The sequence below is a fragment of the Thermus antranikianii DSM 12462 genome, assembly GCF_000423905.1.
Lineage (GTDB): Bacteria > Deinococcota > Deinococci > Deinococcales > Thermaceae > Thermus > Thermus antranikianii.
The window spans coordinates 1-54,855 of the sequence record NZ_AUIW01000012.1 but is presented as its reverse complement, the minus strand read 5'-3'; the positions used below and the strand labels follow the sequence as shown (position 1 = coordinate 54,855).

The window sequence follows — 54,855 nt, the reverse complement described above, 5'->3', positions numbered from 1 at the left end:
GCCAAGGCTTCCTGGAAGGCAGCCATGCCCTCGGCGTAGCGGCCCAGGCGGAGCAGGATCTGCCCCTGCAGAAGGGGGGTGCCATAGGCCTTGTGGCCGCCTTCCTCCTCCAAGGCCAAAGCCCTCTGCACCTCCTCCAGGGCCCGGTTGGGGTTATCCAGAAGGAGATGGGCCCGGGCCAAGAGGTAGTGGCGGGTAGCGGCATCCTCCACGGGTTCCTCTCCCACGGCTCCCAAGGCCTCCTCGAGGGCCAAAAGGGCTCTTTCCCCCTCCCCCACCTCCAGCCACATGGCGGCGGCATCCAAGAGGAGCCAGTAGCGCTCCAGCCCCAAGGCCAGCTCCGCCCCTCTCTCGTAGGCCAAAGCGGCCTCCCGGTAGCGGCCGAGCCTTTCCAAGGCCCTTCCCTTAAGCCCCTCCGCCCGCCAGGCCAAAAAGGCGGGAAGCCCCTCCTTAAGTGTCCTCAGAACCTCCTCAAACCGGCCCAGGTAGAAAAGGGCCTGGGCCTGATGGTAGCGGGCCCGGGGGTCCTCCGTGGGAAGGAACAGGGCCAGCACCTCCCTTTCCCCCCGGCCCTCGAGGGCCAAAAGCTCCCCCAGCAGGGCCCGGTACAGGGGGTCGTACTCCAACCCCCCAAGCTCATAGGCCTCTTCCAAAGCCCGGTGGGCCTTCTCCAGCCCCTCCTCCCCGTAGAGGCTGTGCACCTCCGCCAGGAGCAAAAGGGCCTCCCGAGCCTCCCCCCTGGAGCCGAACAAGGCCTTCCGGGTCAGGCGCTCAATGGCGGTATCATAATCCCCTTGGTGCAGGGCCTCGAGGACCCCCCTCATCGCGGCTAGAGGATACCACACCCCTCAGTCCTCTCACCGCAAAGGCGCTACCATAGGACCAGGGAGGTAGACCTTGCCGCAGCGGATCAACCCCTTCACCCTAGTCTTTTTGCTCCTTCTAGGCTATCTGGCCTATACCGCCTTCATAGGCCCTCCGGCCCCCACCCTTCCCTACACGGAGTTCCGCACCCTGGTGCGCCAGGGCAAAGTGGCGGAGGTGGCCCTGGAGGAAACCCGCATCCTGGGCACCTTGAAGGAACCCGAGCGCTTCCCCACCCCCCAGGGAGGAAGCCAGGTGGCCAGGCGCTTCGCCGTGCCCTTGCCCCCGGCCCAGGTGGCCGACCCCGAGCTTCTCCGCTTCCTGGAGGAAAACGGGGTGAGGATCGTCACCAAACCTCCCTCCCTGTGGCCCCAGTTCCTCCTCTACCTGGGACCCACCCTCCTCCTCATCGTCTTCTTCTGGTTCTTCTTCATGCGGGCCCAGGGCGGGGCCGGGCAGGTGATGCAGTTCGGGCAGAGCCGGGCCAAGCTTTACGGGAAGGAAAAGCAGGTCAACACCACCTTCAAGGACGTGGCCGGCCACGAGGAAGCCAAGCGGGAACTCATGGAGGTGGTGGACTTCCTCAAGAACCCCAAGAAGTACCTGGAGCTGGGCGCGGAAATCCCCAAAGGAGTTCTCCTGGTGGGCCCTCCCGGAACCGGCAAGACCCTTCTGGCCCGGGCGGTGGCGGGAGAAGCGGGCGTACCCTTCTTCTCCGTCTCCGCCAGCGAATTCATGGAGATGTTCGTGGGCGTGGGGGCAAGCCGGGTACGAAGCCTCTTTGAAGACGCCCGAAGGAACGCTCCCAGCATCATCTTCATCGACGAGCTAGACTCCATCGGCCGGAAACGGGGGGCAGGCATCGGGGGCGGCCATGACGAGCGGGAGCAGACCCTGAACCAGATCCTTTCCGAGATGGACGGCTTCGAAAAGGACACCTCGGTGATCGTCCTGGCCGCCACCAACCGCCCGGACATCCTAGACCCCGCCCTGCTACGCCCCGGGCGCTTTGACCGCCAGGTGGTGGTGGGCCTTCCCACCCTGGAGGAGCGCCGGGATATCCTCTTGGTGCACATGCGGGGTAAACCCATCGCCGAGGAGGTGGACGCCCTGGAGTTGGCCCACCTCACCCCGGGCTTTTCCGGGGCCGACCTCAAGAACTTGGTGAACGAGGCAGCTCTACTGGCGGCCCGGGAGGGAGCCAAGAAAATCCGCAAGGAGCACTTCCTGAAGGCCCTGGACAAGATCGTCCTGGGCCTCGAGCGGCCTGCCCTTAAGCTTTCCGAGGAAGAGAAGAGGGCCGTGGCCTACCATGAGGCCGGGCATGCGGTGGTGGGCGAGGTTCTGCCCCACGCCGACAAAACCGAGAAGGTTTCCATCGTCCCCAGGGGCATGGCCTTGGGTGCCCGCTGGAGCAAACCCGAGGAAAGGGTTTTGGTTTCCAAGGACCACCTCATGGACGAGCTCGCCGTCCTCATGGCGGGCCGGGTGGCGGAGGAGCTCTTCACCGGCACCGTGACCACCGGGGCCCAGGACGACTTCAAACGGGCCACCCAGATCGCCAAACGCATGGTTCTGGACTGGGGTATGGGGGAACACTTCAAGAACATCGCCTGGGGTTCGGACTCCGGCCCCATCTTCCTGGGTGAGGAGATCGCCAAGAAGAAGGACCACTCCGAGGAAACCGCCCGCCTCATCGACCAGGACATCCGCAAGATCCTGGACGAAGCCTACGCCAAGGCCCGCCAGGTCCTCATGGAGCACGCCCCCGCCATGCACAAGATCGCCGAGGAACTCCTTAGGGAGGAAACCATCCCCGGGGAGCGGGTGCGGGCCATCCTTAAGGAAACCCAGGCGGTGCAAAGGGCCTCGGAGGAAAGCGCCTAGCAAAGGGCGGGAAGAGCCTTTTCGGCCTCCGAGAGGAGGGCCTGCTTTGTGGGATCATCCCAGCCCAGGAGGGGGGCCATGAGGTCCCCCACCCGGGGCAGGGCCTCCTCCGCCCGCTTCCGGTCCAGAAGGGCCAGGCCCAGCCTGCGGGCCAGCACGTCCAGGGGCTTTTGGGCAAGCTCCTCCCTCACCGCCCACACCACCTCCCCCTCCAGGTAGGGAAGCCCGGGGAGAAGGGGCCTATCCCCCAAGGCCGCCACCTCAGGGGCCAGGGTGCCGTAGTGGGCGTAGAGGTGTTCGGCCACCCCCTCCGGCAGGGGCAGGGGAGGCCTGGGCCCCGCCCCCAGGAGGGGGGTACGGTGGCTTGGGGAAGGAGGGAGGGAAAGGGAGAGGTCCCGGGCCAGGCGCTCCAGGAGGTCCAGGGCCATGAGGCGGAAGGTGGTCCACTTGCCCCCGGTGAGGGTGTAGAGGCCCTGTTCCTCCACGATGAGGTGGTCCCGCACCAAAAGCCGGGTCTCCCCCTTCCCCACCAGGGGCCTGAGGCCCGCCCAGGCGGCCAGGACCCTATCCGAGAGGTCTCCCAGGTAGGGCCGGATCTCCTCCAGGAGGTAGGCCACCTCCTCCTCCCGGGGCAGGGGGCAGGCGGTGGCCTCGGCGGGGAGGTCGGTGGTGCCCAGAAGGGCCCGACCTTGCCAGGGCAGGAGGAAGAGGACCCGGCCGTCCCGGGTCCTGGGCAGGAGGAGGCCCACCCGCAGGGGGTAGTCCAGGACCAGGTGGGTCCCGCTGGAGGGGGTGAGGAGGGGGGGAAGATGGGGATCCAAAAGGTGGCGCACCCGGTCCGCCTGGGGGCCGGCGGCGTTCACCACCGCCCGGGCCTGGACCTCCACCTCCCGGCCCCTCAGGCGGTCCCGGACCACCGCCCCCCTTACCCTTCCTCCCTTCAGGAGGAAGCCCGTGGCCTCGGCGTGGTTCAGGGCCACCGCCCCCCGCGCGAGAGCGGAGAGGATGAGGGCCAGGTTCAGGCGGTAGTCGGCGAACTGCCCGTCCTGGTAGAGGATGCCCCCCAGGGTGGGGGGAAGGCCGGGGAAGAGGGCCTGCACCTCCCTGGGAGGAGCGTAGCGGCTTGGGGCCAGCCGCCTCCTTCCCGCCAACAGGTCGTAGAGCTTGAGGCCGAACCCGTAGTAGGGGATCTCCAGGGGGCGGAAGAGGGGGGTGAGGAGGGTTAAGGGCCTGGCCAGGTGGGGGGCGAGCTCCATCACCACCCTCCTCTCCCGGAGGGCGTCCCGCACCAGGCGAAGCTGCCTGGGGTCCCGGTGCCGCACCGCCAGCTCCAGGTAGCGCACCCCCCCGTGGAGGAGCTTGGTGGAGCGGCTGCTGGTCCCCGCCCCGAAGTCCCCCGCCTCCACCAAGGCCGCCCTCAGGCCCCTTAGGGTGGCCTCCCACAACACCCCCGCCCCCGTGGCCCCACCCCCCAGGATCAGGAGGTCCAGGGGCTCCTTAAGGCGTTCCCAAAGCTCCTCCCGGCTTGGGGTCATCCCTCCTCCCTCGCCCAGCCCAAAGCCCGCTCCACCGCCCGCCGCCAGCCCTGATAAAGGGCCTCCCGCCGGGAGGGGGATAGGCGGGGGAGAAAGCGGGCCTCCAGGGTCCAGGCTTCCCGCACCGCCTCCAGCCCCAGGACCCCCGCCCCCACCCCGGCCATCCAGGCCGCCCCTAGGGCGGTGGTCTCCGTGACCCTGGGCCTGAGGACCGGCACCCCCAGGAGGTCCGCCTGGATCTCCAGAAAAAGGGCGTTCTGGGCCATGCCCCCATCCACCCGGAGCTCCTTCAGGGAAAGCCCCGCCTCCCCCTCCATGGCCCGCACCACGTCCAGCACCTGGAAGGCCACCCCCTCCAGGGCCGCCCGGGCCAGGTGGGCCCTGCTGGTCCCCCGGGTGAGGCCAGGGCCACCACCTCCCTGGCCTCCACCCCGGCCTGGCGCAAGGCCTCCTGGGCCACCCCAAGCTGGCTTTCCCAGATCTCCAGGGGATCGTGCTCCACCCAGCCCGGCCTCGGGTAGAGCTGGCGGAACTCCCTCTGGGCCATGGCCACGGGCCTGCCCTCCAGGCTGAAGAGGATGGCCCGGCTGCTGGTGGTGCCCTGGTCCAGGGCCAAAAGGTACTTCTATAGAGCCTCCCGCAACCTCCTAGCGGAATCCTCGGGCAGGGCGTCCACCACGAAGGTGCCCGCCCCAAGCTCCGTGCCCGCCAGGAACTTGAGCTTGTCCTTGGCCCTTTTGGGGGGGTAGAACTCCACATGGAAATGAAAGGTGCGTTCCTCCCCCAAGGGGGCGGCGTGGAAAACCATCACGTAGGGGAAGGGCTCCCCGAAAAGGGCGTCGTAGCGGGCCACCACCCGGCCCAAAAGCCGGGCGAAGGCGGCCATCTCTCCCTCGGAAAAGGTCCAAAGCCCAGGGTGACGCTCCAGAGGGGCCACCCAGACCTCAAAGGGGTAGCGGGCGAAGGGGGGCACGAAGGCCAAAAACCCCTCCTCCTGGTCCACCCGGTAGGGCTCCAGGTGGGGAAAAAGCTCCAAGAGCACGGGCCTTTCCCTAAAGGCCTGGCTTTCCCGCTCCAGGATGGGGGGCACAAAGGGGTAGGCGTAGATCTGCCCGTGGGGATGGTGGAGGGTCACCCCCACCGCCTCCCCCCGGTTCTCGAAGGGCATGACGAACCGGATCCCCTCGAGGGCATACAAGGCCCGGTACCGGTCCCGCCAAACCCAGGCCAGGAGGAGCCTTTCCTCCTCCGTGAGGGTAGCCAGGCTTCCCACGTGGGCCTGGGTGTACACCACCACCTCGCATCGGCCCAAAGCCCTCTCCGCGGGAACGGGAAGCCCTTCCGGGGGAGGGGTGGGCCTTGGCACCAGGGAGGGGAACCGGTTTTCAAAGACCGCCACTCGAAAACGGTCAAAGGGAATCTCCGTGGGAAAGCCCCCCTCCTGGCTTGGGCAAAGGGGGCAGTGCTCCTTGGGAGGCAAGAAGGTGCGCTCCTGGCGGTGGGCGGCGTAGACCACCCACTCCCCCCGCAAGGGGTGGTAGCGGAGGTGAGGGCTTGGGGAGATGGACCCCGCCCCCTCCGGTACGGAGGGCTCCTCGGCCACGGGCAAGACCTCCACCTCGAGGGGATGAAGCCCGTAAAGGATCAGCTCCCGCCCGTCCTTCTTGCGATGCACGTGCTTATAAAAGAAAGGCATAGTCCAAAACCTCCTCTCCCACCCGGAAACGGTAGGGGCCAAGGGGCTTTACCTCCTTATCCCGGCTCAGGAAGGCCCAAAGCCTTTCCCTTTCCTCCGGGGAAAGCCAGGAGGGCGGGTCGGAGGTGGCCTTGAAGCCCGTGATCTCCCCCATGGCCTCCTGCAGGTACATCTCCTCAGGGGATAGCAGCGAGAAACGGCTCCGGAAGAAGGCCACATCCGGGTCCACCTGGACGTTTTCCCGCAGCCAAAGCCGGTGCAGGGTGGTGCGGAGGGCGTTCCTTAGCCCCGGGCCCGTGGGGTCCTGTAGCCAGAAGGAGCGGTCCTCGTTGTCCCAGTAGGGGGCCACGTCCGGACCCACCCTGAGGCCATCGGCAAGCCCCAAGGAGGCCAGGATGGGAGCGCCGCAGAAGAGAAGGTAGGCCTCCCCTGCCTCCTCGCGGATCCGCTCCATGGCCTTACGGTACCGCACCTCCCCCTCGGCCCCGGGTAACGCAGCAGCGTAGAGGAAATCCAGCTTCAGGTAGTCGTACCCCCAGGCCCGCACCTTGCGCACCAAGCCCGCCACATGGTCCAAAACCTCCTCGTTGCCCGAATCCAGGGCGTATAGGATCTTCCCCCAGTTGAAGCCCGCGGGGATGGGCCTTCCCTCCCCGTCCCGCAGGATCCACTCGGGGTGGGCCCGCACTAGGGGGCTATCCGGCGTCACCAAAAAGGGAGCTAGCCATAACCCCGCCCTGAAGCCCTTTTCCCAGATCCTCTCCGCCAAAAAGGCCATCCCCCGGGGGAAGCGCTCGTTGGGTTCCCAGTCCCCAAGGGCCCGCTGCCAGCCGTCGTCGATCTGGAAGACCTCAAAGGGAAGCCCGGCCACTTCCTCCAGCACCTCGAGGAGTAAGGCCTCATGGATCCGGTTGTAGAAGCTATACCAGGAGCACCACAGCCTGGGAGGCCCTTTAGAAAGCCGCCTGGGAAGGAGCCTGCCATAGGCGGCGAACACCTCCATTCGCTCCCTGTAGCCCAGAAACCACTCCCCCTCCCCCTCGGCGTAGCGGCCCAGGAGGAGGTCCTCTCGCCCCAAGACCCGCGCCCCCACGCCCAGGGCACCCAGGAGAAGCACCTTCCCATCTGGCCCCTCGAGGGCCCCTAGGCCGCTTCCCCACCACTCAGAAGCCTCGAGGAGGAAGGGATCGTCCGCCTGGGGCCTGCGGGCCTCGGGGAAAAGGGGCTTCGGGGGAAAGTTTAGGTCCACCCAGGTGGTGAGGCTCCAGCTCTGCCAGCCGTGGCGGAAGAAGCGCTTCGAGGCGAAGGGAGCAAAGATCCGCACCTCCCGGCCCCTCAGGAGGTAACCCCCGGGAACAGGCCCCAAGGCCTCCGCCAGGACCGGCACCTTGAGGCGGCTTTCCCGAAGAGGATCCGAGAACTCCAGCCGCATGCCCCATCCTCCCTAGGAGCTTCCTGCCCCCGGCATTCTACCCTTGGTTTCCGTAAGGAAAGTAGACCCCTTCCCGCCTCCTTCCCGTCTCCTCGGCGTCCCGGTCGATCACCTCGGCCAGAAGGACATCCCCCAGGACCAGCACCCCACCAAACCCCACCCCAATGAGGAGGCTCACGGGCAGGGCTCAGAAAAGGGTACAAGGTCAGGAGGGAAAAGGCCCCCAGGGCCAAGAGGGCAATGGCCAGGAGCCAAAACCCCTGCCAGCCGGCCCCAGAGGAACTCGAGGAGTTGGACCCCCTACTCCAGGGCCAGCTCCACCAGACGCCTTAACAGCTCGGGGTAAGGTAGACCCCCGGCGGCAAAAAGCCTGGGGTACATGCTGGTGGGGGTGAAGCCGGGAATGGTGTTGACCTCGTTGAGGTAGATCTCCCCCCCCGCAAGGAAGAAGTCCACCCTGGCCATGCCGCGGATGCCCAAAAGCCTGTAGGCTTTCAAGGCCAGCTCCTGCACGGTCTCCTGGGTACCGGGGTCCAGGGGTGCAGGGATCAAAAGCTCCGCCCGGCCCGGGGTGTACTTGGTCTCGTAGTCGTAGAAGGCCGCCTGGTAGCGCACCTCTCCCACGGGGCTGGCCTCGCCAAAGATATTCCCCAGAATACCCACCTCCAGCTCCCGCACCCCCGAAAGCGCCTGCTCCACCACCGCCTTCTGGTCGTGGCGGAAGGCCTCGGCCAAGGCCTCTTCCAGCTCGGCGTAATGCTCCACCCGGCGGATGCCGATGCTGGAACCCGTGTTGGCGGGCTTCACAAAGAAGGGGGGGTCAAAGGGGATAAAGGGGCGCTCCCCCTGATAAAGGGCTACCCAGGGGACCACGGGAATCCCCGCCTGGGCCAGAACCCTTTTGCTTAAGTCCTTATCCATGCAAAGGGCGCTGGCCGCCACCCCCGCCCCCACGTAGGGCTTACCCAGAATTTCCAAGAACCCTTGGATGGTCCCATCCTCTCCCCACCTTCCATGAAGCAGGGGGAAGACCACGTCATACCGGCTCCAATCCAAAGGGGGTGGAAAAGCGTGCCGGCCGATAGGGGCCACCTTGGCCCCAAGGGCAGCAAATGCCTCCTCCCCAAGGAGCCACCCACCGTCCTTGGCGATCACGGCGAGCTCGGTGGGGAAAGGCATGTGCTCCAAAACCCCCTGGGCGGAAAGCAGGGAAACCTCGTGCTCGGGGCTTCTTCCCCCGGCGATGAGGAGGACCTTAGGCGCGGCCATGCCTAAAGCTTAGCCCTTTTCCCCCAAGCCCTGGGAAAGATCCAGGCCGTTAAAACGGCCCGCGCAGGGAAGAAGCCCCTCCTTCACCCAGCAGAGCACGGCTTCCTTGGCCGCCTCGAGGACCCGCTCCACCACCGGCCACTCCTCGGGAAGGAAGGGGGAAAGGACATACGCTGCCCCAAGCTCCCGGGAAGGGGGCTTGCCAATCCCTAAGCGCAGGCGGTGGAAGGCCTCGGTCCCCAGGGCCTGGGCGATGGAGGCCACCCCGCGGTTTCCCGCGGGGCTACCCCCTGCCTTGAAGCGCAAGCGGCCCAGGGGTAGGTCCATCTCGTCGTGGACCACCAGAAGGCGCTCCGGGGGAATCTTGTAAAAGCGCATCAGGGGAGCCACCACCTGGCCGCTCAGGTTGTAGTAGGTGAGGGGCTTGAGGAAAAACCCCTTTTCCCCCTCTACCTCCACCTCGGCCAGGAGGGCCTCCCCCCTTTCCCGAAACTCCAGGCCCAACCGGTCCAGGACCATGAAGCCCAGGTTGTGGCGGGTCCTGGCGTACCGCTCCCCCGGGTTTCCCTGGCCCACCACCAGGAACATTCCTGCCCTCCGCAAAAAGGGGGCGAAAACGCCCCCCTTCCCTCCGCCAGCGGCCAATCCCCTTTCCAGGGGCCCCGCCCGTCAAGTACAGGGCGGTACTACTCCTCCTCTTCCTTCTTGCCCTTCTTGATCACCTCGGGCTCAGCAGGAGCCTCGGGGGCCTCCACCGCAAGCTTCTCCACATCCTCCGGAGGCACCACCGCAGCGATGGTTTCCTCCGGGGAAATGGCCAGCTTAACCCCCTCCGGAAGCTTGAGGTCAGCGGCATGGAGGCTATCCCCGATGCCCAGGCCCGAGACATCCACCTCGATGAACTCGGGAATATTCCTTGGGGAAACCCGCACCAGGATGTCCCGGTGCACCTCCTGCAGGACACCTCCTTCCCGCACCCCTTGGGGCGTACCCACAAAGCGCAAGGGAATGTACATCTCCACGGGCTCGTCGGAGAGGACGTAGAAATCCACATGCTCGGGACGGCGCCGGCGCTTGTCCAGGTTCACCTGGCGCACCAGGGTGGGCAGTTCCTGACCGTCGGGGAGCTCCAGAACGATCACGTGGTGGATGGAAGCCTGACGGAAGACCTTGTCAAACTCCCCGAGATCCACGTAGATCTTACGGTTCAAGTACTTATTGTAGATGACACCGGGGAGCTTCCCCGCCCGGCGCAAAGCGGCGGGCTTCTCCCCTTCCCGGTACTGGGCCTTCAAACGGTATTCCATGTCTCCTCCTCAACCTCCCAAAAGGCAAAGGCCCCCTAGGGGCACACTATGGGAAAGCTTATCACACCCCCAGGCCCTCCTGCCACCTCAGATCAACGCGCTCACCGACTGGTTGGTGTGCACGTGCCGGATGGCCTGGGCCAGAAGCTCAGCGGTGGAAAGCACCGTGTACCCCCCATCCCTCAAGGGGATGGTATCGGTGAAGATCACCTCACGGATGGCGGGATGGGAAAGGTTTTCCCGAGCCTCCCCTACCAGGACCGGATGAGTGGCCATGACCACCATTTCCGGCAAAGCCCCAGCCAGCAGGAGGGCCTCCACCCCTCGCCTTATGGTTCCCCCCGTGGAAACGATGTCATCGATGATCAAGGGTCTCTTCCCCGCCACCTCCCCGATCACGTAGGTGACGGAGGTGTCCTTGGGGCCATGGCGGCGCTTGGCCAGCATGGCCAGGGGCAGGCCCAGCCTTTCGGAAAGCCGCCTGGCCTCCTCTGCCCGGCCCGCATCCGGGGAAACCACCACGCCGTTCTCCGTATAGCCCTTCTCCTGGAGGTAGCGGGCAAAGAGGCGCACCGCCGAGAGGTGGTCCACGGGGATATCAAAAAACCCCTGGATCTGGGGAGCGTGGAGGTCGATGGCGATCACCCGGTGCACCCCCACGGTTTCCAGGAGATTGGCCACCAGCTTGGCGCTCACGGGCTCGCGGCCCTGGGTCTGCTTATCCTGACGGGCATAGCCGAAGTAGGGGATGACGGCGTTGATGCGGCCCGCAGAGCTCCGGCGAGCAGCATCCGCCAGAAGGAGGAGCTCCATCAGGTGATCGTTCACCGGGGGACTGGTGGGCTGGATGAGGTACACATCGTCCCCGCGCACGCTTTCCAAAAGGCGCACCCTCACCTCCCCGTCGGGGAAGCGGTCCACCACCGCTTTTCCCAAGGGAACCCCTAGGGCTTCCGCCACCCGCCGGGCCAGATCGGGGTGGGCGTTCCCCGTGAAAAGCTTGATCTCCACCTTGCCCCTCCCTTTTCAGTATGCTAAAAGAGCCTGGGCCAGGTAGCCAAGCCGCCTCGAGGCCGCCTGCAAAAAGGCCTGGAAGTCCCTGGCCGCCTCCTCCCCCGCCCCATCGGTCACGGCACGGATCAAGGCCATGGGATGCCGGAAGCGCCAGGCCACCATGAGGGCCGCGGCCCCTTCCATCTCCACCGCCTGGGCCCCGTGGAGCCGGGCCAGCCTCCTTGCCTCCCCCCTATCCGCCAGAAACCGGTCCCCCGTGGCCACCACCCCCCGTCGGGCAGGGAAGCCCAGGGCAGAAGCCGCCACCTCAGCCCGGGCCAGAAGGCCAGGGTCTGAGGGGAAAAAGCGCACCCCAAAGGCCGTCTCTCCGGGCTCCCGACCAAAGGGGGTCAGGTCCACATCCCACTGCACCGCCTTCTCAGCCAAAAGGAGGTCTAGGGCGCGAAGGGAGGGGTCCAAGCCCCCCGCCACCCCTAGGAAAAAGCTTTCCCTGGGAGCGAAGCGGGTTAGGACATGGGCCACGGCCAAGGCCGCCGCCACCTTGCCCACCCCGGTTTCCGCCACCAGTACCCCGGGGGCCTGATGGAGGGGAAAGGGCGCCTCGAGGGCCTCCCTCGCGTCCAAGGCCTCCCTTAAGGCCTCCGCTTCCTCGGGCTCCGCCGCAAAGAAGGCGATCACCTTTCCTCCAGGGGAAGGGTGGCCTGAACCTTCAGTCCTTCCCTCAGCACCTTCTCCGCCCAGGCCTTGGCCCCTTGGAGGTCGTGGTCGCGGTAGTTGCCGCACTCCCTGAAGCTGGCCCCGGGAATGGGCCCCTCGTGCAGGAGAACATCCCTTAAGGCCCGTTCAAAGGCCACCAAAACCCTTTCCTCCTCCAAAGGGCCTTCCACCACCAGGTAAAACCCCGTGCGGCACCCCATGGGGGAAAGGTCTATGACCCCTTCCAGGTGGTCGCGGAGGTAGCCAGCCAAAAGGTGCTCGAGGGTGTGCAAGGCCCCCGTGGGCAGGGCTTCCCGGTTGGGCTGGGCCAGGCGCAGGTCGTACTTCTCCACCAGGCCACTCCCCACCGCCTTCCTCCCCGCCAGGCGGACATAAGGAGCCTTCACCTTCGTGTGGTCCAGGGCAAAGCTTTCCACCTCGGCCATGGCTTTATCCTACCCTGCTAGACTGGCTTCCATGGTCCTGGTCCTGGACTTCGGTTCCCAATACACCCGCCTCATTGCCAGAAGGCTCCGCGAGCTTAGGGTCTTTTCCCTGATCCTGCCGGGGCGGGCAAGCCTGGAGGAAATCCTTAAGCACAAGCCCCAAGCCCTAATCCTCTCCGGCGGACCCAACAGCGTCTTTGACCCCGATTCCCCCCGCCCCGACCCCCGGGTGCTCACCCTCGGCCTTCCCACCTTGGGCATCTGCTACGGGATGCAGCTTCTCGCCCAGGAGCTTGGGGGCAGGGTGGAGCGCATAGGGCGGGCAGAGTACGGCAAGGCCCTCCTCACCCGCTACCAGGGACCCCTCTTCAAAGGCTTGGAGGGCGAGGTCCAGGTCTGGATGAGCCACCAGGACGCGGTGACCGAGCTTCCCCCGGGGTGGCGGGTGGTGGCGGAAACCGAGGAAAACCCCGTGGCGGCCATGGAAGCCCCGGACGGAAAGACCTTCGCCGTCCAGTTCCACCCCGAGGTGGCCCATACCCCCAAGGGGATGCAGATTCTGGAAAACTTTCTGGAGATCGCCGGGGTAAAGCGGGACTGGACTCCGGAGCACGTGCTGGAAAGCCTGGTTAAGGAAGTGCGGGAAAGGGTGGGCGAGGACCGGGTGCTCCTGGCGGTTTCCGGCGGGGTGGACTCCAGCACCCTGGCCCTCCTCCTGGCCAAGGCCCGGGTGAACCACCTGGCGGTCTTCGTGGACCACGGCCTCCTGCGCCTGGGGGAACGGGAGGAGGTGGAAGGAGCCCTTAGGGCCCTTGGGGTAAACCTCCGGGTGGTGGACGCCAGGGAGCGCTTCCTTACGGCCCTCAAGGGGGTGGAAGACCCCGAGGAAAAGCGCCGGATTATCGGGCGGGAGTTCGTGGAGGTCTTCTCCCAGGTGGCCCGGGAAGCAGGCCCCTTCCGCTTCCTCGCCCAGGGGACCCTCTACCCCGACGTGATCGAGTCCGCCGGGGAGCCGGGAGCGGCCAAGATCAAAAGCCACCACAACGTGGGCGGTCTTCCTGAAGATTTGAAGTTCGAGCTCCTCGAGCCCTTCCGCCTCCTCTTCAAGGACGAGGTAAGGGAACTCGCCCTGCTTCTCGGCCTTCCCGACCCTATCCGCCTGCGCCACCCCTTCCCGGGGCCGGGCTTGGCGGTGCGCATCCTGGGGGAGGTCACGGAGGAAAAACTGGACATCCTCCGGCGGGCCGACGATATCTTCATAAGCCTTCTAAGGGAGTGGGGGCTGTATTCCCAGGTGGCCCAGGCCCTGGCCGTCCTCACCCCCGTGCGGAGCGTAGGGGTGGCGGGGGACGAGCGGAAGTACGGCTACGTTCTGGCCTTAAGGGCTGTGACCACCGAGGATTTCATGACCGCCGACTGGGCCAGGCTGCCCCTGGACTTCCTGGACGAGGCAGCCCGGCGCATCACCCGCAGGGTGCCGGAGATCGGCCGGGTGGTCTACGACCTCACCTCGAAGCCTCCTGCCACCATAGAATGGGAGTGAGGAGTATTCCCCTCACTCCCAGCCAAACAGCTGATGTTCAGTAAGCCTCTACGCGTATGTTGTCAACAATCCAGAACCAATCCCAGTACGCATCGTAGTAGTGGAAGCGAATAATGACGTTGGGCTTGCCCGCGGCAATGGAGCTGATGTCCACAGTACGGGTTTCAGGACCCACGTCCTCTCCCTGGAAGCGAGCCACGTTGATCCAAGTGTTACCGCCATCAACGCTCACATCTACGTCGCCAATTTCATCGGTGTAGTAGTAGAAGTAGTGATCAAAATGAAGTTTGACTGTAGAAAAGCTCGAAAGATTCAAAGCAGGAGTCCAAAGCTCCGTATCCACATCCACTTCACCCAGACAATCGGAGTCGATGATGGCAAAGGGTGCTTGGATGGGGTCCAGAGGACCATAATCTGTTTCTCTATCGCACTCATCGTTCGTGGACCAAGCACCGTTGCCGGTGTTATCTATGATCCTCCAATCAGGTGGTATTCCTTGAGAAAAATCGAATACCTGGTTGGGAAGCAAGGAACTGGCTACGGTTACTGGCAAGGCAACTTCCTTCCGTACAGAACCACTCTGTCCGACGACCTTAATGGTGTAGTTCCCACCTGCAGCAGAGCCTTTCTCCAACATCAAAGTAGCCGCCCCCACCCCCGTGACCACCTCCAGAGACTGGGGAGTCACAGCCCCGGGATTGAAGGAGGCATTCATGCCCTCCGGCACATCCTCCAAGCTAAGGGTCACTTGGCCGTTGAAGCCGTTCTTCGCCACCACTTGCACCAGGATCTCCTGCCTGGGGGCAGAAGGGGTGAGATCCACACTGGCCTTACTCAGAACGATGCGGAAGTCCGGATCCCCAAGCTGAGTACCCCCACCGCCTTGCTGGCAAGCCACCAGCAACCCCATGAGACCCGCCAGCAAGAACCCTATTGCCAGCAACTTCCTCATAGCAAACCTCCTTTCAAGCCCCAAGGGCAAAACCCCGAGGCTCGAATCCAGAGTGCCAACCACCCCCTTACAAATTCCTTAAACGCCCTGGCCCCCACGGAACTTCTGCCCACACCCCCTGCTAACCACCTGGATCTAGAGACCCATCCGGCGTAGACTGGAAGCGAAAGGAGGCCAAGATGCCTACCTTTATCGTTCTCAGCACCCTCACGGATGACGGCGCCGAGACCCTGGTGAAAAACCCCGAGCGCATCAAGGAAGTGAACCAGGAACTGGAGCGGGACTTCGGGGTCAAGGTGGTGGCCCAGTACGCGGTTTTGGGGCCTTATGACTTCGTGAACATCGTGGAGGCGGAGGATGCCCTGGCGGTGGCCCGGGCCATGCTCCACCTCTCGGCCAGGGGAAGCGTGAGGACCACCACCCTCGAGGCCATCCCCGTGGCCGACCTCATCGCCAGGCTCAAGTAGTGGAGGTTCTGGAAACCGCCGTCTACGCCGTGGATCTGGAGAAGGCCCGGGCCTTTTACGAGGGGGTCCTGGGCCTTCCTTGCTTCCAGTACCAGCCCCCGCGCCATGCCTTCTTCCGGGCAGGAAAGGGGGTCTTTTTGGTCTTCAACCCCCATCACACGGCAAAGGAGGAAAACCTTCCCCCCCACGGGGCCCAAGGAAGCGTTCACGTGGCCTTTAAGGTGGCTGAGGAGGAGCTTCCCTCTTGGGCCAAGAGGCTGGAGGAAGCGGGCTTTCCCGTCTGGTGGGCGGACTGGCCCAGGGGGAAAAGCCTCTACACCCGCGACCCCGCGGGAAACCTGGTGGAGCTGGCCCCCGCCGCCATCTGGGGCCTAGAATGAGGGCATGGCCACCCGGTACCGCTTCGGGGTAGAGGAGTTTGAGCGCCTCTTCCAGGGGGTGAAGCACCTCGAGCTCCTCGAGGGAGAGATCTACGAGATGAGCCCGATTGGTCCTAGGCACGTCTTTGCTGTAGCCCAGTTGGACAAGAGGCTCCAGGCTCTATTGGGAGAGGAGGCGGTCATCGCCGTGCAATCCCCCCTGCGCCTTTCCCCCGACTCCGAACCCGAACCCGACCTTCAGGTGCTGAAACCCCCCCTGGAACAGTACAGCGAGCGCCTCCCTGAGCCCCAGGACGTCCTCCTCCTCATAGAGGTGGCCGACACCAGCCTGGACCACGACCGCAGGAAGCTCGCCCTGTATGCCAAAGCTGGTATCCCTGAGGTCTGGATCGTGAACCTGGTGGAAAACCTCCTGGAGGTCTACCGCCATCCCCAAGAGGACCACTACCGCCTCAGGGAGATCCTCTTCCCCGGCGAGGCCAAGGCCCCCCTGGCCTTCCCCCATCGGCCCATCCCCTGGTCGTGAAACAGGTGGAGCTTTTCACCGATGGGGCCTGCCTGGGCAACCCCGGCCCTGGCGGGTGGGCGGCGCTTTTACGCTACGGTAGCCACGAACGAATGCTTTCCGGAGGTGAGCCCTGCACCACCAACAACCGCATGGAGCTCACCGCCCTGCTGCAAGGGCTTAGGGCGCTCAAGGAACCCTGTGAAGTACACCTCTTCTCCGACAGCCAGTACCTGGTGAAGGCCTTAAACGAGTGGCTCCCCGCCTGGGAAAAAAGGGGGATGCGCAGAGCGGACGGCAAGCCCATAGAAAACCGCGACCTCTGGGAAGCCCTTATGCCGGAACTCAAACGGCACCGGGTGGTGGCCCACTGGGTGCGTGGACATGGCGGCCACCCGGAGAACGAACGGGTGGACCGGGAGGCCAGGCGCCAGGCCCAGCGGCAAAAGGCCCTGTCCCAAACCCCTTGTCCCCCTGAGGGGGCTACGCTTTTTCCCCGATAAGCAGAAAAACGTTATACTAAGGCCATGCTAGGCCAGCCCACGAGCCGCCTCGAGAGCAAGCTCCGCCCGGAGGAGCGGGAAGGTCCTGTCTACAAGGCCAATAAGGACGCCTGGGTAGCCCTGGTGCGGGACTTCAGGGAAAGCCTGGAGAAGGTGCGCCAAGGGGGCGGGCCCAAGGCCGTGGAGCGGCAGCACAAAAAGGGACGCCTCACCGCCCGGGAGCGCATTGCGAGGCTTTTAGACCCGGGCACGGAGTTCTACGAGCTCATGGCCTTTGCCGGGTGGGGGATGTACGAGGAGTGGGGCGGGGCCCCGGCCGGAGGGGTCATCACCGGCCTCGGGCAGATCCAGGGCCAAACCTGGATGATCATCGCCAACGACGCCACGGTGAAGGCGGGGGCCTTCTTCCCCATCACCGCCAAGAAGGTGATCCGGGCCCAGACGATGGCGCTGGAAAACCGCATCCCCACCCTGTACCTGGTGGACTCCGCCGGGGTTTTCCTACCCTTACAGGACGAGGTCTTCCCAGACCAGGACGACTTTGGGCGTATCTTCTACCTCAACGCCCGCATGTCCGCCCTGGGCATCCCCCAGATCTCCGCCATCATGGGGAACTGCGTGGCCGGGGGAGCCTACCTCCCCGTCATGACCGACGTCCTCATCATGACCGAGGGAAGCGGCCTCTACCTGGCGGGCCCCGCCCTGGTGAAGGCGGCCATCGGCCAGGAGGTCAGCAGCGAGGAACTTGGCGGGGCCCGCATGCACTTTGAGGTCTCGGGGACCGTGGACTTCTACGAGCCGAACGACGAAGCCGCCCTAGAAAGGATCCGCCAGCTCATCGCCTTGTACCCGCCCTCCAGGCTCGCCCCCTGGGCAGAAGGGCGCAAGGAACCCAGGGAACCCCTTTACCCCGCCGAAGACCTCTACGGCCTCATCGCCCCCGACGGCAGCCGTCCCTACGACCTTCGGGAGGTGATCGCCCGGCTGGTGGATGGCTCGGAGTTTCTGGAGTACAAGGGGGGATACGGGGAGACTCTGGTCACGGGCTTTGCCCGCATCGGGGGCTTCCCCGTGGGCATCGTGGGGAACCAGCGCCTCATCCTGAAGAAGAAGGGACGGATCGAGGTGGGTGGGGTGATCTACGCGGAGGCGGCGGACAAGGCCGCCCGGTTCATCCTCGAGGTGAACCAGATGAACATCCCCCTCCTTTTCCTCCAGGACGTGACGGGCTTCATGGTGGGGAAGGAGTCGGAGCAGGCGGGGATCATCCGCCGGGGAGCCAAGCTGGTCAATGCCGTGAGCAACTCCGTGGTGCCCAAGATCACCCTGATCCTGGGAGGCTCCTTCGGAGCTGGAAACTACGCCCTGGCGGGCAAGGCCTACGCCCCCAGGTTCATCTTCGCCTGGCCCAGCGCCAAGTACGCGGTGATGGGAGGGGCCCAGGCGGCCAAGACCCTTTTGGAGCTGGAGGTGGAAAAGCTCAGACGGGAGGGGAAGGAACCCTCTGACGAGGAGCTAAAGGAGCTTTACGAGCGCATCAAGGGCCGCTACGAGGAAACCCTGGACCCCCGGTACGCCGCCGCCCGGCTTTGGGTGGATGGGATCCTCCTTCCACACGAGACCCGGAAGTGGCTCATCCGGGCCCTCGAGGCCTGCGCCTTAAACCCCGAGCGGGAGCCTTTCCGCACCGGGGTTTTCCAGGTGTAGACTTTTTACTATAACTGTGCTTAAAATGCAAATATGATGAAAGCTTGGCCATGGGATAAGGAAAGAACCAGAAATGGAGCAAGCTATTTGGGATACGAGGTGGAGGAAAGGGAGATCCCCTATGGAATCCAACTTGTGGTACATGACAAAGGCTCAGGCAAAGCTTGTAACGTTAACTTTTACAACTCGGGGAAGCGTCTTCCTCAGGGAGATCCTGCTTTATTAAAAAAACTTGAAGAGGAGCTCGTTAAATTAGATCAACAGGCAAAAATCACAATCGACCTTCTGCCATACGGCGTCACCATCTTGAACAGCGAACCAACCTCCGCTGACCTCATCGCCGCAATAAGGGAATGCTTCACACGGTTAGAGCGCCTTTCTAGAGAAAAATCCGGAGTAGATATAAAAGAAAAACCCGGGGCCCAAGTGCTTGAAACCGTCGCCCAAAAGGAGAATCTCTGTATTGAAAATGTTGCTCCAGAGGTAACCAAAGGTTTCCGCAACCATTTTGGTAAGCTCCTATCAACCTTTTATAGCTGCTTCAGAAATCCGATACAGCATGCACATACAGCTGAAATGGAAAGGTGGCTGACAAAAGAAGAACTTAAGCTGTTGCTGGCTGCGGTAGTTTTGCTCGAAGCGTTATTCAAAAAGTACGTCGTAGGTAGTGAGTGCAATGAATAGGCCTCGAAATATCCGGTGGGTTGAATGCCCCCGGGATGCCTGGCAGGGCTTCAGCCGCTTCATCCCCACCGAGGAGAAGGTGGCCTTCCTAAAGAAACTCCTGGAATCGGGGTTTCGCCATCTGGACCTCACCAGCTTCGTCTCCCCCAAGTGGGTGCCCCAGATGGCGGATGCCGAGGAGGTGCTGGCCAGCCTTCCCCCACCCCAGGGCCGCACCTATCTGGCCATCGTGGCCAACGAAAAGGGCCTGGAAAGGGCCCTTAAGGCCCCAAACCTCACGGCCATCGGCTACCCCTTCTCCCTCTCGGAAACCTTCCAGCGGAAGAACACCAATCGCACCCGGCAGGAATCCTGGCCCCTGGTAAAGGCCATGGTGGAGGCCACAAAAGGAAAGCTTGGCCTGGTGGTCTACCTTTCCATGGCCTTCGGCAACCCCTACGGGGATCCCTGGAGCGTGGAGGGGGTCCTGGAAGATATCGCGCGGCTACGGGAACTTGGGGTTGAGGAGATCGCCCTGGCGGACACCTACGGGGTGGCGGAGGCAAGCCGCATCCAGGAGGTGCTAGGGGAGGCCGTGGCCCGCTTTGGCCCCGAGGGCCTGGGCGCCCACCTGCACGCCCGCCCGGAAGGGGTCTTGGCCAAGGTGGAGGCGGTGCTGGCGGCCGGCATCCTCTGGTTGGAGGGCGCCTTGGCCGGGGTAGGGGGCTGCCCCTTCGCCGGGGATGAGCTGGTGGGAAACCTGCCCACGGAAAAGGTCCTCCCCTACCTGGAAGCCAAAGGCTTCCACATGGGAATAGACCTAAAAGCCCTCCCCGAGCTGGCAGGGGAAGCCGCCCGGCTTAAGCTTCTATACGGTTAGGCGGCCCTTTTCAGGTAGATGCCCGGGTCGGTGGGGTTGGCGATGGCGTTGATCCGCCTCACCAGTTCCTCGGGCGGTAGCTCCAAGAGGGCCGTCATCTCCGCCGGGGACACCACCGCCTCGTAGAACTTCCTGGCCCCAAGGTCCAGCAACAGGCTAACCAGCTCCGAAAGCGCCTCTTCCCCTCCCTGAAAGGCGGGGCCGAAGGCGTCAGGGGTGAGGAGGTCCTTCTTGCCCCCGTGGATGAGAAGGGCGTACCGGGCCTGGTGCCGGCGGTCCTGCCAGTCGGTGATGAAATAGACCTTGGCCTCAGGAAAGCGCACGCCCTTAAGGGCTTCCTTGAGGGCCTCGAGGGTAATCCTGGGAGAAGCGCGCAGGCCAACGCGTTCCATGGGAACAGCTTACAGCCATCTCCCGGGGACAGGAGTCCTCAGCCCAGGAGCTTGCGGGCGTAGATGATCTGCCCCGCATGGTGCTGGGCATGCTCCACCAGGTGGTGGAGGATATGGGCCCTGGGAGCCTTAAGACCCTGGGTGCCCACCGGAACCTCCTGGCCGAGCTCCTCCTCCCGTAGGCTCTGGAAGGCGGAAAGGAGCCTGGCCCAAGCCTCCCGGAAGCGGGCCTCCACCACCTCCTTGGCCTCGGGCTCCCCCTGGAGCTCCCATTCCCGCCCCTTCTTGGCCCAGTCGGGAAGCTCCTGGGGGAAGGCGTAGGAAAGAAGCCGCAAGGAGCTTCCGGTGATGTGGCGCACCAGGCCCCCGATGGGGTTCAGCCCCTCCTTGGGCCGCCACCAAAAACCCTCCTCCGAAAGGTCGAAGGCCCAACGGTCCAGGTGGAGCTCCACTTCCTTAAGGCCCTTGATCCAGGCGGAAACGGCCGGGGAAACCCCGGGTTCTAGGGCTTGCAGGAAAGGCGCAAGACTGGCCATAAGAAGAGCTTACACTAACCCCTGTGGAGGCTTTTGGTCTTCTCTTCCTTTCGGGCCTGGCCCTATTACTCGCCTACCGGTTGCGGCAAGCCTCTCCCCAGGCCCGTTGCCTCCGATGCCACCTGCCCAAGGCCCTGGCGGAGGAGGTGGCCCGGTACCGGCGTCACTGCCCCCAGGTGGCCGTGAGAGCCTGTCCCTTCGACCCCAGAAGGGGTGTCTACCGCCTGCGCCGATGAACCCGGTGGAAGCCCATTGGCTGGCCCTCGAGGCGGATTTGGCCGACTACCTGGCCAAGAAGGGGATTACCCCCTCCTGCCGCGCGGGATGCTTTGCCTGCTGCCATGGCCTGGTGACCCTTTCCCGCCTGGAAGGGGAAGCCCTTCTTCCCCACCTCAGCGAGGCCCAGCGCTCCAGGCTCCTTAAGGAAGGCCCCAGGCGGCTTGCCCTTCTCAGGGAAGGCAAGGACGACCCCCACTTCCCAAGCCAGTTCTTCCTAACCCGCACCCCCTGCCCTTTTCTGGAAGAGAGCCTCTGCGGTGTCTATCCCTGGCGTCCGCTTGCCTGCCGGGGGCTTCTCACCCAAGGCGACCCGAGGCTTTGCGAACCCGAGGCGGGCTTGCAAAAGGGCCATTTCCTTTCCGCTCCCTGGCGCATGGCCCGCCTGCGCATGGAGGCGGTTTGGGAGGAGGAAAAAAGGCGGTACGGCTTCCTGGTCCTGGGGGAGCTGGCCACCCTTTTGTACCTGCTTCTTTCCGGGTTTCCCGGGGAAAGGAAGGAGGCGGAAACCCTCCTGGAGGCGCTGGGGATCCTCGGGGGGCGGTGGGGGTTCCAGGTGGTATAAAAGCGGCCCTCAGGCCGCCTTTGGCGGAGGGGGCGGGATTCGAACCCGCGAGACCCCTTGCGGGGCCTACCGGTTTTCGAGACCGGCCCGTTCAACCGCTCCGGCACCCCTCCCTGAGCCGGGCAAAGAAACCCCTTAGGAGCTTAGCACACTCCCCTTCCAGGACGCCACCCCTGAGGCCTTCCCCCTGGCCGAACCGGGTCAAGGCCCCTTCCTTCAGGTTCTCCACCCCGTAGACCACCTCCACCCCCGCCTCCCGAAGGGCATGGTGGCACATGCGACACGGCTCCAGGGTCACGTAAAGCCTTCCTCCCCGGGCCCCCCGGCCCACTTCCCTAAGGAGGAGCATCTCCGCATGGGCCGTAGGATCCCGGGTAGCCTCCACCTGGTTGTGGGCCCTGTACACCCTTTCCCCCACCACCAAGACCGCCCCCACCGGCACCTCCCCCTCCTGGAAGGCCTGCCTGGCCTCCTCGAGGGCCAAGGCCATGTACCGCTCCTCCTCGGAGGGAGGATGAAAGCCCAGCACCTCCACCACCCGCTTACCTTCCGCCCTCACCGGCCAAAGGGGCTTGAGCTCCTTAGGTACCCCTTTCTCCGCCAAAAAGTCCACCAGGCGCTTTCTCCCGTAGGGCATGGCCAGGTAGTCCCCCGGCAAGGGGCGGCGGAACCCGGGAGGAAGGGGCAGCCGGGGCGCGGGGGGAAGGAGGAAAAGGGTACCTCCCTTACGCCTGGCCGTGTAACCGCCGGGCAGGATGGCCACCTTGCCCCCTAAAGCCTCCTCCAAAAGGGCGATAAGCCGGGCCTCAGGCCGGAGGTCCAAGGCCTCCAGCATCCAGCGCAAAGCCCTCCGCCTAAGGGCCCCGGGAGCCTCCAAAAGGGGTGCCGCCCGGTAGGCGGGCACGAAGAAGCGGGGATCGGATAGGAGGCGAGCCCTAGCCTCCCTCTCCAGGTGGGTCTCCTCCTCCATCCGCACCTGGGCAAAGCGGGAAAGCGCCTCCTTGGCCCTGGGAAACCGTTCTTCCAGAAGGGGAAGCACCTTAAGCCTCAGGTAGTTGCGATCCCGGGAAAGGTCCTGGTTGGAGGGATCCTCCCGCCACGCTTCCCCCAGGGCCTTTAGGTACGCCCTTAACTCCTCGCGGCGAAAGGCCAGAAGGGGGCGGACCACAAGCCCCTCCTTCTCCCGGATGCCCAGACCCCGGGCCGTGCCCTGGAGGAGTTTGAGGAGCACGGTTTCCGCCTGGTCGTCCAGGGTATGGGCGGTGAGGATGGCCTTGGCCTTCACCTCCCTGGCCACCCGGTGGAGGAAGGCGTAGCGGATCTCCCGGGCCACCGCCTCGAGGTTCTCCCCCCGTTCCCTAGCCACCCTGGCCACCTCCACCCGCTCGGCGTGGAAGGGATAGCCAAGCCTTTCCGCAAGGGCCTTCACAAAGAGGAGATCCTCTCCGCTTTCCAGGCGCAGGGCGTGGTCCAGATGGGCCACCACCGCCTCCCGCCCAGCCCGCTTCACTAGGTGGGCCAGGGCCACGGAATCCCCGCCTCCCGAAACCGCCAGCACCAAAGGGTCCCGGGGCGCAAGCCGGGCCAGGCGCTTCTGGAAAGCCTCCTCCAATTCCCGCGGGAAACCCTCAGGCAAGCCTGGCCACCTCCGCCTTCAAGGTGGGAAGGCAGCAACGCCCCCTGGGGTTGCGCTGGTCACAGGCACAGCGCCTGGCCCTGACCCCCTCCTCCACCTGGGCCACCGGATCCACCCCTTGCCCCAGGGCCTCCACCAATCCCTCCCGGGTCCAGTCGAAGCAGTAGCAGATGAGAGAGGCTCCCTTGTCGTAGATGGGGAAACGCACCTCCCCCAGGGTGTACACGCCTTCCTCCCCGTAGTAGACCACCGGGCAGGCGGGATCCTGGCAAAGGTAGTGGGGACTAGAGGGGTTAAGCCGCACCAGGGCCCTTCCCGTGAGGAAGTTCTTCACCGTCTTCAAGGGCACCTCGAGGCCCACCTTTCCATTCTGCGGGCAGAGCATACCTCCACTTTATCCCCGGTATCCTGAAACCATGAAGCTTCGCTTCCGCCAGGATGGGCCCTACGTGATGGACCTGCCCGAGGGAACCCCCTTCCGGCTCAACGGGGAGGAAAGGCGCCTGGAAAGGGCCAAGCTGGCCCTTTGCCGCTGCGGCCATTCCCGGAACAAGCCCTTCTGCGACGGTAGCCACAAGGAGGTGGGGTTCCAGGCAGAGAAGGGGGAACTGGAAATGGAAAAGCCGTAAACGTCCTCACCTTGGTCTACTGCGCCCGGCCTTCACCCCCCCAGGCGGTAGGTTCTGCCTTTCCCTTCCCCAAGCCTCCTCCTTGGCGAGGCCGGGGAGGAGGAGGCATGCGCAACCTGAACCCCTCCTCAAAGGGCACACCCACAGTCTCGCCACGAGCCTCCGCCACTACCCGACGGTAAACCGCCTCGTAGCGTTCAGCCATCACCGCGCTGGAGAAGTTCTCCTCCACGTGGCGCCGGCAGGCGGCGCGTTCCAGCTTCTCCACCTGCCTTACCGCCTGGACCATCTCCTCCACCGTACGTGAACGGCAGACGATCCCCGTAACCCCGTCCACCACCACCTCGTCTACGGAGCCCCCGGGGAAGGCTATCACCGGGGTACCGCAGGCCATGGCCTCGGCCATAACCAAGCCAAAGGGCTCCGGCCAGTCGATGGGAAAGAGGAGGGCCAAGGCCCCTCCCAGCAACTCCGCCTTCGCCTTTTCGTCCACCTCTCCTAGGTACTCCACACCCGGCGTGTCCAAAAGGGGTAGGAAATGGGTTTCCGCCCACGCGCGGTCCGCAGGGTCAATCTTTGCGGCAATTTTCAGGGGAAGGCCCACACGCCGGGCCACCTCGATGGCCTGGACCGGCCCCTTCTCCGGCGAAATACGCCCCAGGAAGACCAGGTAGGGCGGATCCTCAGGCTCCTGGCGGAAGGGGAAGTGCTCGAGGCGGATGCCGTTATAGACCGTGGCCTGCCAGCGAAGGGAAAGGTCCCTCACTGGAATGCGCTGGCTGTGGCTAATGCTGACCAAGGGCTGTTCCGGGAAGCGGGACAGGATCCGACGGGTCTCCGGTAGATCCAAACGACCGTGTAGGGTGGTCAGGGTAGGGGTTGGGCTGTGGCGGGCAAAGGGAAAGGCCAGGTAATCCACATGGGAATGGATGATGTCAAAACGATCCGCCTGAGCATAAACCTCTTCCAGCATGGCCATGTGGAGAGCCAAGCCATCCCTGGCTCCCGTAAGGCGCAATCCCCCCTCCGCCATGGGCACCAGGCGGGCACTGGTGCGGGAGTCCGCCGAAGCAAAGAGGGTAACCTCATGCCCGCGGCGCACCAGTTCCTCCACCAAGGCATGCACTACCCGCTCAGTTCCGCCATAGAACTTGGGTGGAACAGCCTCGTAAAGCGGCGCAATCTGAGCGATCCGCATGGCCTAACCCTCCTTTTGTCTGGTGAACACAGGAACCGGGCGGCTGCCCGAATCCGGCGTCAACCAGGACGGCATCGCCCCAACCTTCATTATAGTAAGGCCAACCCACAGGCCCTAGCCTCCCCCTTCCCCAGTTCTCCTTCGCCAGCGCTTAAGCACCTCTTGCCGGCTTGGCTTTTCCTCCCGCAAAGCCTGTTCTTGCGCCAGAGCCAACATAAGCTGGGGAAACCCCTCAAGAGCCTCCAAGGCCCCCTGGGTTGCTTCCTGATAGGCCTGAAAAAGGGCCTCCTCCAAAAAGTCCGCGGCAAGGTCCACCCAAGGCCCTGCCCCTTCCATCTCCTCCGCGGCCAAATAAAGGGCCCGCTCCAGGTCGTAGGCCAACCGGGCTAGGTCCCGAAGGGGAAGGCCCCTACCCTCCTTGCCCAAGGCCAGAAGGAAAACTTCCCCTTCCACCTCTACAAAGGCCCCCAGGCCACGGTTCAGGAGGGGTACCCCATCCCCTTCACCCTCCACCTCCTGCAAAGCTCGGTGCAGAAGGGCAAGCCGTACGCCCAGGAGCCGGACCAGGGCCTCCAGCTCCCTAAGGGCGTCCGCCATGAGGCCCAAGGCACCTTCCCCAACCGGGTGGTCCTGAAGCCGGGCCAAACCCTCCCGGGCTAGCCTTAAGGTGTAGGCAAAGGCTTCCTGGGGCTGCCCAGAAGGGAAGGTGCCAGTGAGGGCCAGGACTCGCCGTTCCCTGCCCCGTTCCCAGTAAAGCCCCCCTACGGGCCTCCGGACCCAGGGGAGGGAAAGATGGGGGAAAAGCCTCTCCGTACGGTCCAGCCCCCCGTCTTGGATCAAACCCACCTGGAGCCAAACCCCTTCCCCCGCCGCCAAGCCAGGACGGAGAAGCTCCAGGGCCTCAGGAACATGGCCCGGATGGCGGCCCCGGTAGTGGGCCTTGAGGCTCCGGCCCTCAAACCCCTGGGCAAGCCGCCTTAAGAGGAGGGCATAAAACCCCGGATCCTGGGAAAGCTCGAAGAGGTATCCCCCTCCTCCTCCCCGCACTCGGGCGAAGAGCCCCGGGCCTTCCCTGTCCTGGCGCAAGGCGATAGGCAAAAAGGCTTCAAGGGAACCCCCCTCCCCCTCAAGGCGCAGAAGGGTAAGGTACAGAGGAGGTTCCTTCTGGAGGCGAAGGGCGTCCTTGAGCCCCACCTGCTTGGGCCTCGAGGCCAACCAACTCCGCTCACTAAGCACCCTGCCCAAGGCACTTAGGAAGGAGGCCCGGGCCCTTTCGTCCACCAAGGTATCGATGAAGAGGCCCTCCACACCGCCAGAAAGGGGCACCGTGGGCAGGTCCTGGGGGATCCCCGCCATTTCCTCCTCGGGCGCTGCCCAATCGGGAAGGTACAGGCGCTCTATCTCCTGCTTGGGCCTTAGAGCGAAGAGCATAAACCCATGGGGACCCAAGGCCAGGCGGTAACGGCCCTCCACCGGGGGAAAGGGGTTTTGGGAGAAGAGTTCTACCGGAACCAGGCCCTCGTACTCCTCCAAGGGCAGGTCAAAGGCCTGGGAATACCGGGAGAGGTTGGCCACCACCAGGATCTTTTCCCCCTGGTACTCCCGTTCGTAGGCCAGAATGCGCCGGTTTTCCACGGGAAGCAGGCGCAAGCTTCCTCGACCCAAAACCCTGGCGTACCGGTTTCGGATGCCCAGGAAGCGACGCACAAAGTTCAAAAGGGAGTGGGGATTCTCCTGCTGGGCCTCCACGTTGACAAAGTGATAGCTGTAGGGCCCCTCGCTCACCGGGGGCAGGAAGAGGCGATGATAGGGAGCCCGGGAAAAGCCCGCATTCCGGTCCGCCGACCACTGCATGGGGGTCCGCACCCCATTGCGGTCGCCCAGAAAGGGGTTATCCCCCATGCCGATCTCGTCCCCGTAATAGAGGATGGGGCTTCCCTTCAGGGTAAAGAGAAGGGCGTGCAAAAGCTCAAAGCGTCGCCTATCCCCCCCCAACAGGGGCATGAGCCTACGGCGAATCCCCAGGTTGATCCGGTACCTGGGATCGGGAGCATAGACCTCCCAAAGGAACTCCCGCTCCTCCTCCGTGACCTTCTCCAGGGTCAGCTCGTCGTGGTTGCGCAGGAAAAGAGCCCACTGGGCGGACTCCGGTATGCCCTCCGTCTCCTGGAGCATGGCTTCAATGGGCCCCCGGTCCTCTCGGCGTAAGGCCAGAAAAAGGCGGGGCATCAGGGGAAAGTTGTAGGCCATGTGCACCCCATCCCCTTCTCCAAAGTAGGGCAGGGTTTCCTCGGGCCACATGTTGGCCTCGGCCAAAAGGACTTTGCCGGGGCCGTAGCGCTCCTCCAGGGCCTTGCGCAGGCGCTTTACCGCCTCGATGGTTTCGGGAAGGTTTTCGCAGTTGGTCCCTTCCCGCTCGTAGAGATAGGGAATGGCGTCCAAGCGGAAGCCATCCACCCCCATGTCGGCCCAGAAGAACATCACCTGATGCATGGCCTTCTCCACCTCGGGGTTATCCCAGTTGAGGTCGGGCTGGTGGTGGTAAAAGCGATGCCAGTAGTAGGCCCCGGCCACGGGGTCAAAGGTCCAGTTGCTGGGCTCAAAGTCCTGGAAGATGACCCTTACCCCCTTGTATCTCTCCGGGGTGTCGCTCCACACGTAAAAGTCCCGCATGGGGCTTCCTGGCTTCCTGGCCTCTTGGAACCAAGGGTGGTCGATGGAGGTGTGGTTGAGAACCAGCTCGATGATGACCCGCATCCCCCTTGCGTGGGCCTCGTCCAGAAAGCGCCGGAAGTCCTCGAGGCTTCCGTGGACGGGCAGGATCTGGTAATAGTCGGAGATGTCGTACCCGTCGTCCCGCAGGGGAGATTGGAAGAAGGGCATGAGCCAAAGGGTGTTAACCCCTAGGGCCTCAAGATAGGGCAGCTTCTGTCTTAAGCCCTCGAAGTCCCCGTAGCCGTCGTCGTTGGCATCAAAGAAGGAGCGCACGTGAAGCTGGTAAATGACCGCGTCCTTGTACCAGAGGGGATCCACGATCCCCAAGTATGCGCCGCTAGAGGTAAGACTTCAAGTAGGTCAAGACTGCCTCCACGTCCTCAAGCCGTCCTTCCGCCAGGGTAGGCCCTGGGCCCACCTTAAAGGTAAGCCCCTTCCCCTTAAGGACCTGGAAAGCGGTCTCGTCGGTGGCGTCATCCCCGATATAGATGGGGGTGTGGCCAGGGTACCTTGCCCAAAGGCGCAACGCCGCCTGCCCCTTGCTCGCGCCCTTTGGCTTCACCTCTAGGACCTTCTTACCGGGGAGGACCTCAAGGCCCAGGCCCCGCAAAAGATCCTCGTGGGCGGCAAGCCAAACCTCCAGGCAAGCGCGGGCCCTTTCCTCGTCCTCCGCCCCCCGGTAGTGGAAGGCCAAGGCAAACCCCTTATCCTCCACCCAAACCCCCGGGCAAGAGGGAAGCACCCGCCGCAAGGGGCCGAGGTCCACGGGGAAAAGGGGATGGCTTTCCCCGCCTATCTCGCCCTCCTCCAAGCCATGCCCCCCCACCACCCTTAGGCCCGGGAGGGGAAGGAGCCTAGCCAAATCTTCCACCCGCCTCCCCGTGATCACGTAAAGGGGATAGCGGACCATCAGGGCCCTCAGGACCTCGAGGGCTCCTGGGTGGGGAAAAGCCTCCTCGGGCCTTGGGGCAATGGGAGCCAGGGTGCCGTCGTAGTCCAGAAGGAAAAGGGGCTTCTCCACCCTCATCCCGCCTCCAAGGAGGAGAGGAAGCGATCCGCCCAGCTTTGGGCATCCAGGGCCTGGATCCTCGCCTTCAGGGCCAGAAGCCTTTCCACCCGCTCCCCATAGGGCATGCGCAAGGCCCTGTCCAGAGCCGCCGCCATACCGTCCAGGTCGTAGGGGTTGACCAAAAGGGCCTCCTTGAGGTGCTCCGCCGCCCCCGCCAGGTTGGAGAGCACCAAGACCCCTTCCGAAGAGGTGTAGGCGTACTCCAGGGCCACCAGGTTCATCCCATCCCGCAAGGGGGTGATGAGGGCCACATCGGCAGCCCGATAGAAGGCGGAAAGCTCCTCCTGGGTGTAGGTCTGATAGAAGTACCGGAGGGGCACCCAGTCCTCCCGCAAGAAACTCCCCAGGATCCGCCCCACCACCTCGTCCACCTGGCGCTTTAGCTCCCGGTAGGCAGCCACCTGGGTGCGGCTCGGGGTGGCGATCTGGAAAAAAGCCACCCGGCCCCGCCAATGAGGATAGGCCTGGAGGAAACGTTCGTAGGCGAGAAGCCTTTCCCGGATCCCCTTGGTGTAGTCCAGCCGGTCCACCCCCAGGATCAGACGGTCCACCCCGGCCAGGCGCCGCAGGCTCCTGGCGTGGGCCCCCACCTCCGGGCTTTGCGAAAGCTCGTGAAACCGATGGGTGTCTATGCCCAGGGGATGGGCCTCCACCCGCACGGTACGCTCTCCCACCCGCACCCTGTTCCCTTCCACGGGAAAGCCGTAATAGGCGGCAGTGCGCAGGAAGTTCTCCGCATACTCCCAGGTGTGGAAGCCCACCAGATCCGCCCCCAAGACCCCCGCCACCAGGGCCCGGCCCCAGGGAAGAATGCGGAAAACCCCGCTGGAGGGCCAAGGAATGTGGAAGAAAAAGCCTATAGGACCCTGGATCCTCTCCCGGAGAAGCCCAGGGAGGAGAAGAAGATGATAGTCCTGCACAAAAACGGTATCACCCTGCCGGTGAATGCGGGCCACCGTCTCAGCAAAGCGGCGGTTCACCCGCAGATAATCCTGGAAATACTCCCGCCTCAGCTCTATTTTCTCCAGGAAGTAGTGGCAAAGGGGCCAAAGGATCCGGTTAGAAAAACCCCCGTAATAGCCTTGCCACTCCCTCTCGCTGAGGAAAACCCTCTCCAAGCGGATGGCACTTTGTCTCGGATGCGCCGTCCGGCCCTTTTCACCCCACTCGGCTGCAGCCACCCAGGTTCCGCCCCGGGCCTCGAGGACCGGCAACAAGGCAGTGGCCAGCCCCCCCACTGCGGGAACCAGACCTTCGGCGGTCAAACGGAAGGGGGCACGGTTGGCCACGATGATCAGGCTCACGAACGTCAGTATAAACCGGGGTCCGGAATTGCTCTTGGATTCCATGCACGAACCAGAGGGACCCTCCTGGAAACCCTTCCACACCCAGGTCATCGGGGTGTAAACTCCGGACATGTGGTGGAAGACAACCGTGGTCTATCAGATCTACCCCCGGAGCTTCCAGGATTCCAATGGGGACGGCGTTGGCGACCTCGAGGGCATCCGGAGAAGGCTGCCCTACCTGAAGGACCTGGGAGTGGGGACCATCTGGCTTTCCCCCTTTTACAAAAGCCCCATGAGGGACTTCGGCTATGACGTGGCCGACTACTGCGACGTGGATCCCGTCTTCGGCACCCTCGAGGACTTTGACCGCCTCTTAAAGGAGGCCCATGCCCTGGGGCTTAAGGTCCTCATCGACCTGGTTCCCAACCACACCTCGGACCAGCACCCTTGGTTCTTGGAATCCAAAAGCTCCCGGAACAATCCCAAGCGGAATTGGTACATCTGGAAAGACCCAGGCCCGGATGGCGGCCCCCCCAACAACTGGCAAAGCTTCTTCGGAGGCCCCGCCTGGACCCTGGATGAAGGTACCGGCCAGTACTACCTCCACCTCTTCCTACCTGAGCAACCCGACCTCAACTGGCAAAATCCCGAGGTGCGGGAAGCCCTCTATGAGGCCATGCGCTTCTGGCTACGGCGGGGGGTGGATGGTTTTCGGGTAGATGTCCTTTGGCTCTTGGCCAAAGACCCCCTCTTCCGGGACGAACCGGGTAGCCCCTTCTGGCGGCCTGGTCTTCCCGATCGCCTGCGCCACGAGCACACCTTCACCGAGGATCAACCGGAAACCTTCGCCTATGTGCGGGAGATGCGTTTTGTCCTGGACGAGTTCAGCGAACCCGGGCGGGAACGGATCATGGTGGGGGAGATCTACCTTCCCCTCCACCGCCTGGTGCGCTACTACCGGGCGGGGTGCCATCTGCCCTTCAACTTCAGCCTGATCACCGAGGGCCTCCCTAACTGGCAACCCGAGAACATCGCCCGCATCGTGGAGGAGTACGAGAGCCTCCTCACCCCCTGGGACTGGCCCAACTGGGTTTTGGGCAACCACGACCAACCCCGGTTGGCCTCGAGGCTAGGAGAATCCCAGGCTCGGGTGGCCGCCATGCTCCTCTTCACCTTGCGGGGCACCCCCACCTGGTACTACGGGGACGAACTGGCCCTGCCCAACGGGGAAATCCCCCCGGAGAGGGTGCGAGACCCCGCCGCCTTGAGGCAGAAGGACCGCACCCCCGCGGGCTACCACACCCTGGGCCGGGACCCCGAGCGCACCCCCATGCCCTGGGATACCTCTCCTTACGCGGGTTTCTCCACCGTGGAGCCCTGGCTTCCCCTAAACCCCGACTGGCCGGTGCGAAACGTGGCCGCCCAGGAGAAGGACCCGAAATCCATGCTCCATCTGGTGAAACGCCTCATCCGCCTTCGCCAAGACCCCGAGCTCCTCTTCGGCCCCTACCGCACCTATTGGGCGAGAAACGGCCTCTACGCCTACCTGCGAGGGAAAGGCCTCCTCATCGCCCTAAACTTCACGGACCGGGAAAAGGCCCTGGACCTACCCCAGGAGGGCAGGGTGGTCCTCTCCACCCACCTGGACCGGGAGGAGGCCGTGGGCAACACCCTCCGCCTACGCCCGGACGAGGGAGTGGTGGTCCGGCTAGGCTAGAGCGGGATGGGAAAGGATCCCTTTGCCCCCTTGGCCGAGGCCTACGAGGCCTGGTACGAGACCCCCCTGGGGGCCTTCGTCATCGCCGAGGAGGAAAAGGCCCTAAGAGCCCTCCTTCCCCCAGGGGAAAGCCTCCTCGAGGTGGGAGCGGGAACCGGCTACTGGCTTAAGCGCCTTCCCTATGCCCGAAAGGTGGGGCTGGAACCCTCCTTGGCCATGCTCCAGGTGGGGCGAAGGAGGGTACCGGAAGCCACGTGGGTAGAAGGGCGGGCGGAGGCCCTCCCCTTCCCCGGGCAAAGCTTTGACGTGGTCCTCCTCTTCACCGTGCTGGAGTTCGTGGAGGACGTGGAGAAAGCCCTCGCTGAGGCCAGAAGGGTCCTGAAGCCCGAGGGAAGCCTTTTGGTGGGGATCCTCGAGGCCCTCTCCCCCTGGGCAGCCCTGTACCGGAGGCTCGGGGAAAAAGGCGTTCTCCCATGGGCCCAGGCCCATTTCCTCACCCGCGAGGACCTGAAAGACCTCCTGGGCCCGCCGGAGGCGGAAGAGGAAGCGGTCTTCCTAGCCCCCGAGGCCAAGCCCCCCTTTCCCGAGGCGGATCAGGCAGGCCTGCGGGCAGGAAACCGCGGGGCCCTATACTTGGGAAGATGGCGGTGAAGGTCCTCTTCGCCCTCTATCCCCTTCTGCAGGGGGACTACCGAGCGGTGGAACAGGCTCTTTCCACCCTGGAGGCCAGCGGGGTGGAGCACCGCGTCTACCCCACCCACACGGAGCTTTCCGGGGAAGAGGAGGCGGTCTTCCGGGCCCTCGAGGCGGCCTTCAAAGCCGCCGCAATGGAGGGAGCCACGGTGATGTGGGCCCTTTTCACCAATGCCTGCGAGGCCAAGGACCCCTTCCGCAGGCCCGAGCGCCTCAAGCGCTTTCCTCCCTTGGCGATTGCCCGAAAGGCCCTGGAGGGCCTCAAGGCTCAAAGCGTCCTGGACATCGGCACGGGCACCGGGGTCTTCGCCGAGGCCTTCGCCTCCCTGGGCCTTTTCACCGTAGGGGTGGACCCCAGGTCCGACCGCCTCGAGGTGGCCCGGGCCAAGGTGAAGAAAGCCCGCTTCCTGGAGGCCCGCGGGGAAAGCCTCCCCTTCCCGGACCAAAGCTTTGACCTGGCCTTCTTCGGCCTGAGCCTCCACCATCTGGACCCTATTCCCGCTTTGAGGGAAGCCGCCCGGGTGGCCAGGCGGGTGGCGGTCTTGGAGTGGCCCTTCCGCCAAGAAGTTGCTTTGCCCGAAGGGCAAACAGACTTGCGTGAGCAAGAGGAAGGCCCACCCCTGGAGCGGAGGCTTTCTCCAGAAAGGCTACAAGTCCTCTTCCAGCAGGCCTTAGGAAGCCCGCCCGTGATCCTTCAGGAGGAAGACTTCACTCTGGCTCTCTGGGAAAACCCCCAGGGGATCTAAAAAATAGGGGGTACTGTACCAAAGGCTTGGCCAGGCCCCTGGGGCCTGGCTTTTTGGTGCCGGGGGCGGGACTCGAACCCGCACGTCCTTGCGGACAGCAGATTTTGAGTCTGCCGCGTCTACCGGTTCCGCCACCCCGGCGCGCGCATCCTAAGGATAAGGCCCCAAAGGAAAAGCGTCAACGCTACCCCCACCGCCCAGTCCCCGTAGCGGACGTAAAGGGTACGGCCCTCCTTCAAGCTGTAGGGAGCCAGGAGATATCCCTCTTGGCGTGGGGGAATCTGGGCCACCACCCGGCCATAGGGGTCTACGCTGGCGGTGATGCCGTCGTTTCCTGCCCGTAAGAGCCAGCGCCCCGTTTCCACCGCCCTAAGCCGCCCCAGGGCGAAGTGCTGCCTGCCGCCGAAGGAAGGCCCAAACCAGGCATCGTTGGTGAGGAGGACCAGCACCCCCGCCCCCTCCCGAACCAAGGCGCGGGCCACGGAGGGAAAGGCGGATTCGTAGCAGATCATGGTTCCATAGGAACCAAGGGGAGCCAACCGGTCCCCTGGCGTCCGGTCCGCCAGCTCCCCTAGGCCAAAGGCGCGGAAGAAAAACCCATACACCCCTCCCAGGGTCTCCCGGAAGGGAAAACGCTCCCCGAAAGGCACCAGGCGCACCTTGTCGTAATGGCCCAGGACCCGCCCCTCCTGGTAGAGAACCGCCCGGTTAGGCCCGTAAAGGTTCAAGCCGGTGAGGAGGAGCCGGTCTTGAAGCAGGCGCTTCGCTTCCTCGGGGATCTGCCACACCGCTGTCTCCGGCCAGACCACCAGTCCCGCCCCCGGGTACTGGGCCAAAGCTTCCTTGGTAAGACGAAGGTAGATCTCCTGATCCAACTCCCCTTGCACCTTGGCCAGGGGGTTAACGTTCCCCTGAACCAAAAGGGCCCTTTCCGGCCCCCCTTCCGGAGGCAAAGGGAAAAGCCACAACACCCCCCAGGGCAACAGAACCCAGTAGCGGCGCTCCCTAAGGCCCCAGGCCACGAGCAAAGCCAAAAGGGAAAGAAGGTACACTCCGCCCCAGGCGGCGAGCACCCGCCCAGGAGCCTCCACCAGGCTGTAGCCTAGGAAACCCCAGGGGAAGGCCAAGTCTCCTTGCTCCGTGAGCCACTCCAGCGCCACCCACCCCCCCACCCGGGCGAGAGGTGTGGGGGTGAGGGCGAAAAGGAGGCCGAAGGAAAGAGCCTTGAAAAGTACCAGGGGAAGGAAGGGCAAAGCCCCAAGGGGGCCGAAAAGCTGGGCGAAGCTTTGAGGAAGCCAGATGAGATGCAAACCCCAAAAGCCAAGGCCCATGAGGAAGCCCGTGCGGAAACCCCCTTGAAGGAGAAGGGCCAGAACCCCAGGGGCCAAAAAGCCCAAGGGGAAAGGAGGAAGGGTAAGGGCCAGGAGGAGACCCAAGAGAAAAGACCGCACCCCTTTAACATAAGGGGTAGAAGGAGGGTTTTCAGGAAGTTTGCCTTAGAGATATGGGAGAATGAGCCCGTGCGCCTTGGCGTCCTCTCGGATATCCACGCCAACCTGCCGGCCCTCGAGGCTGCCCTCGAGGCCCTGCGGGATGAAGGCGTGGACGAGGTCCTGGTGCTCGGGGACCTGGTGGGCTACGGCCCCCATCCCAAGCAGGTCATCCGCCGCCTTCTCAAGGAAGGGCTTCCCGCCATCGCCGGGGCCTGGGACTTGAGGGTCGCCTATCCTCTGCCGGGCACCTTACCCGAAGGAGTGGGCAAGGCCACCCTGGAATGGACTCGGTCCCAACTTTCGGAAAAGGAGCTAAACTACTTGCGCTTCTTGCGTCTTTCCCACCGCAAAACTTATGAAGGAAAACGCCTGGTGGCCTTCCACGGCACCCCTGGTAACCCCGAAAGCCACCTGGACCTCCTGGGCCCGGCCAACCAGCTTGTGCCGCTTCTGGAACGGTACAGCGCCGCGGTCCTCCTCCTGGGAGGACGGCACCTACCCCTTTCCCGCCGGGTGGGCATGGGTCTTGTAGCCGATCCAGGAAGCGTAGGCCTAAGCCTAAGCGGGGAGCCCGGGGCCGACGCCATGATCCTGGACACGGAAACCCTCGAGGTCCGCTTCCTCAAGGTGCCCTACGACCTAGGCCCCCTCATCTTTGACCTCAGGGCCTGGGGACTTCCCCCCGTCCTGGAAAGGGTCTACCGCACCGGGCGCTTCCCCAAGGAGGACTGAGGCCTCGGCCCGAATCCCCTCATCGGGATCCCTTAGAAACCCCTCAATCCCCAAGCCAGCCCGAAAAAGGGCATGGAGGGCCGTGCGGCGCACCAAGGGATGGGGATCCTGGGCTGCCTCCCGCAGGAGATCCTCCCCCAAGCCCAGGTTGCTCAGGACGATGAGGGCATTCCGGGCCATGCGGGCCCTCCCTGGACGGGCGAAGGCGGTATCCCCAAACTTCCGCTGAAAGGCTCTTCCCGAGAGGCGGAAGAACTCCTCCAGGTTGGGATGGGCCAGCTCGGGCTCCGGTCGAAAACCTCGCCACACCTTGCCAAACCGCTCCCAGGGACAGACCTCTTGACAGAGGTCGCACCCCAAAAGCCATTCCCCCATTCCCGGCCAGAGGGCCGGGGGAATGAAGCCCTTATGCTCCACGGTAAGGTAGCTCACGCAAACCCGGGCATCCAGGGTGCCGTCCCCTAAAAGGGCCCCTGTGGGGCAGGAAACCAGGCAACGGGTGCAGCGGCCGCAGCGGCCTGGATGCGGGAAAGGTGCCTCCACCTCCAAAGAGGTGAGAAGAACGCCGATGAAGGCGTGCACCCCAAACCCCTGGGAAAGAAACATGCCGCTTTTCCCAATCCAGCCTATCCCAGTAAGGGCGGCCAGGGTTCGCTCGGGGATAGGCCCGTGGTCCACGTACCCCTTGGCCTCTACGCCCAGGCTTCGGGCCAGGCCCTCGAGGGCCCTGACCTCCTCCCCCAGAACCAGATGGTAGTCCCGGACCCAGGCGTAACGGGCCACCCGGCCCACCCGGATTCCCCCTTTGGGCACCCCGGGGTCAGGGTAGGCGTAGGGGGCGAAGACCACCAGGGCGCTTCGCGCCCAGGGAAAGCGGTGCTCCAGGTGGAAACGAGCCTCCACGCCTCGTTCCAGATAGGCCATTCCCCCGTGCCGTCCCTCGGCCAGGAAGCGCCGGAAGCGGCCCTCCGCCTCCTCCGGTATGGCCAGGGGCGCCCAGGCGTAAAGAAGCCCCCGCTCCCGAAGGGCTTCCTCTAGAAGCGGGCGGGCCTCCACGGCTTCACTGTAGGGCAAAGGCCGAGGGGAAGCCGGTATAATCCCCGGCATGGAAGAGGTGAAGATCGCCCTCCTGGGCGGAGGCACCGTGGGTAGCGCCTTTTACACCCTGGTCCAGGAGCGCCTCGAGGACTTCCATGCCCTGGGCTTCTCCCCTCGGTTTCTGGGGGTACTGGTGCGGGATAGGACCAAGCCCAGGCCCATCCCCGACGAACTCCTGCACACCGAACCCATGGACCTCCTGCAGGCGGACGTGGTGGTGGAAGCCATGGGTGGGGTGGAAGCCCCCCTCAGCTTGGTCCGCCCGGCCCTGGAAGCGGGTATCCCTCTCATCACCGCCAACAAGGCCCTTCTGGCGGAGGCCTGGGAGGCCCTGCGCCCCTTCGCTGAGGAAGGGCTCATCTATCACGAGGCCAGCGTCATGGCCGGCACCCCGGCCCTATCCTTTTTGGAAACCCTCAGGGGAAGCCAGCTTGTAGAGCTCCACGGGATCCTGAACGGCACCACCCTCTACATCCTCCAGGAGATGGAAAAGGGGCGGACCTATGAGGAAGCCCTCCTCGAGGCCCAGCGTCTGGGCTACGCCGAGGCGGATCCCACCCTGGACGTGGAGGGCATAGACGCCGCCCACAAGCTCACCCTTTTGGCCAGGCTTCTGGTGGACCCTGCTTTCCCCTTCCCGGAGGTGAAAACCCAGGGCATTACCCGCCTCACCCCGGAAATCCTCCAAACCGCCCAAGCCCAAGGGGAAAAAGTACGCCTGGTAGCAAGCCTCTACGGGGAGGGTGGGCGCTGGCGCGCGGCGGTGGCCCCCAGGCGCCTGCCGCAGGACCACCCCTTGGCCCGGGCCCAGGGCAACATCCTGTGGGTGCGGGCAAGGCCCCTGGGCGAGGTCTTCGTGACGGGACCGGGAGCCGGGGGCGGGGCCACGGCCAGCGGCCTCCTCGCCGACCTCTTTCGCTTCCTCTCCGGCCACCTGGGCCACCTGCCCGCCCCGGCCCCAAAGCCTCCCACGGAAGAGGGAACCCCCTTCCCCGGGGTAGAATAAGGGCGTGCCCTTCCTGGACCTTCTCCACCCCGTGAGCAAGGCTTTCCGGAACCCTTGACGGCTTAGCCCCCTAGGGGGAAACATATCCCCATGCGGCTTCCCCTCATCGAACGGTACCGGGCCCACCTTCCCGTGTCCCTCAACACGCCCGTGATCTCCCTTTTGGAGGGCTCCACCCCCTTGATACCCTTAAAAGGCCCTGAGGAAGCCCAAAGACGGGGCATACGCCTCTATGCCAAGTTCGAGGGGCTGAACCCCACGGGAAGCTTCAAGGACCGGGGCATGACCCTGGCGGTTTCCAAGGCGGTGGAGGAAGGGGCGAAGGCGGTGGCGGCTGCCAGCACGGGAAACACCGCCGCCAGCGCCGCCGCCTACGCCGCTCGTGCGGGGATAAGGGCCATCGTCATCCTGCCCGCGGGCTACGTGGCCCTGGGCAAGGTGGCCCAGAGCCTGGTCCATGGAGCGCGGATTATCCAAATCGAAGGCAACTTTGACCAGGCCTTGGCCCTTACCAAGGCCCTCACCGAGGCCTATCCCGTGGCCTTGGTGAACTCCTTGAACCCCTACCGCCTGGAAGGCCAGAAGACCCTGGCCTTCGAGGTGGTGGACGAGCTGGGGGATGCCCCCCACTACCACGCCCTGCCCGTGGGCAACGCCGGCAATATCACCGCCCACTGGATGGGCTACAAGGAATACCACGCCCTGGGCAAGACGAGCCGCCTCCCCCGGATGCTGGGCTTCCAGGCGGCGGGCGCTGCCCCCTTAGTCCTGGGGCGGCCTGTGGAGAAGCCGGAAACCCTGGCCACCGCTATCCGCATCGGCAACCCGGCCAGCTGGCAAGGAGCCATGCGGGCCAAGGAGGAATCCGGCGGGACGATAGAGGCGGTGACAGACGAGGAAATCCTCCTCGCCTACCGCTACCTGGCCCAGGAGGAAGGGATCTTCTGCGAGCCCGCCTCCGCCGCCGCCATGGCCGGGGTGTGGAAGCTCCTCAGGGAGGACCGGTTGGATCCGGGAAGCACCGTGGTCCTCACCCTCACGGGCCACGGCCTCAAGGACCCGGCCACGGCGGAAAAAGTGGCCAAGCTTCTACCCCCGGTGCCAGCGAACCTCGAGGCGGTGGCCGAGGCCGCGGGGCTATTGTGATAAGCTTGGGCCATGTCCGAGGCCAAGAGCACCCCCAAAAGGCCCAAGGAGCCCTTCCCCGGAGCCTACTACCTGGCAGGGGCCATCACCATCGCCCTCATGCTTTTCTTTATGGTCCTGGGAGCCACCCTTCCCCCCGGGATAGCGGGGTTCCTGGTGGCCTTCGTCCTGGGCCTCACCGTAAACCCGAGGTATGTCCCCTTCTTCCTCCTGGCGGGGGTCTTCTCCGCGGTTATGGGCTTTTTGGGGCAGGAGCCCCAGGTGGCCTGGGGCGGGGTGGCCCTGGCCCTTTCCCAGGTGCTGGTCAAACGCTTTAACTGGACCTGATGAACCCTAACCGCCTATCCCAAAGCCTGGCTTTCCTGGGTGTGGCCGCCTACACCTACTTCCTCTTCCTACGCCCCAACCAGGAGGGAATGGCCCTGGCCGTGGGCCTCTTCGTGGGCACCATGGGCGTCGCCTATGGGGAGAAGCCCTTTCTTGTGCCCTTCTTTGTGGGGCTTTTCGCCTTGCTCTTCCTCCTTCAGCTCCTCTTCGGCCACCCCATCCCCTTCCTCACAGGAGGTGCCCTGGGGATAGGCCTTCCCTACCTGGTCTACCGCTTGCGAAAGCCCGCCAGGTAGAGGAGGGTTCCAAGGAGCATCCCCTCCCCCAGGGAGGGTAGGTAAAGGAGGAGTTCCCGAACATCCAGGCGCAAGTAGAGGAGGAGGGGCCAAGGGGTGAGGGCCCAGACCAAGCCCGGCCTGCCGTAACCCGCCGCCAGGAAGATTCCTGCACCAAGGCCCTTTAGGTAGGCCAGCCACCCCGAGCCCAGTTCGTTTTGATACATAAACCAGATGAGATTAACCCAGATCCCCAAGGCCCAGAGGGGAAGGCGGTTCTGCCAGCGGAAGGCCAGGAAGAGGAGGAGCAAAAACCCCAGCACCTCAAGCACGGGCCACCTCCCGGGAGCTATGGGCCTCGAGGTAGGCCACCAGGACCTCCAAGGCCTTCTCCACCGCCTCATCCAGATCCTCGCCAGGGATGACGGGGATCCCCTCCTCCTGGGCCCAGCGGAGGAGGTGCTCCTGGATGAGGCGGATTTCGGCGAAATGGGTGAGATATTTCTCCTGCGGCCGGGCGTGGGCCGTCTCCCGGTCCCTAAGGAGAAAGCGGTCCCGGTGAAGCTTCTCGTCCTGAAGCACCACCAGCATGGGTACAGTGAGGACCCGCTCCCGGTAAGGATGGTCCAGGTAACGGGGGACCACGTGAACCCCTTCCAGAACGATGGAGGTCCCCTCGAGGGCGCTTCGCTCCTGAATAGCCCGCAAGCCCACCGCCACCCGGGCCACCTGGTCCAAAAAGCCCCGCATCACCCGCACCTCATGGCTTTCCTCCCCGCTCAGGTCCGGCAGAAGGGCTTTCCAGGCCTCAAAGGTGGAAAGGTGCAAGGTGGGAAGGAGATCCTGGGAAAGGGAGGCCCGGAAGACCTCCCGCACGGCATCGGAGGGGACGATGTGGGTGATGCCCAAGCGGTAGGCCAGGGCCGAGGCCAGCACGCTCTTTCCCACCCCAGTCACCCCACCGATGAGGATGTGCACCGGGCGGGCGCTTCGCCTCAGGCTTCTAAGGAGCAGGTACCGCCTGGCCACCTCCTCCCCCGCCTCCTTTAGAAGGGCCTGGTACACCCTTTCCCGAAGCTCATTCCGCCGAATTACCCTCCGCCCCTCCTGGCGCAGGGCCCTTTCCATCTCCCGGGCAAGCCCGTATGCCCGCTCGGGGGAAAAGCCAATGCCCATCAGGGACTGGGCCAGGATACCTTTGGAGAAAGGCATCCGAGGTTCGCCGCTTTCCTCCTCCACGAAAAGCTCCCCGGCGAAGGCCTGGCGCTGGAGGTAGCGCCTGCGAGCCCCCTTGCCCAGGGCCCGGCCCACCACCTGGGCCACCACCTCTTCCAAGCGGCGGGCGGAGATCTGCCTGACCCCTTCCTGCCTGAGATACCCTTCCACTTCCTTGGCCAGGTCGTGGGCTTCCTTCAAGGAAAAACCCGCCTCCTCGAGGCTCCTCGCCAGAAGCCCTTTGGAAAAGGGACGGCGCTTCCTCCCCTGGAGCACCAGGATCTCCTCAAAGGGAAGGGTCTGCCTGGAAAGCCTATCCGCCACCTCCTCCCCCAGGGCCCGGGCCACCTCCTCCAAGAAAACCCGGCGCAAGACCCGAGGGGGCACGGCCAGCTGCCCCTCCGCCTTCAACCTCTCCTCCACGGTGTGGGCCACGGCTTGGGCGGCCTCGAGGGGCACCCCCAAGGGCAAAAGCGCCTCCACCAGAAGCCCCTTGGAAAGAGGCCACCTTCCTCTGCGCAGGCGAACAAAAACCTCAGCCATTCTCTGGCATCATAGCACTTTACTCATGAGAATGGCCTTTCTTGACAGGCCTTTTCCCCGCGTGCTACCATACCTTACGGCTTGGCGCCGTAGCCAAGTGGTAAGGCAGAGGTCTGCAAAACCTCCATTCGCCGGTTCGAATCCGGCCGGCGCCTCCAAAGCATGGGCGCGTAGCTCAGGTGGCCAGAGCACTACCTTGACACGGTAGGGGTCGGTGGTTCAAGTCCACTCGCGCCCACCAAGAACCCCCGGGAAACGCCCGGGGATTTGTCTTGGGTTTACCTGGACCCACTCCCTAGCCTCCCCGTGCACCTGTGGGCCCGTGGAGAGGAATGCCGACGTTTGAACCTCCCCATCGCCCCTCAAGGGGGCGGAGAAAACCCAACCCCCCACCACCCCAAGGGGTGGAGGGCTGAGGCGTTGCGGGGCTAAAGCCCGCTAGCGCTCGGGATTGGGGCGGAAGAGGCGCTGGACCTCGGGATCAGGGGATACCTCGGCTGGACCCAGAGACTGAGAAGACGTGCCCGTACGGCAACGAATGCGGTAGTCCCAGGCAGTACCCGTATCAGGCCCCACCACTATCACCCTAAAGGTGTCCTGTCCCGCTATCTTGCGGAAGATGTTGTCAAACTGCCCCATGCCCGGCCCAGAGATGCCCCCAGGGTACTTGGGATCGCCGTTGTACCAACTATCACCCCGCCAACCCGTATCGAGTACCTGTGTACCCACGGGGTACTCCACAAAGATGCGGTCGGGTATGGAGTATGTGTCAAAGGCGATGTCGAATACAGCCCCATCGGGAATGGCACTGATATCCCAATCGTCCCGGGTAATCCCGTAACCCCCGCTGTTGGCAGCCCGCCAGACATTGCAGATGTTCAGGTTGTAATCGTTGCTTTGCTCGGGCATCTCAATGTAAATGGGAATCACCTGGCTAACCTTGTTTGCCCCTGCAGTGAGCTGAATGGTTAGCCCGTAGGCACCAGAATCCTTGTAAGCGTGGGAAATGCTTTCCTCATGAGGACTACGCCCAGCACTAACATTCCGGCTTCCCGTGGCGCCATCACCGAAATTCCAGCTTAGGGAGAAGTTGGCCGTCTGCTCTATCAGGTGCAGAACCTTGATGCGGAAGACATAAGTTTCATCCTTCTTACCATTGGAGATTTGGGCGGGTGTGACCTCCATGTTAGGACCCAAGGTGTAGCGGATGCCGCGGGAATTTGTCCGCACCTCGTAGCAAGCATAGAGGTTGCTGTAGGCCACGACGTCGTAGACAAAAGCCAGGGCATCGAAAACTGAAGGCACCACCAAGAAGCGCCCGAAAGACTTGATGCCCTTGAGTCTTCCTAATTTCTGCTCAATCCGCTGTGCCGCCCATTCCTCAAGAACAATCTGCCTACGCAAGCTTCCTGCTTCCCACTTTAGCACAGGCTCACCGACTAATGAGTAATATCTTTTGTTTACGCTTCCATCTTGGTTAAAGAGGCTGCCAGAAAGTTTGCCCATTTTCTTGTAAGTTTCCTGCAATTCTATCAATTGAGCCTTATACTTATCCGCAAGCTTCTTCCACTGGGCATCCTCACTCTTTCTCAGGTTTGGGTCGCCGAGTTCCGCACGTATTTTATCCAGAGCATCTCTTGCGGCCTGGAGCTTTATCCTATGGAGGTTTAGCTTGTCTTGAGTTTCTTGTATACTTCTATCTACATCGTGTAAGTAAACCTCCACTCCAGCGTTGGCAGTTGCAGCTAACATCGACACCACATCCTGGTCCAGGGCTGCATCCGCAAAGTCCGCAACTACACCCACCCCTGGAATAAACCCCGCCGCCAGAAGCCCAGCCTCAACCCACCCCCTCCTGGTGGCTTCACCGTTTAGGACATGCAGGAGATCCTGGAGGGGGAAATTCCCGTTGGTTGGAGCCCAGCCCCCAGGCGCTGAAGGCACCAGGCATAGCAGGTATCTATCTCCTGGAGAACCAGAGAGGCCCAACACCTTTTTGGAAGGACCCGTAAGCCACCGTAAAGACAAATCTGCCTCAGGGAGAATCTCGGCCCTCGAGAAGAGAATGCGTTCTTCATTATAATCCATCCAGCCTACAGCCCATGTGATGGCAGTGTTATTGGTCACCTCGAGGCCGCTCCCAACAAAGCTGAGGGTTGGAAGCGCTCGATGCTGGGTCTGAGGCTCTACTGTGTTCGGCAGGCTGACAATCCGGTCAGCGACAAGATCACCTGCGATCTCAGCACTAAGGGAAATGATTTCCTCGTCCTCATAGGGGCTTTGGTTACGTAGCAACGCATCTCGTATCCTGCCTACCAGCTCACCGTAACGGGGGTGCTGCCGCACCAGGTTTTCGGCCGCCTCTAGGGAGGGAAGACCAAGCATCACCCAGTCTATCCAGTCCCAGTAAGCAACCATGTGGATGGCCGTGCTCTCTACATCAATGGCCACCTGCCTGTCTCCCGGCTTGATAAGGGCCGCCCCCAGCAGAAGGATGGGATCTTCGTCGTTCTTGGGCACGCTGTAAGCCTTTGCAACCGAGTAGAAGCCCTCAGGGCTTCCCACCAAATAGGAACCCGCACTCAGGGTTTGCACGGGAGTCGGTTTAAGGCCGCTGGTGACCGCAAGCTGAAGGCTAGTGGGAAGCTGAACGTTTACCGTTACAGCATTCACCGGGATGCTCGCCTGCTGGAAAAATTCGGAAAAGTAGTTGCGAGGAGGAGGTACCGCTGCTTGCCTTCCACAACCCGCGAGCACCAGCATACCTGCCATCAAGACCCCAAGAAGAACCCGAGCCACCATTGACCGTCACCTCCTGTTCCCAAAACTGGGCTCCGAACCCACGCACCAGGCGTTGCCCGAAACCCTGGCCGAGAGAGGGATACCACCTCTCGTTAACCCTTATGGTAGGACCATCGACTTACAAAACTCTTAAACCGCAGGGAGTCACCCCGTAAACTAACCTCCATGTCGGCCTGTTTGTTCTACCTCTCGGCCCTCTTCCCTCCCCTCCTCGCCTACGCCATCCTCTTTTGGGCCCCTACTCCTTATAAATCCCTCTTAACCAGGCGCCGGCATAGGGTACCCTTCCTCACGCTCCTCATCATGCTTATGGGCTTTCTCTGGTCCTGGATCGAGAAGGGTCCCAAGGCAGCCCTCGCATTCCTACCTCCCCTAGGAGCTTTCTTTCTGGGAGGAGAGCTCCTGAACAGAAGTTCCCTCCGCTTTCCCCTATGGTGGGGCTCCTACCGCTTCCAGTGGGTAACCCTTCTGGTGCTTCCCTGGGGCACGGGGGTTTTTCTGTTTTGGCTGGGGGTTTTGCATCTAGAACCCCCTTTGCTCGTAGGGGGAGCGCTTCTTGCACTCCTAGGCTTTATGCCCCTGAAGCGTTACCTTCTCGAGGGCCTCGAGGCACTATGCCAGCCCCCGGGGGGACACGATGGGGGAGGATAGTAGCACCATCCCACCTTGATCTTGTGAGGGTGGAGCCGAAAGCCCAGGGGAGGGAACCGTCATCGGTTTTCCCCAGGCCTCCTAAACTTAGTCACCCCCCGCCCACCAACAACCCTAGGAAGCAGCCCCGGGGGATTTTCCTATCCCAGGCGCGCCACCGGCGCCAGGGGGTGGAACTCGGCCTCCTCCGGGAGAAGGCGCCGCTTCTTGGCCCGCCGGTACACCCCATCCCACATGCGGCAGAAGGAACACACCGCCCCCGTGGTGGGGTAGCCGCAGCGCTCGCACTCCCGCAACCGCACTTCCTCGGCCACCTGCAAGCGAGGCTGGATCCTATCCAGAAAACCCTCCAGGAAGCGCAGCTTGGCCCCGGGCATCTCCCGCTCCACCAGGTTTAGGGCCTCCTTGTAAAGGAGGCTCTTGGCCCCCTTGGCGTTGGGGCACTCCTCGTGCAGGTAGCGGATACCCCTCAGGAGGGCATAGGAGAGGACTTCCCGCTCGCTGAAGCGGTAGAAGGGCTTGATGCGGGCGGCCAGGCCCGGTTTCTCCGGCAGGAGGGGCCCCTGGCGGGCCAGGGCATCCTCCTGGGGGTTGAGGAGGTTGCCGAAGAGCACCGCGGCCTCATCGTCCAGGTTGTGGCCCGTGGCCACCACCCTGAACCCCCCCTCCACCGCCACCTGGTTGATGATGTAGCGCTTGGAAAGCCCGCAGGCGGAGCAGGCCACCCGCCCCGAAAGCTGGGCCAGCTCCGGCACCCCGAAGCCGTAGGCCTCCTTGAGGTCCACCACCCAAAGCTCCAGCCCCCGCTCCTGGGCGAAGCGACGGGTGACCTCGAGGCTCCTCTCGGAATAGGCCCCAATCCCCAGCTGGAGGTGCAGGCCCACCGCCTGGTAGCCCAGGCGGTGGAGGACATCCCATAGGGCCAGGGAGTCCTTGCCGCCGGAGACGGCTACCAGCACCCGCTCCCCCGGGGAGAGCATGCGGTGGCGGCGGATGGCCCGCTCGGTTTCCTTCACGAACCAGTCCAGGTAGTGCCCCTTGCAAAGGGCCAGGCCCCGGGAGCGCACCTCCACCTGGGCCTTTTCCCCGCAGACCTTGCAGACCATCCTAGCCTCCAGAGATGGCGGAGAGGACCTCTATGGTCTCCTCCTCCCCCACCCGCTCCTCCAGGGTGAGGAGCTCCTCCCCCCGCACGGCCACCACGGTCTCCGGGTTGAGCCCCAGCTCCCGGAGGACCTCCTTAAGGGGTCTATCCCCCCGGACCTCCACCTCCTTGCGCTCGGGTAGGCGCAGAACGACCCTCACCCCGCTAGTCTAGCAGGTAGGGGCGCACCAGCTCCGTGAGCCGCTCCAGGGTGAGGCGGTTGCGCTTCTCAATCTCCCCCTTCCGGGGAATCTCGGGGTAGGCCCCCTCGGGGTCGTGCAGGGTGGGGGTGAGGGGCTTGCCGAGCCGTGCCTCCCAGGTCCTGAGCCACCCCTCAGGCAGGCGCTCGGGGAGGGGAAGGCCGTGGAAGACGTGGTAGAGAAGGGCCCAGACCCGCACGGTGGCGTCCAGGCTGTACCCGCCCCCCAGGGTGAAGAGGACCCTGCCCCCGGCGTAGGCCTCGGCGTACTGCAGGATGAGGGGGAAGAGGCGGGCGTAGGCCCGGGTGGTGAGGAGGAGGTCGGCCAGGGGGTCCAGGAAGTGGGCATCGGCCCCTGCCTGCACCACCAGCACATCCGGGCGGAAGGCCCCAAGAGCCCAAGGCACCAGGGCCTCAAAGACCTCCAGGTAGCTTTCGTCCTCGGTGAAGGGCTCCAGGGGCAGGTTGAGCTTCCTCCCCACCCCCTCTCCCCGCCCGATCTCGTGCACGTGGCCCGTTCCCGGGAAAAGGTAGCGCCCCGACTCGTGGAGGCTCAGGGTCAGGACCCCCTCCTCCTCGTAGTGGATCCATTGCACTCCATCCCCATGGTGGACGTCTATATCCAAGTAGGCCACGCGAAGCCCAGCGCGGGTCAGGTGGCGGATGGCCACGGATAGATCGTTGTACACGCAAAAGCCGCTGGAGCGGTCGTACTGGGCGTGATGTAGACCCCCGCCCAGCTGGAGCACCCGCTTCTCCCCGGCCAGGATCCGCCGGGCTCCCTCCAGGGTGCCCCCCACCAGGATCCTGGCTGCCCGGTCCATGCCGGGAAAGACTGGGGTGTCCCCCGTGCCCAAGCCGTAATGCTCCAAATCGGGCACCCTCTCCCCCCGGCTTACCGCCTCCACCCGCTTCACCAAGCGCTCGGAATGCACGGAAAGCACGTCCTCCCGGGTGGCCTCTTGCGGGACCAGGGGTTCACGCCACACCCCCAGGGCTTGAAGAAGGGAGGTGAGCATCTCCAGGCGCACCGGGCTGAAGGGGTGGCTGGGACCGAAGTTGTACAGGCGGTACTCGTCCCGGTAGATCACCATGGCTTCTTGGGGGGCCAGAGCACCTCAAATCCTTCCTGGCGTAGCCCCTCCGCAAGAAGGTGGGTTTCCAAGGTATTCACCCGCACCACCGCCCGCACCCTGTCCCCATCCTCTGGATACGAGAGGAGGGAGTGGATGTTGATCCCCCGGCCCGCCAAAAATCCCGTGAGCCGGGCCAGTTCCCCCACGCGATCGGGGAGGCGCACCTCGAGGCGGCCCGAGGGCTCCGTGACCCCGGTGAGCTTAAGGAGCGCATCCAAAAGATCAATCCCCGTGACGATCCCCACCAAAGCGCCATCCTCCAGCACGGGCAGGGAGCCGATCTTCCTTTCCCGCATCACTCGGGCGGCCTCCTCCACGGGATCCAGAGGATGGGCGGTGACCACCTCCTGGGTCATCACCTCCGCCACGCGGGTGCACCCGGGGCAAGGTCCCTTGGGGTTTAGGTGGCTGGTGGCCAGGCGGATATCCCGGTCGGTGATGATTCCCACCAGCCTTCCCTCCTCCATCACCGGCAGGTGACGGATGCCCTTTTCCAAAAGGAGGCGGTAGGCCTCCTCGAGGGTCACCCCGGGCTCCACCGTGATCACGGGGAAGCGCATCACGTCCTGGACCAACATGAAAAAAGTATACCCCGGCGGGATCCGCCGGGGCCTTATCCCCAAAACCTACAAGATGTCGTCCCGGATGCAGGCCTTATAGTGGCCGGGAGCCACCTCCTTAAGCTCCGGCACCACCTGGGCGCACTCGGGGAGGGCGTAGCGGCAGCGGGTGCGGAACACGCATCCGGAAGGGGGATTGATGGGCGAGGGGATATCCCCTTGGAGGACGATCCTCTCCCGCTTCACCGTGGGGTCGGGGATGGGTACCGCCGAGAGCAGGGCCTCGGTGTAAGGGTGCTTGGGATTGCGGTAAAGCTCCTTCGAGGAGGCAACCTCCATCACCTTGCCCAGGTACATCACCGCCACCCGGTCGGAGATGTACTCCACCACCGCCAGGTCGTGGGCGATGAAGAGGAGGGTCAGGCCCAGCTCCTCCTTAAGGTCCTGGAGGAGGTTCACCACCTGGGCCTGGATGGACACATCCAGAGCGGAAACCGGCTCGTCGGCCACGATGAAGTCCGGGGCCACCGCAAGGGCGCGGGCGATGCCGATCCTTTGCCTCTGGCCGCCCGAGAACTCATGGGGGTAGCGGCGCATGTGGTCCGGGGAAAGCCCCACCAGCTTAAGAAGCTCCGCCACCCTTTCCGTGCGTTCCTGGGGCGTCTTGCCGATCCCGTGGATGATGAGGGGCTCGGCGATGATGTCCCCCACGGTCATGCGGGGGTTCAAGGAGCTGAAGGGATCCTGGAAGATGATCTGCATGCGGCGGCGGTAGGGGCGGAGTTTGTCCTTGGGCAGGTCCGTGATGTCCTGCCCATCGAAGAGGATGCGCCCCCCCGTGGGCTCGATGAGGCGGAGCAGGGTCCGGCCCACCGTGGTCTTGCCGCTTCCCGACTCCCCCACCAGGCCAAGGACCTCCCCCTTCTTGATGGCGAAGGAAACCCCGTCCACCGCCTTGACGCTTCCCACCACCCGGGAGAGAATCCCGCCGCGGATGGGGAAGTACTTCTTCAGGTCCCGGACTTCCAGGAGGACATGGTTTTCCTTCATGCCCGTACCTCCCGGATCTCCCGCCAGCGCACGCACCGCACCCGGCGGCCGTCACCCGTGTCCTCTAGGGGCGGCACCTCCCGGTCGCAAAGGCCTTCCACATAGTGCTTGCACCGGGGGTGGAAGGCGCAACCGGGGGGCAGGTACAAGGGGTTGGGCACATTGCCGGGGATGGCCTCGAGGCGCTCCCTCCGCTCCGCCGCCAGGTCCAGCCGGGGCACGGAGTGCAGAAGCCCCTGGGTATAGGGGTGCAGGGGATCCTTGAAAAGGGGCACCACGTCCGCCTCCTCCACCGCCCGCCCCGCGTACATCACCACCACCCGGTCCGCCATCTCCGCCACCACCCCCAGGTTGTGGGTGATGAAGAGGATGCTCATGCCGATCTCCTCCTGGAGCTTCTTCATGAGCTCCAGGATCTGGGCCTGGATGGTCACGTCCAAAGCCGTGGTGGGCTCGTCGGCGATGAGGAGGGAGGGATTGCAGGAAAGGGCCATGGCGATCATCACCCTTTGCCGCATTCCCCCGGACATCTGGTGGGGGTAGTTGGCAAGCCGCTTCTTGGGCTCAGGAATCCCCACCAGGTCCAGCATGTGGGCCGCAAGCTCCATGGCTTCCCTGCGGCTTTTCCCCTGGTGGAGCATGATGGCCTCGGCGATCTGGTCCCCCACCGTGTACACGGGGTTCAAGGAGGTCATGGGCTCCTGGAAGATCATGGCGATGTCGTTGCCCCTGATCCTCCGCATCTCCGCCTCGGACAGCTTGGTCAGGTCCCGGAGCTCCCCGTCCTTGCCGCGGAAGAGGATCTCCCCGGCCACGATCCTACCCGGAGGCGTGGGAATGAGCCGCATGATAGAGAGGGCCGTCACGCTCTTCCCGGAGCCCGACTCCCCCACCACCGCCAGGGTTTCCCCTTTGTCCACATGGAAGGAAACCCCGTCCACCGCCTTCACCACTCCGTCATCGGTGAAGAAGTGGACTTTAAGGTCTCTCACCTCCAGTAACCGCTTTTCATCCATGCGTACTCCTTTGAGCACCGCCGTCTAAACACCTCATCCGTTATACGCCATACCGGGTCAAAAGAGAAGGGCCTACTGCCTCCGCCTGGGGTCAAAGGCATCCCGCAGACCATCCCCCACAAAGTTCCAAGCCATGATGGACACGAAGATAAAAAACCCCGGCCAAAGCACCCAGGGACGATCCACAAAACTAGCAAAACCGCCCTGCTGGGCCGATTGCAGGAGAAGCCCCCAGCTGGTGTAGGGCTCCGTGACCCCAAGCCCTAAGAAGGAAAGCCCGCTTTCCCCCAGGATAAAACCCGGGATGGTCAAGGAAAGGCTGACAATAATGTAGCTTGCGGTAGCCGGCAGCACGTGGCGGGCAATGATCCGGGCATCCGAGGCTCCCAAGGCCCTTGCCGCTTGCACGTAGTCCATCTCCCGCACGGAGAGGACGATTCCCCGCACCACCCGGGCCAACCCCCCCCAGCCGATGAAGCCCAAAAGCCCTACCACCAGGTAGAAGGTGAAAAGGGGGTCAACGTTGGTGGGGAATACCGCCCGTAAGGAAATAAGGAGGAAAAGGGTGGGAATGGCGGCGATGATCTCCACCAGGCGCATGATGAGGTTGTCCGGGTCTAGGAGAAGCGGACGAAAAGGCAGGGTTCTAGCAAGAAAATAGGCAAACCATAAGGCAGCTAACGCCGCCAAAATCTGGAGAACCCCAAGGCCGGTAAGCGTGTAGTACGCCCAAGCCAAGTACAAGGCCCCGAAGGCCAACCCCCCCCAGACGGCCCAAGAAAGAGGCCCCAAAAGCAAGCCCCGCCCTCGCCACGCTTGAAGAGGCAAGGAGAGGGCAAAGGGCCGGCCGGAGAAATATCCAGCGATCCCTCCCAGCACCAGCCCCAAGACGAAGGAAACCAGGGCTGAGAGAATGCCAATGGTGAGGGAAACCTGCCCACCATAGACCAGGCGGCTATAAAGGTCGCGGCCAAAGTTATCCGTACCCATCAGGAAGATGCGGCCTGGGGGATCCACCCCGAAAAGGCGCAAATCGGAGCGGAATACCCTGAGAATGGTGTAGGGTTGCTCAGGGGTGCGCACGAAAAAGCGCAGGTAGAACTTTCCCTGGGATGGATCCTCCTCGTAGCGTGGCTGCAAAGAAATGGGGTCAATACTCCGCTTGGTGGCATAGACAAAGGGTCGGCTAAGCCGCCCCGTTTCCGGATCCACAAAATGGATCCGAGTGGGTGGATGGTGGCCCTTTGGGGGATAAAGCTCATAATAGTTGGGATCGTAAGGAGTGAAGAAACCGGCAAAAAGGGCAAACGTGTAAAGCACCAGAAGGATCCTGAGACCCCAAACCGCCAGCGGGTGCTTGCGGAACTGGCGCAGGGCCACCTGGGTGAGGCTTTGCGCTTGGTGGGTTTTGACAGCAGATGCCCGCATAGAGCCCCCTACTCGTAGCGAATCCTGGGGTCCACCCAGGTCAAAAGGAGGTCGGAAAGCAGATTACCCACCATCAGGAGGACTAAACCTATGGTTAGGAAGCCAGCTACCATGTAAAGGTCTTGTTGCTGCAAGGAGTCAAGAAGAAGCGGAGTAATCCCAGGCCAAGCCATGACCACCTCCACCAACCCTGCTCCTGAGATCAGCCCAGGCAAAATGCCGCCTATGTTGGCCACAAAAGGGATGACGGCGTTCCTAAGGGCATGCTTGTAGACCACTACCCGCTCCGCCAAGCCCTTGGCCCGAGCGGTGCGGATGTAATCCTGGGAGAGAACCTCCAGCATCTGCCCCCGCATGACCCGGGAAAAACCTGCGATGTCACTGGTGGTTACCACGATGATAGGAATCACCGCATGCCAGGCGATGTCCAAGATCTTTTTCCAGGAGTCGAACTGCTCGAAACCGCTACTGGTCATGCCCGACACCGGGAAAACCATCACTCCCGTGCGGAAGTAGACCTGAAGGATCAGGTACATGAAGATAAGGGCCAGAAAAAAGTTGGGGATGGCCAGGCCAATGTAGGCTAAAAAGGAAATCACTCGGTCCCCAACGGAGTACTGGCGCAAAGCGCCATAGACTCCCACGGGAATGGCTACCAGGAAAAGGAGCAGGGTAGACGGCACCACGATGACCATGGAGTTGACCACCCGGGGCCAGATAACGTCCAGCACCGGGGCCTGGTAGGCAAAGGAATAGCCCAGATTGAGATGCAAAAGGTTATGCATCCAAAGGAGGTACTGCTCATGGATGGGCCGATCCAGGCCAAACTGGGACCTAAGGCGGGCAATGGTCTCTGGGGTCACCTTGGGATCCAGCTCCAGCTGGGTCAGATAATCCCCCGGGGCCAGCTGGATGATGAGGAAGGCCAGGAAGGTAGCCCCGAAGAAGGTGGGGATCAGGTAAAGGATTCGGCGAAGGATGTATGCGGTCATGGCTTCCCAAAGGATCCCCGGGGCCGCTAGACCCCGGGGATACCCTACGGCTAGCTCATTTCTTGATGAAGGTCAGCTCCAGCTGCCGCTGGCCCCAGATGCTGCTGATGATGGCATCGGGGTGCTCCCCACCCAGGCGGTTGTTCCAGGCGGGGTGGTAGTTGGGCCCGGCGATGTAGATGACAGGAAGGAGCTGGGCCTCGATCTCCTGCATGCGGTAGCCGATTTCCACCCGCTTCTTGAAGTCAAGCTCGGTGCGGCCCCGGGAGTAAAGGGCGTCCAGCTGGGTTTCCCTGGGATCCAGGCACTGGCCCGACTTGTTCCACATGTGCAGGTTGCCCTTGCAGGGCACCACGTTGGAACCAAAGGGCCAGTCCAGACCACCGCCGGTGAGGCCGATGATGATGGCGTCAAAGGGCCGGTCAGGACCGGAGGAAAGGAGCTGCCCCACCAGGGTGTTGAAGTCGATGGCGGTGAAGTTCACCTTCACCCCCACCTTCTTGGCCTCGTCCACGATGAGCTTGGCGATCTGCTCCCGCTGAACATTACCGGCGTTGGTGGAAAGGTTGAACTCAAGCCTCCGGCCCTTGGAGTCTACCAGGTAGCCGTCCCTATCCTTCTTGGTGAAGCCCAGCTCCGCCAGGAGTTTGGCCGCCTGCTGCAGGTTGTACTCGTACTTGGGCACCTTGGGGTTCACCCACTGGGTGAGCACCGGGTAGACGCTGCTGTACATGGGGGTGCCCAGACCGCCATAGACGATGTCGATGACCGCCTGGCGGTTCACGATGTGGCTCATGGCCCGCCGGAACTTGTCGGAGCGGAAAAGGCTTTGCTTGAAGGGATCCGAGGCCTTGTTCCAGTTGAAGACCATGAACTGGCTGCTGGCCACCGGGGAAGCGTTCACCTTGATGGTGGCGTCCAGGCGGCCCTGCTGGATGGCCTGGCGAATCTGGGAGATGTGGTCCACGGTGGCGGGGGCCATGAGGTCGATGTTCCCCGCCAGGAACTCCGCCAACTGGGCGTTGGTGTCCTTGACAATACGGATTTCACGGCGGTCCAGATAGGGCAAGGGGTTCCCCGCTTCATCCTTGTTCCACTCGCCAAAGGCGGGGTTACGCTTCAAGACCAGGCGCTCACCCGGGCGGTAGCTCTCGATGAGCCAAGGCCCGCCGGAAACAATGTTTTCCGGCTTCTCGTTCAGGGTCCACATCTTCTTGATGCCCTCTGCCCCCTCCCTTTGGTAGACGGGCCCAAAGATATGGGCCGGCCAAGGGGCAAAGCTGGCCACGGCAAAGGCTTCCGCATCCGTCTTGGGATAGATGAAGCGGATGGTGTAGTCGTCAATCTTGCGCAGGGTGATGGGCTTCCCATCTATGAAGAAGGAGTCATAACTATTGGACCCCACCGCCTTATCCGTGTGGATGCGCCAGGTCATGATCCAGTCGTCGGCGGTGATGGGTTGGCCGTCGGACCACTTCATCCCTCGGCGGATTTTGAAGGTGATCTCCAGCTTATTGGGGCTTACGGTCCAAGACTCCGCCATGTAAGGGATCCAGTCCCCGGTGGTGGGGTCACGGCGCACCAAACCGATAGGCCCAGCGAGAAGGCTAGGAACATTGCCCGCCTCCGCCGTGATGAAGGGGTTAAAGGTCCGGTAGTCCGAGATCACCGCTTCCCGGATGGTGCCACCCCGCTTCACCTCAGATGGCTTGGCCACTGTCCACTTCTGGGGCCAGACAAAGGGCTGGGCGCTGGCTACCCCCGCCAGGGCTATAAAGCCCACCAAAGCTGCCAAGGCTCTTCTCATATCGTCTGCCTCCTCAGACTTGACCGTTATACCGCATAGAGCCCCAGGAACCTGAGGGCGGAGAGGGGATGGAAGGAGAAGGTCTCCAGGGCCGCCTTCTTCTTCCGCACCCCCCTGCGGTACAGCAGGGACACCAGAAAGGCCCGGAGGACCGCCAAGACTTGCGCCCCCACGCCCCGCACCTGGCAGGCGTCCTCATGGAGGAGGACGTCCCGTACCCAAAAGGACCGGTTCTCCACCTCCCACCGGGAAAGGAGAAGCTCCCCAAGCCGCCTCGCGTCCGCCTCCTCGGCTCCCAAGCTGGTGAGGGCGTAGCTCGCCGCGCGCCGTACCTCCCCCGTCCCCTTGTGCACCACCTCCCGCTCCACCCGCACCACCTGTCGGCACCCGGGAAAGGCCAAGAGCGCATCCGGCAGATAAGGGGAAGCCCAGACCCGGTAGGTCCACACCTCCCCGTCCCGCACCACCTCCCAAGCTGACTCCGTCTCCCCGGGAAGCCGCCTTTCCTCCATCCCCTTGAATACCTCCAGAGCCCACTCCAGCAGTTCCCCCTGGTTGGCCTTCAGGACGAAGAGGTATGCCCCCCTTTTTCCACCACCTTCCCCGCCACCTCCGGGTACAGGTACCCCGCGTCCCCCACCACTACCTTCCCTTTGAGCCCCTCCGCCCCCAGGCGGTCCAGGAGCTCCAGAAGCGCTTGGTCCTCCCTCCCCTCCACCCGGGCCTGGGCCAGGGTGGTCTTGAGGTGCAGGGCCAGGACCTCCACGAGCCTGACCTGGGGGCTCTTCCCCTTGCCGCTTCCCCGGAGGTGCTTCCCGTCCACCACCAGGACCCCTCCCAGGTCCACCTCGGGGAAGACCTGGAGGAGGGCCTCCTGGAGCTTCTTTGGGTCCAGACGGTGAAGGAGGAGGGTGAGGATGGTGTGGCCCGGGGGGTTGCGCAGGCCCAGGTGGGGCAAGAGGTGAGGGTTGGCCCGGGCGAAACGTTCCACGCCGCGCAGGGAGTCCACGCGGGCGAGAAAGGCCACCAAG

The 54,855-nt window shown here is 63.8% G+C and carries 55 protein-coding genes, 4 tRNA genes and 2 pseudogenes (1 of these 61 only partly in view); 22 read left to right on the top strand and 39 right to left on the bottom strand.

Annotation, left to right across the window (positions count from 1 at the left end; genetic code table 11):
• A protein-coding gene (locus G584_RS0108755) for a tetratricopeptide repeat protein (protein WP_028494293.1) crosses the window boundary here: on the bottom strand, positions 1-824 show its 5' portion. 529 nt of this gene lie to the left of the window's left edge; 824 of the gene's 1,353 nt are visible here — the first part of the coding sequence; the start codon lies at positions 822-824; its stop codon lies beyond the left edge, outside the window.
• 73 nt (positions 825-897) lie between these two features.
• Here G584_RS0108755 and ftsH point away from each other — a divergent pair, with 73 nt between their 5' ends.
• The gene (gene ftsH / locus G584_RS0108750) at positions 898-2,751 is read left to right on the top strand and encodes an ATP-dependent zinc metalloprotease FtsH (RefSeq protein ID WP_028494292.1); all 1,854 of its coding nucleotides are present in this window, start codon (positions 898-900) and stop codon (positions 2,749-2,751) included.
• Here the strand turns inward: ftsH and G584_RS0108745 are convergent.
• From G584_RS0108745 to G584_RS0108690, 12 genes and pseudogenes are all read right to left on the bottom strand, one after another.
• Positions 2,748-4,286: an FAD-dependent oxidoreductase gene (locus G584_RS0108745; protein ID WP_028494291.1), complete on the bottom strand. Its 1,539-nt coding sequence runs from the start codon at positions 4,284-4,286 to the stop codon at positions 2,748-2,750. The two genes, ftsH and G584_RS0108745, sit on opposite strands and share 4 nt — an antisense overlap.
• Complete coding sequence (locus tag G584_RS12975) at positions 4,283-4,765, bottom strand: FGGY-family carbohydrate kinase (RefSeq protein ID WP_472926717.1); 483 nt, start codon at positions 4,763-4,765, stop codon at positions 4,283-4,285. Before G584_RS12975 ends, G584_RS0108745 begins: the two co-directional genes overlap by 4 nt.
• Positions 4,747-4,902, bottom strand: a pseudogene (locus G584_RS13235) (FGGY family carbohydrate kinase); the annotation flags it as partial. The pseudogene G584_RS13235 and the gene G584_RS12975, both read right to left, overlap by 19 nt.
• Positions 4,903-4,911: 9 nt before the next feature.
• Complete coding sequence (gene galT / locus G584_RS0108730; protein WP_028494288.1) at positions 4,912-5,982, bottom strand: galactose-1-phosphate uridylyltransferase; 1,071 nt, start codon at positions 5,980-5,982, stop codon at positions 4,912-4,914.
• Positions 5,966-7,414 (bottom strand): glycoside hydrolase family 36 protein, encoded by a 1,449-nt coding sequence (locus G584_RS0108725; RefSeq protein ID WP_028494287.1) that lies wholly within the window; start codon positions 7,412-7,414, stop codon positions 5,966-5,968. Before G584_RS0108725 ends, galT begins: the two co-directional genes overlap by 17 nt.
• Positions 7,415-7,451: 37 nt before the next feature.
• Positions 7,452-7,592 carry a hypothetical protein gene (locus G584_RS12965; protein WP_245563370.1) on the bottom strand — a complete coding sequence of 47 codons (141 nt, stop codon included), beginning with the start codon at positions 7,590-7,592 and terminating at the stop codon, positions 7,452-7,454.
• A gap of 122 nt (positions 7,593-7,714) precedes the next feature.
• Positions 7,715-8,683 (bottom strand): D-alanine--D-alanine ligase, encoded by a 969-nt coding sequence (gene ddl, locus G584_RS0108715; protein ID WP_028494286.1) that lies wholly within the window; start codon positions 8,681-8,683, stop codon positions 7,715-7,717.
• A 9-nt stretch (positions 8,684-8,692) separates the two neighbouring features.
• Positions 8,693-9,271, bottom strand: coding sequence for an aminoacyl-tRNA hydrolase (gene pth, locus G584_RS0108710; RefSeq protein WP_028494285.1), 579 nt, complete (start codon positions 9,269-9,271; stop codon positions 8,693-8,695).
• Positions 9,272-9,369: 98 nt separating this feature from the next.
• Positions 9,370-9,990, bottom strand: coding sequence for a 50S ribosomal protein L25 (locus G584_RS0108705; RefSeq protein ID WP_028494284.1), 621 nt, complete (start codon positions 9,988-9,990; stop codon positions 9,370-9,372).
• Positions 9,991-10,077: 87 nt separating this feature from the next.
• Positions 10,078-11,001 carry a ribose-phosphate diphosphokinase gene (locus G584_RS0108700; RefSeq protein ID WP_028494283.1) on the bottom strand — a complete coding sequence of 308 codons (924 nt, stop codon included), beginning with the start codon at positions 10,999-11,001 and terminating at the stop codon, positions 10,078-10,080.
• Positions 11,002-11,016: 15 nt separating this feature from the next.
• Positions 11,017-11,682 carry a 5'-methylthioadenosine/S-adenosylhomocysteine nucleosidase gene (mtnN, locus tag G584_RS0108695; RefSeq protein ID WP_028494282.1) on the bottom strand — a complete coding sequence of 222 codons (666 nt, stop codon included), beginning with the start codon at positions 11,680-11,682 and terminating at the stop codon, positions 11,017-11,019.
• The gene (locus tag G584_RS0108690) at positions 11,679-12,146 is read right to left on the bottom strand and encodes an S-ribosylhomocysteine lyase (RefSeq protein WP_028494281.1); all 468 of its coding nucleotides are present in this window, start codon (positions 12,144-12,146) and stop codon (positions 11,679-11,681) included. Before G584_RS0108690 ends, mtnN begins: the two co-directional genes overlap by 4 nt.
• A 31-nt stretch (positions 12,147-12,177) precedes the next feature.
• Here G584_RS0108690 and guaA point away from each other — a divergent pair, with 31 nt between their 5' ends.
• Complete coding sequence (gene guaA / locus G584_RS0108685) at positions 12,178-13,689, top strand: glutamine-hydrolyzing GMP synthase (protein ID WP_028494280.1); 1,512 nt, start codon at positions 12,178-12,180, stop codon at positions 13,687-13,689.
• 37 nt (positions 13,690-13,726) lie between these two features.
• Here guaA and G584_RS12390 read toward each other — a convergent pair whose 3' ends face one another.
• Complete coding sequence (locus G584_RS12390) at positions 13,727-14,641, bottom strand: hypothetical protein (protein ID WP_028494279.1); 915 nt, start codon at positions 14,639-14,641, stop codon at positions 13,727-13,729.
• 179 nt (positions 14,642-14,820) lie between these two features.
• Between G584_RS12390 and G584_RS0108675 the strand changes: the two genes are divergently transcribed.
• From G584_RS0108675 to G584_RS0108640, 7 genes are read left to right on the top strand one after another with little or no spacing between them, the layout of a single operon-like run.
• Entirely contained in the window at positions 14,821-15,108 is a 288-nt protein-coding gene (locus tag G584_RS0108675) for a glutamine synthetase/cystathionine beta-lyase binding protein (RefSeq protein WP_028494278.1), read from the top strand.
• Entirely contained in the window at positions 15,108-15,488 is a 381-nt protein-coding gene (locus G584_RS0108670) for a VOC family protein (RefSeq protein WP_028494277.1), read from the top strand. Before G584_RS0108675 ends, G584_RS0108670 begins: the two co-directional genes overlap by 1 nt.
• Before the next feature lie 4 nt (positions 15,489-15,492).
• Positions 15,493-16,014, top strand: coding sequence for a Uma2 family endonuclease (locus G584_RS0108665; protein ID WP_015717816.1), 522 nt, complete (start codon positions 15,493-15,495; stop codon positions 16,012-16,014).
• Complete coding sequence (gene rnhA, locus G584_RS0108660) at positions 16,011-16,496, top strand: ribonuclease HI (RefSeq protein WP_028494276.1); 486 nt, start codon at positions 16,011-16,013, stop codon at positions 16,494-16,496. Before G584_RS0108665 ends, rnhA begins: the two co-directional genes overlap by 4 nt.
• A gap of 24 nt (positions 16,497-16,520) precedes the next feature.
• Positions 16,521-18,203 carry an acyl-CoA carboxylase subunit beta gene (locus G584_RS0108655; RefSeq protein ID WP_028494275.1) on the top strand — a complete coding sequence of 561 codons (1,683 nt, stop codon included), beginning with the start codon at positions 16,521-16,523 and terminating at the stop codon, positions 18,201-18,203.
• A gap of 33 nt (positions 18,204-18,236) precedes the next feature.
• Positions 18,237-18,887, top strand: a complete 651-nt coding sequence (locus tag G584_RS12690; RefSeq protein WP_157626406.1) for an HPF/RaiA family ribosome-associated protein — start codon at positions 18,237-18,239, stop codon at positions 18,885-18,887.
• Positions 18,880-19,746, top strand: coding sequence for a hydroxymethylglutaryl-CoA lyase (locus G584_RS0108640; protein ID WP_038050959.1), 867 nt, complete (start codon positions 18,880-18,882; stop codon positions 19,744-19,746). The genes G584_RS12690 and G584_RS0108640 overlap by 8 nt, the downstream gene beginning before the upstream one ends.
• On the opposite strand, the gene G584_RS0108635 is transcribed toward G584_RS0108640, so the two are convergent.
• Both G584_RS0108635 and G584_RS12105 read right to left on the bottom strand, forming a co-directional pair.
• Positions 19,743-20,138, bottom strand: coding sequence for a DUF3197 domain-containing protein (locus G584_RS0108635; RefSeq protein ID WP_019550287.1), 396 nt, complete (start codon positions 20,136-20,138; stop codon positions 19,743-19,745). The two genes, G584_RS0108640 and G584_RS0108635, sit on opposite strands and share 4 nt — an antisense overlap.
• Before the next feature lie 38 nt (positions 20,139-20,176).
• Entirely contained in the window at positions 20,177-20,674 is a 498-nt protein-coding gene (locus tag G584_RS12105) for a DinB family protein (protein WP_028494273.1), read from the bottom strand.
• 23 nt (positions 20,675-20,697) lie between these two features.
• Between G584_RS12105 and G584_RS0108625 the strand changes: the two genes are divergently transcribed.
• Positions 20,698-20,910, top strand: a complete 213-nt coding sequence (locus tag G584_RS0108625; RefSeq protein ID WP_028494272.1) for a hypothetical protein — start codon at positions 20,698-20,700, stop codon at positions 20,908-20,910.
• Entirely contained in the window at positions 20,907-21,515 is a 609-nt protein-coding gene (locus G584_RS0108620; protein ID WP_028494271.1) for a YkgJ family cysteine cluster protein, read from the top strand. Before G584_RS0108625 ends, G584_RS0108620 begins: the two co-directional genes overlap by 4 nt.
• A 21-nt stretch (positions 21,516-21,536) precedes the next feature.
• Here the strand turns inward: G584_RS0108620 and G584_RS0108615 are convergent.
• The 3 genes from G584_RS0108615 to G584_RS0108605 form a co-directional block, all read right to left on the bottom strand.
• A tRNA-Ser gene (locus G584_RS0108615) sits at positions 21,537-21,628 on the bottom strand.
• Positions 21,607-23,127, bottom strand: a complete 1,521-nt coding sequence (gene tilS, locus G584_RS12510) for a tRNA lysidine(34) synthetase TilS (RefSeq protein ID WP_028494270.1) — start codon at positions 23,125-23,127, stop codon at positions 21,607-21,609. Before tilS ends, G584_RS0108615 begins: the two co-directional genes overlap by 22 nt.
• A gap of 16 nt (positions 23,128-23,143) precedes the next feature.
• Positions 23,144-23,536 (bottom strand): hypothetical protein, encoded by a 393-nt coding sequence (locus G584_RS0108605; RefSeq protein ID WP_028494269.1) that lies wholly within the window; start codon positions 23,534-23,536, stop codon positions 23,144-23,146.
• A 31-nt stretch (positions 23,537-23,567) separates the two neighbouring features.
• Between G584_RS0108605 and G584_RS0108600 the strand changes: the two genes are divergently transcribed.
• Positions 23,568-23,780, top strand: coding sequence for a CDGSH iron-sulfur domain-containing protein (locus tag G584_RS0108600; RefSeq protein WP_028494268.1), 213 nt, complete (start codon positions 23,568-23,570; stop codon positions 23,778-23,780).
• Positions 23,781-23,796: 16 nt separating this feature from the next.
• Here the strand turns inward: G584_RS0108600 and G584_RS12090 are convergent, their stop codons facing one another.
• The 4 genes from G584_RS12090 to G584_RS0108580 form a co-directional block, all read right to left on the bottom strand.
• Positions 23,797-24,978, bottom strand: a complete 1,182-nt coding sequence (locus G584_RS12090; protein WP_083964870.1) for a glycosyltransferase family 4 protein — start codon at positions 24,976-24,978, stop codon at positions 23,797-23,799.
• 114 nt (positions 24,979-25,092) lie between these two features.
• Positions 25,093-28,011, bottom strand: a complete 2,919-nt coding sequence (gene treS / locus G584_RS0108590) for a maltose alpha-D-glucosyltransferase (RefSeq protein WP_028494267.1) — start codon at positions 28,009-28,011, stop codon at positions 25,093-25,095.
• A gap of 19 nt (positions 28,012-28,030) precedes the next feature.
• Entirely contained in the window at positions 28,031-28,720 is a 690-nt protein-coding gene (gene otsB / locus G584_RS0108585; protein WP_028494266.1) for a trehalose-phosphatase, read from the bottom strand.
• On the bottom strand, positions 28,717-30,066 hold the full coding sequence (locus G584_RS0108580) for an alpha,alpha-trehalose-phosphate synthase (UDP-forming) (protein WP_028494265.1): 1,350 nt from the start codon (positions 30,064-30,066) through the stop codon (positions 28,717-28,719). Before G584_RS0108580 ends, otsB begins: the two co-directional genes overlap by 4 nt.
• 112 nt (positions 30,067-30,178) lie before the next feature.
• Here G584_RS0108580 and G584_RS0108575 point away from each other — a divergent pair, with 112 nt between their 5' ends.
• Genes G584_RS0108575 through G584_RS0108565 form a run of 3 tightly spaced genes read left to right on the top strand, consistent with a single transcriptional unit; the run spans position 30,179 to position 33,204 of the window.
• The gene (locus G584_RS0108575) at positions 30,179-31,765 is read left to right on the top strand and encodes an alpha-amylase family glycosyl hydrolase (protein WP_028494264.1); all 1,587 of its coding nucleotides are present in this window, start codon (positions 30,179-30,181) and stop codon (positions 31,763-31,765) included.
• 6 nt (positions 31,766-31,771) lie between these two features.
• Positions 31,772-32,416, top strand: a complete 645-nt coding sequence (locus G584_RS0108570) for a class I SAM-dependent methyltransferase (protein WP_028494263.1) — start codon at positions 31,772-31,774, stop codon at positions 32,414-32,416.
• A complete protein-coding gene (locus tag G584_RS0108565) occupies positions 32,407-33,204 on the top strand; it encodes a class I SAM-dependent methyltransferase (protein WP_028494262.1) in 798 nt (265 codons plus the stop codon). The genes G584_RS0108570 and G584_RS0108565 overlap by 10 nt, the downstream gene beginning before the upstream one ends.
• A 54-nt stretch (positions 33,205-33,258) precedes the next feature.
• Here the strand turns inward: G584_RS0108565 and G584_RS0108560 are convergent.
• Positions 33,259-33,345, bottom strand: a tRNA-Leu gene (locus tag G584_RS0108560).
• Positions 33,324-34,655 carry an apolipoprotein N-acyltransferase gene (lnt, locus tag G584_RS12505; RefSeq protein WP_028494261.1) on the bottom strand — a complete coding sequence of 444 codons (1,332 nt, stop codon included), beginning with the start codon at positions 34,653-34,655 and terminating at the stop codon, positions 33,324-33,326. Before lnt ends, G584_RS0108560 begins: the two co-directional genes overlap by 22 nt.
• 69 nt (positions 34,656-34,724) lie before the next feature.
• Here lnt and G584_RS0108550 point away from each other — a divergent pair, with 69 nt between their 5' ends.
• The gene (locus tag G584_RS0108550; RefSeq protein ID WP_028494260.1) at positions 34,725-35,429 is read left to right on the top strand and encodes a metallophosphoesterase family protein; all 705 of its coding nucleotides are present in this window, start codon (positions 34,725-34,727) and stop codon (positions 35,427-35,429) included.
• Here the strand turns inward: G584_RS0108550 and queG are convergent.
• Positions 35,337-36,485: a tRNA epoxyqueuosine(34) reductase QueG gene (gene queG / locus G584_RS0108545; protein WP_028494259.1), complete on the bottom strand. Its 1,149-nt coding sequence runs from the start codon at positions 36,483-36,485 to the stop codon at positions 35,337-35,339. The two genes, G584_RS0108550 and queG, sit on opposite strands and share 93 nt — an antisense overlap.
• A 49-nt stretch (positions 36,486-36,534) precedes the next feature.
• Between queG and G584_RS0108540 the strand changes: the two genes are divergently transcribed.
• From G584_RS0108540 to G584_RS0108525, 4 genes are all read left to right on the top strand, one after another.
• On the top strand, positions 36,535-37,533 hold the full coding sequence (locus tag G584_RS0108540; RefSeq protein WP_028494258.1) for a homoserine dehydrogenase: 999 nt from the start codon (positions 36,535-36,537) through the stop codon (positions 37,531-37,533).
• Positions 37,534-37,623: 90 nt separating this feature from the next.
• Positions 37,624-38,679: a threonine synthase gene (gene thrC / locus G584_RS0108535; protein ID WP_028494257.1), complete on the top strand. Its 1,056-nt coding sequence runs from the start codon at positions 37,624-37,626 to the stop codon at positions 38,677-38,679.
• 12 nt (positions 38,680-38,691) lie between these two features.
• Positions 38,692-39,006 (top strand): hypothetical protein, encoded by a 315-nt coding sequence (locus G584_RS0108530; protein ID WP_028494256.1) that lies wholly within the window; start codon positions 38,692-38,694, stop codon positions 39,004-39,006.
• Positions 39,006-39,302: a hypothetical protein gene (locus tag G584_RS0108525; RefSeq protein ID WP_028494255.1), complete on the top strand. Its 297-nt coding sequence runs from the start codon at positions 39,006-39,008 to the stop codon at positions 39,300-39,302. The genes G584_RS0108530 and G584_RS0108525 overlap by 1 nt, the downstream gene beginning before the upstream one ends.
• Here the strand turns inward: G584_RS0108525 and G584_RS0108520 are convergent.
• Positions 39,275-39,613, bottom strand: coding sequence for a hypothetical protein (locus G584_RS0108520; RefSeq protein ID WP_028494254.1), 339 nt, complete (start codon positions 39,611-39,613; stop codon positions 39,275-39,277). The genes G584_RS0108525 and G584_RS0108520 overlap by 28 nt on opposite strands.
• Positions 39,606-41,039, bottom strand: coding sequence for an ATP cone domain-containing protein (locus tag G584_RS0108515; RefSeq protein ID WP_028494253.1), 1,434 nt, complete (start codon positions 41,037-41,039; stop codon positions 39,606-39,608). Before G584_RS0108515 ends, G584_RS0108520 begins: the two co-directional genes overlap by 8 nt.
• Positions 41,040-41,122: 83 nt before the next feature.
• Between G584_RS0108515 and G584_RS0108510 the strand changes: the two genes are divergently transcribed.
• Both G584_RS0108510 and G584_RS0108505 read left to right on the top strand, forming a co-directional pair.
• A tRNA-Cys gene (locus G584_RS0108510) sits at positions 41,123-41,197 on the top strand.
• 6 nt (positions 41,198-41,203) lie between these two features.
• Positions 41,204-41,280: transfer RNA gene (locus G584_RS0108505), tRNA-Val, on the top strand.
• Positions 41,281-41,477: 197 nt separating this feature from the next.
• Here the strand turns inward: G584_RS0108505 and G584_RS0108500 are convergent.
• From G584_RS0108500 to G584_RS13220, 11 genes and pseudogenes are all read right to left on the bottom strand, one after another.
• Positions 41,478-43,802, bottom strand: a complete 2,325-nt coding sequence (locus G584_RS0108500) for a PKD domain-containing protein (protein ID WP_169378090.1) — start codon at positions 43,800-43,802, stop codon at positions 41,478-41,480.
• Positions 43,803-44,632: 830 nt separating this feature from the next.
• Positions 44,633-45,598 carry a tRNA-5-methyluridine(54) 2-sulfurtransferase gene (gene ttuA / locus G584_RS0108490; RefSeq protein ID WP_028494250.1) on the bottom strand — a complete coding sequence of 322 codons (966 nt, stop codon included), beginning with the start codon at positions 45,596-45,598 and terminating at the stop codon, positions 44,633-44,635.
• A 1-nt stretch (position 45,599) separates the two neighbouring features.
• Complete coding sequence (gene ttuB, locus G584_RS0108485) at positions 45,600-45,797, bottom strand: sulfur carrier protein TtuB (RefSeq protein WP_018111835.1); 198 nt, start codon at positions 45,795-45,797, stop codon at positions 45,600-45,602.
• 4 nt (positions 45,798-45,801) lie between these two features.
• Positions 45,802-46,929: an acetoin utilization protein AcuC gene (locus G584_RS0108480; RefSeq protein WP_028494249.1), complete on the bottom strand. Its 1,128-nt coding sequence runs from the start codon at positions 46,927-46,929 to the stop codon at positions 45,802-45,804.
• Entirely contained in the window at positions 46,923-47,549 is a 627-nt protein-coding gene (locus G584_RS0108475) for a CBS and ACT domain-containing protein (protein ID WP_028494248.1), read from the bottom strand. Before G584_RS0108475 ends, G584_RS0108480 begins: the two co-directional genes overlap by 7 nt.
• Before the next feature lie 48 nt (positions 47,550-47,597).
• Positions 47,598-48,581, bottom strand: a complete 984-nt coding sequence (locus G584_RS0108470) for an ABC transporter ATP-binding protein (RefSeq protein ID WP_028494247.1) — start codon at positions 48,579-48,581, stop codon at positions 47,598-47,600.
• Positions 48,578-49,597 carry an ABC transporter ATP-binding protein gene (locus G584_RS0108465; protein WP_028494246.1) on the bottom strand — a complete coding sequence of 340 codons (1,020 nt, stop codon included), beginning with the start codon at positions 49,595-49,597 and terminating at the stop codon, positions 48,578-48,580. The genes G584_RS0108470 and G584_RS0108465 overlap by 4 nt, the downstream gene beginning before the upstream one ends.
• Positions 49,598-49,669: 72 nt before the next feature.
• Positions 49,670-51,025: an ABC transporter permease gene (locus G584_RS0108460; protein ID WP_028494245.1), complete on the bottom strand. Its 1,356-nt coding sequence runs from the start codon at positions 51,023-51,025 to the stop codon at positions 49,670-49,672.
• Between the two features lie 8 nt (positions 51,026-51,033).
• Complete coding sequence (locus tag G584_RS0108455; protein ID WP_028494244.1) at positions 51,034-52,017, bottom strand: ABC transporter permease; 984 nt, start codon at positions 52,015-52,017, stop codon at positions 51,034-51,036.
• 55 nt (positions 52,018-52,072) lie between these two features.
• Complete coding sequence (locus G584_RS0108450; protein ID WP_028494243.1) at positions 52,073-53,824, bottom strand: ABC transporter substrate-binding protein; 1,752 nt, start codon at positions 53,822-53,824, stop codon at positions 52,073-52,075.
• Between the two features lie 26 nt (positions 53,825-53,850).
• Positions 53,851-54,855: pseudogene (locus G584_RS13220) on the bottom strand (ISAs1 family transposase); the annotation flags it as partial.

Excerpts from the sequence above, each read along its gene's own strand:
- G584_RS0108570 (WP_028494263.1), top strand. The coding sequence starts at position 31,772 with ATGGGAAAGGATCCCTTTGCCCCCTTGGCCGAGGCCTACGAGGCCTGG.
- G584_RS0108665 (WP_015717816.1), top strand. The coding sequence starts at position 15,493 with ATGGCCACCCGGTACCGCTTCGGGGTAGAGGAGTTTGAGCGCCTCTTC.
- G584_RS0108745 (WP_028494291.1), bottom strand. The coding sequence starts at position 4,286 with ATGACCCCAAGCCGGGAGGAGCTTTGGGAACGCCTTAAGGAGCCCCTG.
- G584_RS0108655 (WP_028494275.1), top strand. The coding sequence starts at position 16,521 with ATGCTAGGCCAGCCCACGAGCCGCCTCGAGAGCAAGCTCCGCCCGGAG.
- G584_RS0108455 (WP_028494244.1), bottom strand. The coding sequence starts at position 52,017 with ATGACCGCATACATCCTTCGCCGAATCCTTTACCTGATCCCCACCTTC.
- G584_RS0108605 (WP_028494269.1), bottom strand. The coding sequence starts at position 23,536 with ATGCTCTGCCCGCAGAATGGAAAGGTGGGCCTCGAGGTGCCCTTGAAG.
- G584_RS0108480 (WP_028494249.1), bottom strand. The coding sequence starts at position 46,929 with ATGGTGATCTACCGGGACGAGTACCGCCTGTACAACTTCGGTCCCAGC.
- G584_RS12690 (WP_157626406.1), top strand. The coding sequence starts at position 18,237 with ATGATGAAAGCTTGGCCATGGGATAAGGAAAGAACCAGAAATGGAGCA.
- ddl (WP_028494286.1), bottom strand. The coding sequence starts at position 8,683 with ATGGCCGCGCCTAAGGTCCTCCTCATCGCCGGGGGAAGAAGCCCCGAG.
- galT (WP_028494288.1), bottom strand. The coding sequence starts at position 5,982 with ATGCCTTTCTTTTATAAGCACGTGCATCGCAAGAAGGACGGGCGGGAG.
- G584_RS0108690 (WP_028494281.1), bottom strand. The coding sequence starts at position 12,146 with ATGGCCGAGGTGGAAAGCTTTGCCCTGGACCACACGAAGGTGAAGGCT.
- G584_RS12090 (WP_083964870.1), bottom strand. The coding sequence starts at position 24,978 with ATGCGGATCGCTCAGATTGCGCCGCTTTACGAGGCTGTTCCACCCAAG.
- G584_RS0108475 (WP_028494248.1), bottom strand. The coding sequence starts at position 47,549 with ATGTTGGTCCAGGACGTGATGCGCTTCCCCGTGATCACGGTGGAGCCC.
- G584_RS0108575 (WP_028494264.1), top strand. The coding sequence starts at position 30,179 with ATGTGGTGGAAGACAACCGTGGTCTATCAGATCTACCCCCGGAGCTTC.
- G584_RS0108515 (WP_028494253.1), bottom strand. The coding sequence starts at position 41,039 with ATGGCTGAGGTTTTTGTTCGCCTGCGCAGAGGAAGGTGGCCTCTTTCC.
- G584_RS0108640 (WP_038050959.1), top strand. The coding sequence starts at position 18,880 with ATGAATAGGCCTCGAAATATCCGGTGGGTTGAATGCCCCCGGGATGCC.
- pth (WP_028494285.1), bottom strand. The coding sequence starts at position 9,271 with ATGTTCCTGGTGGTGGGCCAGGGAAACCCGGGGGAGCGGTACGCCAGG.
- G584_RS0108600 (WP_028494268.1), top strand. The coding sequence starts at position 23,568 with ATGAAGCTTCGCTTCCGCCAGGATGGGCCCTACGTGATGGACCTGCCC.
- G584_RS0108635 (WP_019550287.1), bottom strand. The coding sequence starts at position 20,138 with ATGGAACGCGTTGGCCTGCGCGCTTCTCCCAGGATTACCCTCGAGGCC.
- G584_RS0108525 (WP_028494255.1), top strand. The coding sequence starts at position 39,006 with ATGAACCCTAACCGCCTATCCCAAAGCCTGGCTTTCCTGGGTGTGGCC.
- G584_RS0108465 (WP_028494246.1), bottom strand. The coding sequence starts at position 49,597 with ATGGATGAAAAGCGGTTACTGGAGGTGAGAGACCTTAAAGTCCACTTC.
- G584_RS0108620 (WP_028494271.1), top strand. The coding sequence starts at position 20,907 with ATGAACCCGGTGGAAGCCCATTGGCTGGCCCTCGAGGCGGATTTGGCC.
- G584_RS0108725 (WP_028494287.1), bottom strand. The coding sequence starts at position 7,414 with ATGCGGCTGGAGTTCTCGGATCCTCTTCGGGAAAGCCGCCTCAAGGTG.
- otsB (WP_028494266.1), bottom strand. The coding sequence starts at position 28,720 with ATGAGGGTGGAGAAGCCCCTTTTCCTTCTGGACTACGACGGCACCCTG.
- G584_RS0108470 (WP_028494247.1), bottom strand. The coding sequence starts at position 48,581 with ATGAAGGAAAACCATGTCCTCCTGGAAGTCCGGGACCTGAAGAAGTAC.
- G584_RS0108705 (WP_028494284.1), bottom strand. The coding sequence starts at position 9,990 with ATGGAATACCGTTTGAAGGCCCAGTACCGGGAAGGGGAGAAGCCCGCC.
- G584_RS12105 (WP_028494273.1), bottom strand. The coding sequence starts at position 20,674 with ATGGCCAGTCTTGCGCCTTTCCTGCAAGCCCTAGAACCCGGGGTTTCC.
- G584_RS0108500 (WP_169378090.1), bottom strand. The coding sequence starts at position 43,802 with ATGCTGGTGCTCGCGGGTTGTGGAAGGCAAGCAGCGGTACCTCCTCCT.
- G584_RS0108675 (WP_028494278.1), top strand. The coding sequence starts at position 14,821 with ATGCCTACCTTTATCGTTCTCAGCACCCTCACGGATGACGGCGCCGAG.
- G584_RS0108530 (WP_028494256.1), top strand. The coding sequence starts at position 38,692 with ATGTCCGAGGCCAAGAGCACCCCCAAAAGGCCCAAGGAGCCCTTCCCC.
- thrC (WP_028494257.1), top strand. The coding sequence starts at position 37,624 with ATGCGGCTTCCCCTCATCGAACGGTACCGGGCCCACCTTCCCGTGTCC.
- ttuA (WP_028494250.1), bottom strand. The coding sequence starts at position 45,598 with ATGGTCTGCAAGGTCTGCGGGGAAAAGGCCCAGGTGGAGGTGCGCTCC.
- G584_RS0108565 (WP_028494262.1), top strand. The coding sequence starts at position 32,407 with ATGGCGGTGAAGGTCCTCTTCGCCCTCTATCCCCTTCTGCAGGGGGAC.
- G584_RS12390 (WP_028494279.1), bottom strand. The coding sequence starts at position 14,641 with ATGAGGAAGTTGCTGGCAATAGGGTTCTTGCTGGCGGGTCTCATGGGG.
- G584_RS0108460 (WP_028494245.1), bottom strand. The coding sequence starts at position 51,025 with ATGCGGGCATCTGCTGTCAAAACCCACCAAGCGCAAAGCCTCACCCAG.
- guaA (WP_028494280.1), top strand. The coding sequence starts at position 12,178 with ATGGTCCTGGTCCTGGACTTCGGTTCCCAATACACCCGCCTCATTGCC.
- G584_RS0108540 (WP_028494258.1), top strand. The coding sequence starts at position 36,535 with ATGGAAGAGGTGAAGATCGCCCTCCTGGGCGGAGGCACCGTGGGTAGC.
- G584_RS0108450 (WP_028494243.1), bottom strand. The coding sequence starts at position 53,824 with ATGAGAAGAGCCTTGGCAGCTTTGGTGGGCTTTATAGCCCTGGCGGGG.